This window comes from Streptomyces sp. BI87 (genome assembly GCF_025957665.1).
Classification (GTDB): Bacteria; Actinomycetota; Actinomycetes; order Streptomycetales; family Streptomycetaceae; genus Streptomyces; species Streptomyces albidoflavus.
In genome coordinates this window covers 2,786,374-2,841,539 of sequence record NZ_CP110079.1, presented here as the reverse complement: position 1 = coordinate 2,841,539, position 55,166 = coordinate 2,786,374, and the positions used below count along the sequence as shown (strand labels likewise).

The following is a 55,166-nucleotide window of genomic DNA, read 5'->3' as shown; positions in this document are numbered from 1 at the left end:
CAGGCCGTAGTTCTGGTAGGTGAAGCGGGCCTCGTGGATGACCAGGCCCGCGTCGACCTTGCCGTCCCGGACCGCGGGCATGATCTCGTGGAACGGCATCACCACGATCTTCCCGACCCCGCCCGGCACCTGGTCCGCCGCCCAGAGCCGGAACAGCAGGTACGCCGTCGACCGCTCGCTGGGCACCGCCACCGTCCGCCCGGCCAGCGCCCCCGGCAGGGACGCCTCGCGGGTCAGTACCAGCGGGCCGCACCCCCGGCCGAGCGCCCCGCCGCACGGCAGCAGGGCGTACTCGTCGAGCAGCCAGGGCAGCGCCGCGTACGAGACCTTGAGGACGTCGTACTCGCCGCGCTCGGCCATGCCGTTGGTCAGGTCGATGTCGGCGAAGGTCACGTCGAGCGCGGGCGCGCCCGGGACCCGGCCGTGGGCGACCGCGTCGAAGACGAAGGTGTCGTTGGGGCAGGGGGAGTAGGCGATGCTCAGCCGCCCGGCCTCCTCGTCCGCCGTCCCGCGTACGCCGCCGCCCGTACCGCTCTCACTCATGTCGCCGCCTCGCCTTCCCTACTGCTACTGCTACTGCTACTGCTGCTGCTCGCGCCGCCTGTGCCGCGCGTACTGCTACCCGCTCACGGTACGAGGCGGGCGCGGGCCAGGGCGAAGGGGCTCCCCGCCTCGGCGGGGGCGAGACGGACGAAGGCCGAGGTCAGCGCGGTGAGGGCGGCGGGAATCCGCCAGGCGTCGCGGTCGCGGGGGCCGATCGCGTTGGAGACGGCGCGGATCTCCAGCACCGGTACGCCGTGCGCGGCGGCCGCCTCCGCGACGCCGAAGCCCTCCATCGCCTCGGCCACCGCCGACGGGTGGCGGGCCAGCAGCTCGGCGGCGCGGCCGGCGCTGCCCGTGACCGTGGAGACGGTGAGTACCGCGCCGGGCACGAGCCCCGCCTCGCGGGCCGCCTCGACCAGCGCGGCGGGCGGCACGTGCACGTCCGTACCAAAACCGAGCCCGGTCACCGGAACGAAGCCGTCCGGTGTTTCGGCGCCCAGGTCGGCCGCGACGATCCGGTCCGCGACCACCACCGCGCCCACCGGCGCCCGCTCGGCGAAACCGCCGCCGATCCCGGCCGAGACGACCAGGTCGTACGGGTTGCCCGCGAGCCGGGCCGCCGTCAGTGCGGCCGAGGTGGCGCTCGCCGCGGCGGCCGGGCCGACCCCGGCGGCCAGCACGTCGGCGCCCGGGGTGCGCAGCAGCACCGCGCCGGGCAGCGCCGTCTCCTCCGGGGTGTCCGGCGCCCCGAACGCGCGCGCCACCGCGTCCCGCTCGGGCGGGACAGCGGTGGCGACGAGCAGCCGCACGGCGGGCGTGGGCAGGCGGGTCAGGACTCCTTCTCCAGCTTGAACGACCACAGGCCGGTGGCGGAGCTGCCGTCGTTCTCCAGGATGGAGAGGACGGTGGAGTCGCCGGAGGCGCCGTACTGCTGGTTGAAGAAGACGCTGCCGGGGATCGTCCGGAAGGTCTTGTTGGACGCGTCGGTCAGCGGCTGGCCGTTCATGAGGATCGTCCAGCCCTTGTCGGCGATCTTCGGGTCGACGCCGATGTGGACGTCGGCCTCGGTGTCGACCTTCACGGTCTTCACCTCGGCGCCGTTGCCGGAGTCGCCCTCACCCTTGTCCTGGAGGCACTCCTGGAGCTTCTTCTCGTCGATCTTGGAGCCGCCGTTCCAGCACGTCGCCTCGGAGTTCACCGAGTCGGAGCCGATGGTGACGGTGGCGACCGCCGTCGGCTTGTCGCAGGCGGACAGGACGAGCAGGCCGGCGGACACCGCGCCGAGGACGGCGAACCCGCGGCGCGTGGCCGGGCTGAACTGACGTGCGGCTCCGCCGCGGGGCAGGGATGTCATGGGCGAAGGCTATCGGGCCCGTTGGAGGGTCACGCCACGCGGGGGTGCGACGCGCCGCGTCTGGCCGACGCCAGCAGCGCCCGTACGGTCGTCAGCCAGCCGAGTGCCACGATCAGCGCGCCCACGCTCAGCCCCAGCGGCCCGCGCAGCGGCAGCGCGATCCCGATCGCGCCCCCCACCACCCACGCCATCTGCAACAAGGTCTCCGAACGGGCGAACGCCGACGTCCGCACCAGCTCCGGCACATCACGCTGGATCAGCGCGTCCAGCGACAGCTTGGCCAGCGCCTGGGTGAACCCGGCCACCGCCCCCAGCACCGCCACCACCGCCGCGCCGAAGAACACCGCCGCCGACACCGCGACCGCCACCAGCGCCCCCACCACCGTCACGATGATCACCTCCGGCGCCCGGGCCCGCAGCCACGCGCCGACCGCCGTCCCCAGCGCGTTCCCCGCCCCCGCCGCCACCCCGACCAATGCCAGCGACACCGCCGCGCTCTGCCCCGTCAGCGGATGCTCACGCAGCAGGAACGCCAGGAAGAAGATGAGGAACCCGCTCTGACACCGCACACAGGCATTGGCCGCCAGCGCGTGTGTCACCGCCGGCCCGACCGTCCTGAGCCCCGGCCCCTTCCGCCGCCGCTCCTTGTCCTTCTCTTTCTCTTTCCCCTTGTTGTTTCTCTCCGCCGGCTCGGCCACCGGGTCCCAGCGGGCGTCCACCGCCGCCGCGAGATGCTGCTCGTCCGCCGCCAGCAGCGCCCGCCGCTCGCCGCGCGCCGAGTCGACCTTCGGCGGCAGCCGGAACGACAGGAACGCGCCGCCGAGGAAGAGGAGACACGCCCCGTACAACGGCCACCCCGGGCCGATCATCTGGAGCCCCGCACCGACCGGCGCCGCCACCCCGGTGGCCAGCAGCCCGCCGAGCGTCACCCGCGAATTGGCCTTGACCAGCGAGAACCCCTGCGGCAACAGCCGGGGCACCACGGCGCTGCGCACCACCCCGTACGCCTTCGAGGCCACCAGGACGCCGAGCGCGGCCGGGTACATCTCCAGGCTCCCGGTCGCCACCGCCCCCGACAGCACCAGCGCCAGCACCGCCCGCGCCAGCATCGACCCGGCCATCGCCGCCCGCCGCCCGTGCGGCAGCCGGTCCAGGAGCGGGCCCACCACCGGCGCCAGCAGCGTGAACGGCAGCATCGTCACGGCCAGGTAGAGCGCCACCCGGCCCCGCGCCTCGTCCGTCGGCACCGAGAAGAAGACCGTCGAGGCCAGCGCCACCGTGATCATCACGTCCCCGGCGCCGTTCACCCCGTGCAGCTCGATCAGCCGCCCGAGCCCCGACTCGCCCGCGCCCTGCGCGTGCGTCACCTTGCGGATGCCGCGCGCCGGGCCCGTCACGGGAGTCCGCAGCGCGCGGCCCACAACCCGGGCGGCCCTGCGCACCGGGCTGCGCTCCACGCGCGGCGAGCCTGAGGCGGTCACGTGGTCATAGTGCCCCCTGGCGGGCCGAGTATGACCCGAAGTGTCCCGAGCAACCCCTGTGGCCGAAGCGGGGCCGCACCGCCCCTCGCCGCCGGGCTCGCCCGCACCCGTACGACGCGCCGCCGACGCCCCTGAGCGGCCCGGCTTCCCACGTCGGTGTGGGAGACGGGGCCGCGAGAGGGTAGCGTGCACTCACGCGCCTGCGACGGTACTCCCGGCCGCGCGCCACTTCGCGATCCCCCAGAATGGTTCGCGTAGGCGTGCCCTGGACGATCGGGCGCGGACGTCGACGCGGCCCATCGGTCCGCTCCGTCCGCTGCCCGTCCCCGTCGCATGCGACTCGTGAGACGGCGTAGGAGAGAAGCGATACCTGTGAGCGCAGCGACAACGCGAAGCCGCACCCCCGACCGCTTGTGCGCCGAGGCGGTCGACCTCGCGCGGAGCGTGGCCGAGGAGACCGCCGCCCCCGGGGTGGTCGGCGAGCACCTCGCCGTCACCGCCGACGGCGACCGCGTCGCCACCCACTACTTCGCCTGCCACGACCCCGGCTACCGGGGCTGGCGCTGGGCCGTCACCGTCGCCCGGGCCTCACGCGCCAAGTACGTCACCGTCGACGAGTCCGTGCTGCTGCCCGGGCCCGACGCCCTCCTCGCCCCCGAGTGGGTGCCGTGGAGCGAGCGGCTGCGCCCCGGCGACCTCGGCCCCGGCGACCTGCTCCCCACCGAGGCCGACGACCTGCGCCTCGAACCCGGCTGGATCGCCGACGAGGAGCCGCCGCCCAACTCGGCCGTCTCCGCCGACATGGCCGAGCTGGTCGAGGCCGAGGACGCCTCCCTCTCCGCCGGGCCGCCCGCCGACCTGCCCCTCGCGCCCGAGCGGGGGTCCGTCGCCTCCGTCGCCGAGGAGCTGGGGCTACGCCGCTCGCGGGTGCTCTCGCGGTACGGGCTGCTCGACGCGGCCGAGCGGTGGGAGGCGCGGTTCGGGGCCGAGTCCGCGATGGCGCAGGCTGCGCCGGCGCCCTGTGTCAGCTGCGGGTTCCTTCTGCCGTTGGCCGGGTCGCTGCGGCAGGCGTTCGGGATCTGCGCCAACGCCTACTCTCCGGCCGACGGCCACGTCGTCTCCCTCGCCTACGGCTGCGGCGGCCACTCCGAGGCGGCCGTCATGCCTACGCCTCCCCGTCCCCCCGACCCCGCCCTCGACGAGACCCGCCTCGACCCGTTGTCCCTCGACTAGGGGCGCCCCTCGCCCGCCGGCCGGGATGTGGCTGCGCCGCGACTGGGGGTACCGGTTGTTGCACGGGCCGGTCCCCGATTGGCCTCAATCGCCGGCCGGGCTGGGATTCGGTGGGGCTGGGCTCCGCCGCGACCTGCCCGCTCTGCCCCTGCGGGTCAAAGATGGCCTCAATCGCCGGCCAGGCTGCTTTCTTGTGGCTGGGCTCCGCCCCGGCCTTCCGACCGTGCCCCTGCGGGTCACTGATTGGCCTCAAGCGCCGGCCGGGCTGTGGGGTTCGCGGTTCGTTCGCCGTGTGGGTCGGGCGGGGCCGGGCCGGGGTACCTCCTCACAAACTGCATGGTGCGGGGTCAGTTGGAGTATGGCGGCCGTGTGTGCAGTTTGCTGCGGGGGCACCCCGACCCGTCCCCGCCCTTCCGTCTCGTCGGCGTCGTCCCGCCGGTGGGAGGGGAAAAACAAGGCCGTCACCGATTGATCTTTGTGGCCAGCTGAAGTGACGACCGTGGTCGCTGTGGAGAGGCCCGGCATTGGTGACGGCCTCGTCCGCCCCTCCGGCGGTCTGCCGCGTACGAGACCGTGGGGTGGGGTCGTGTCGGGGTGCCCCCGCAGCAAACTGCACACACGGCCGTCTTGAAGCGACTGACCCCGCACCTTGCAGTTTGTGAGGAGGTACCCCGGCGCGGCCCCGCCCCACCCCCGCACCGGAGGAACCGCGAACCTGACAGCCCGGCCGGCGTTTGAGGCCATCTTTGACCGGCACGGTCGAGACGGAGCCCGGCTACCGACAGCCCGGCCGGCGATTGAGGCCAATGGCCCGCGGGGGCACAGGGCAGGCGAGTCGGGGACGGAGCCCGGAACAGCCCGGCCCCGCCGGAGGCAAGCCCATCGGGGACCGGCACAGGCAAGCCGGGCCCAGCCGAAAGACAGCCCTGCCGGACAGGCGGCCTCGCAGAAGGGCGCCCCCCATTTGGAGCGCTCCGCGCTCCCGAGGCAGGCTTGCCCCCGATCAGCAGGCGCAGCCAAGCCCCGGAGGAGCAACGGTGACCCACCCCACCCCCGCCCAGGAGGGCAAGGACCCCTTCGGTACCGCCCGCCGCAGGCGGACCGTGCTGCACTCATGGGCCGCCTCCCCGGCCAGATTCCGCGAGGACGCCAACGCCGAGGAAGACCTCGCCCTCGGCGGCTACCGCGACCGCCTCGTCGTCGAACTGGCCCAGAACGCCGCCGACGCCGCGGCCCGCGCGGGCACCGACGGCCGCCTCCGCCTGACCCTGCACGAGAGCGCCGGCACCCACGTCCTGGCCGCGGCCAACACGGGCACCCCCCTCGACGCCACCGGCGTCGAATCCCTGTCGACGCTCAGGGCGTCCGCCAAGCGCCCGGCCACCGAGGCCGCCCCAGGGGCCGGCCCGAGCATCGGCCGCTTCGGCGTCGGCTTCGCCGCCGTCCTCGCGGTCAGCGACGAACCGGCCGTACTGAGCCGCACCGGCGGCGTCCGCTGGGACCTGGCCCAGGCCCGCGAGGCCGCCCGCGAGGTGGCCCGCCACAGCCCGGGCCTCGGCGACGAGCTGATCCGCCGCGACGGCCATGTCCCCTTGCTGCGGCTCCCGTTCCCCGCCGAGGGCACCCCGCCCGAGGGGTACGACACGGTGGTCGTCCTCCCTCTGCGGGACGCGGCCGCCCAGGACCTGGCCGAACGCCTGCTGGCGGGCGTGGACGACGCCCTGCTGCTCGCCCTGCCGGGGCTGACCGAGATCGTGGTGGAGACCCCGGAGACGACCCGCGTCCTTCGCCGCCGCGACGAAGACCCGTACGTCGTCATCGAGGAGACGGCCGGCGAGGCCGGAGCGACGGGCACCGGAGCGACGGGCACCCCGGCCGAGACGCGCCGCTGGCGTACCGCGACCACCGGCGGCCCCCTGGCCGCCCCCCTCCTGGCCGACCGCCCGGTCGAGGAGCGGCTGCGGCCGTACTGGTCGGTGGTGTGGGCGGTCCCGGTCGACGCCGAGGGCGCCCCGGTCCGCCCGGCGACCGCCCCGGTCGTCCACGCCCCCACGCCCAGCGACGAGCCGCTGGGCGTGCCCGCGCTGCTCATCGCCTCGTTCCCGCTGGACACCGCCCGCCGGCACGTCGCCCCGGGCCCGCTCACCGACTTCCTGGTGGCCCGCGCCGCCGAGGCGTACGCGGGGCTGCTCGGCGCCTGGCGCCCGGTCGGCCCGGCCGCCGTCGGCCTGGTCCCGGGCCCGTTGGGCCAGGCCGCCGTCGACGGGGCCGTACGCGCCGCCGTACTGGAGCTGCTGCCGCGTACGGCCTTCCTCCCGCCCGCCCTGCCCCCGGCCGGGCCGGACGAGGAGCCCGGCACCGACGTACCCCTCCTGCGCGCCGACCGCCCGGAGGCGCTGCGTCCGATCGAGGCGGAGCTGGTGGAGGGGGCGGGCGAGGCGACGGTACGGGTCCTCGCCGAGGTGCTGCCGACGCTGCTGCCCGCCGGGCTGGAGCGCCGCGCCGAGCTGCGCACCCTCGGGGTGGGCCGGCTGTCACTGGGGGAGGCGATCGACCGGCTGGCCGGCGTGGAGCGTTCCCCGGCCTGGTGGTACCGGCTGTACGACAGCCTCGCCGGGGTCGACCCGGACCGGCTCCAGGGGCTGCCGGTGCCGCTGGCGGCCGGGTCCACGGCGGGCAGCCCGCGCCAGGTGCTGCTGCCCGGCCCGGCCGACGGGCCCCGGCCTGCCGCGCTGGCCCGCCTCGGCCTGAAGGTAGCCCACCCGGAGGCCGCTCACCCGCTCCTGGAGAAGCTGGGCGCGCTGCCCGCGACGCCGCGCGCCGTGCTCCGTACGCCGCAGGTGCGCGCGGCCGTCGCCGAGTCGCTGGAGGGCGACGGGTACGCGCTGCGCGAGGACGCCCCCGACGCCGAGGAACTGGCAGAGCTGGTCCTGACGCTGGCCCGCGACGCCGAACTGGTTCCCGGCGACGAGCCGTGGCTCGGGGCGCTCGCGCTGCCCGACGAGGACGGCGAACTGTCGCCCGCCGGTGAACTGGTCCTGCCAGGTGGTGAGTTCGCCTCCGTCATGCGGGAAGGTGAACTCGCGGCGGTGGACGAGGAGTGGGCCGAGCGCTGGGGCGAGCAGCCACTCGCCGCCTGCGGCGTCCTGGCCCGCTTCACCCTGGTCCGCGCCACCGACGTCGTCCTCGACCCGGACGAACTGGAGCCGCGCGACACCGACTTCGCCGAACCGGACGACGTGGGGCTGCTCGACGCCGTAGACGTCTGGTGCGAGGACGTCCTCGACCAGCTGCCGGACGGTCCCGTCCCGCCGGTCGCCACCGAGATCACCGCCGTCCGCGACCTCGACCTCGTCGACGACGACCGCTGGCCCGAGGCGCTCGCGCTGCTCTCCCGGCCGCCGCTGCGCGACGCGCTCACCCAGCCGGTGCGCGTGCTGCTCCCCGACGGCACCACCGAGTCGGTCCGGCCGTACACCGCCTGGTGGCTGCGCGGCCACCCCGTCCTCGACGGCCGCCGCCCGGCCGGCCTGCGCGCCGCCTCCGGCGAGGCGCTGCTCGCCGGGCTCTACGACGAGGTGGACGCGGCCGGTTTCGACGACGCGCTGGTGCTGCGCGCCCTCGGGGTACGGACCACTGCCGGCGCGCTGCTCGACGAGCCCGGCGGAGCCGCCGAACTCCTGGACCGTCTCGCGGACCCGGACCGCGAGGTTCCCGCCCGCCAACTGCACGCCCTCTACGGCCTGCTGGCCGAGCTCGACCCCGAGGAGGTCACGCTCCCCGACGAGTTGCGCGCCGTGGCCGACGGGGTCGTGACGGTCGTGGACGCCCGTGACGCGCTGGTCGCCGACGCTCCTGATCTGCTGCCCTTCGCCGCCGGGCGTCCTCTGCTGCCGGTCGCCCCGGCGCTGGCGGCGCGGCTCGCCGAACTGCTCCAGGTGGGGCGGCTCTCCGAGGCGGTGCGGGTCTCCCTCGCGGGGGAAGGGGTGGAGTATCCGGTGCCGGAGGCTGTGCGTGAGCTGCTCGGGGACGGGGTTCCCGCCTCCTACCGGGAGCACGACGAACTCCTCGCCGACGGGGTCGAACTCGACTGGCACCTCACGGCCGCCCGGGTGCTGCACGCCGCGACCCTGGAGGGGGTTGCCGCCGGGCTCGCCTGGGCTGCGGGGCAGTGGCCCCGCCGGTTCGAGGTGGCCGCGCTTCTGGAGGACCCGTCCCGCAGGGCCGAACTCTCCCGCGACCGCTGGTTCGACTGAAACCCACCCGCCGCCCATTCCAGCTCGGCTCGCCTTCGGCTCGGCTCCGTCCCCCCGTCCGGGTCCTCGACCGTCCCGGTCCCCGGCGGCCTCAAGCGCCGGCCGGGCTGGGCCGTGGCTGCGCGCCGCGTCTGGGGGGGCCGGTCTTTGCCCGTGCCCGGTCACCGATTGGCCTCAGGCGCCGGCCGGGCCGGGGTGGTCGCGCTGTGGCTGGGCTCCATCCCGTCTGCCCCGCCTTGACCCTGCGGGTCACCGATTGGCCTCAAACGCCGGCCGGGCTGGGTTGGGCTGCGGTAGGGCTGGGGTCCGCCTTCGCCTGCCCGCCTCGGCCCAGCGGGTCACCGATGGCCTCAGGCGCCGGCCGGGCTGGGGTTCGGTGGGGTGTGGCTGCGCGTGGCTTCCCGGCCTTCCGGTTGTGACCGTGCCGGTCACTGACTGGCCTCAATCGCCGGCCGGGCTGTGAGGGTCGCGGTTTCTCCGGTGCGGGGGTGGGGCGGGGCCGCGCCGGGGTACCTCCTCACAAACTGCATGGTGCGGGGTCAATTGGAGTATGGCGGCCGTGTGTGCAGTTTGCTGCGGGGGCACCCCGACACGTCCCCGCCCCACGGTCTCGTACGCGGCCGACCGCCGGTGGGTGGATGAGGCCGTCCCCGATACCGGGCTTCTCCACAGCGACCACCGTCGGCACTTCAGCTGGTCACACAGATCAATGGGTGGCGGTCTGTCTTTTCTCCTCCCACCGGCGGGACGACGCCGGCGAGACGGAAGGGCGGGGTCGTGCCGGGGTGCCCCCGCAGCAAACTGCACACTGAGCCGTCTTGAAGCGACTGACCCCGCACCATGCAGTTTGTGAGGAGGTACCCCGGTGCGGCCCCGCCCGACCCAGACGGCGAACGAACCGCGAATCCCTACAGCCCGGCCGGCGTTTGAGGCCAATCGTTGACCCGCAGGGTCAAGGCGCGGCAGGTCGAGACGGACCCCAGCCACAGCGCAACCGAACCAAGCCCGGCCGGCGCTTGAGGCCAATCGGTGACCGGTGCGAGCGAGACGGAGCCCAGCCGACAATCAGCCCGGCCGGCGCCTGAGGCCAATCGCGGACACGGGCAACAAGGCACCCCCCGTTGCGAAGGCACCCCCGGTCGCGGCGCGGCCGCGTTCAGCCAGGCCGGCCGGCGAGGCCGGCCCCGTGGAGCCACACGGGCAAGTGCCGGTGCCCGTTGGAGATGAGCGAGGGGAACGGGGGCAGGCCCTCAGCGGGCAAGTCCAGGGCGAGCCCTGGAAAGCGGGCGAAGAGCAGGCGCAGGCAGACCTCGACCTCCAGCCGAGCCAGCGGCGCCCCCACGCAGAAGTGGACCCCGTGCCCGAAGGCGAGGTGCTCCTTACCGGGGCGCCCGGCGTCGAAGACGTCGGCGTCATCGTGCCAGCCGGGATGCCGGTTGGCCGCCGCGTAGGAGGCGAGGATGGCCTCGCCCCGGGCGATGGTCCGCCCGTCCGGGAGCGGGATGTCGCGGACGGCGTACCGCAGGGGCAGGTGTTTGACGGCGCCCTCGTGACGCAGCGTCTCCTCGACCACGTCGGACCAGCCGACCCGCCCGGACCGGACCAGGCCGAGCTGGCCGTCGACGCTCAGCAGCGCGTACACCGCCTGGTCGATGACGTTGACCGTGGTCTCGTACCCGGCGCTGATCACCAGCAGCAGCGTGTCACGCAACTCCTCGTGCGAGAGGGCTGGTTCGGACCCCTCTTCGTCCGGGGTGGCGAGCAGCAGCGAGGTGAGGTCGTCGCCGGGTTCGGCGCGGCGGGTGGCGATGAGCTGGTCGAGGACGACGTAGAGGGCGCCGGTGTTGGTCATGGCCTCCTCGCGGCTGAGGGTGGTGTCGAAGACACCGTCGACCACGGCGCGGAAGTGGGCGTACCGCTCCTCGGGTACCCCCATCAGGTGGCCGACGACGGCGACGGGCAGCGGGTACGCCAGCTTCTCGCGCAGGTCGACGGGCGCGTCCGGCGGCAGAGCGGCCAGCTCGTCGAGCAGCCCGGCGGTGATCCGCTCCACCACGGGCCGCAGCGCCGCGACCCGGCGGGCGCTGAAGGCAGGCGCGATGATGCGGCGCAGCCGCCGGTGGTCGGCGCCGTACGAGGTGAACATGTTGCGTACCGCGACCCAGAGCGCAAGCGGCCAGCTCTGCACGGTCTCGGCGAAGGCCGGCCAGTGCGCCCGCCCGTCCTTGGAGACGTCCGGGCTGGTCAGCAGGGTTTTGAGGAGGGCCGGGTCGCTGACCGACCAGGCCGGGACGCCGAGGACGTCGACGCGGGTGGCCGGGCCGCGGGCGTGCAGGGCGCGGTGTTCGGCGTGCGGGTCGGCGCCCGTGGGGTCGAGGACGAGGGGTTCCTGTTCCGGTGGGGCGGAGGACGTCATGGTGGTCAGCTCCTTGGCCGGACGACGTGGCTGCTCCCCAGCGTTGGGGGCGGCGCGGGCGTGCGGACAGGGGGCACGGAGAGCAGGTGGTGGCGGTTCCGGGCGCGGGGGTGGGCGTTCGGGAGCGGGGCGTGCGCCCACTGTGCGCGGCCGGGTCGGACGGGGCCGAGTCGGTTCGGGTCAGGGCACGGCCCCCATTACCCCTCTGTTCACAGAAAAGTCGAACTGTCCTGCAACCCTTCACATGTCCCGGTGGTCTTGTCTGTCGAGTCATGGGACTCGACAGGCCGGGCGGGCTCGTACCGCCGCGGTCTGGGGACGGCCTCCACGGGGGCCCTTCTCCACTTGGGGAAACACACATGCGTATTCGTGCCACTGTTGCCGTCGTCAGCGGCGCCCTGGCCCTGTCCGCTCTCACCGGCGCCGCCGCCCAGGCCGCCCCGGGACCCGACCGCGAGCGGATCCAGTTGCCCACCGCGGAGTCGGTGTTCGGCAAGCAGGCGACGGCGAAGAGCAAGGGCTTCAAGGCCGCCGCCGTGCCGAAGGTCTCGAAGGTGACCGTCAACGGCGGCAAGGACATCGTCCTCGGCACCACCAAGGCGAAGACGTTCTCGGTCAGCGTCACCGCCTCGCACGCCAGCAACATCGGGGACGCCTTCGTCTACTTCTGGCACGGCTCGACGTACGAGAAGACCGACGGCATCCTCATCCCGAACGAGGAGTACGCCTCCTGCAAGGCGTCCAGCGCCACCACCTCCACCTGCAAGATGACCTACACGGTCGACCCGCAGTGGGAGCTCATCAACGACCTGGCGGGCAGCTGGAACGTCGCGGTGGGTGTCCTGTCCGCCGACGACTCCGGCTTCGCCTGGATCGAGAAGCACAGCAAGACCCGCGTCCAGCGCTACTCCAAGCTGGTCGTGAACGCCACGCCGGAGCCGATCAAGAAGGGCAAGACCCTCACGGTCAACGGCACCCTCTCCCGCGCCAACTGGGACACCGGGAAGTACGCCGGCTACACCCAGCAGTCGGTGAAGCTCCAGTTCAAGAAGAAGGGCGCCGCCAGCTACACGACCCTCAAGACGGTCAAGAGCGGCTCCAAGGGCGCGCTGAAGACCACCGTCAAGGCCGCCTCGGACGGCTACTGGCGCTGGAGCTTCGCCGGCACCTCCACCACCCCGGCCATCAACTCCACGGCCGACTTCGTGGACGTGAAGTAAGCCGGAACGCCTGGCACACCGAGGGCCGCTCGCCCCGACGTCACCGTCAGGGGGAGCGGCCCTCGGCCGTTTCCGCGTACGGGCTACGGGATGGGTCAGACCGGCAGGCGCCGGTCGACTATCCGCCAGACCACCTCGATCAGGGCTGCCGCGATCACCGCGATGCCGACCGCCGCCCACGGCATCACCGAGCCGACCAGCCGCAGGGCGAAGAACTCCTGGAGCCACGGGACGGCGAGGACGACGAGGAAGGCGCCGGCCATCGTGGCGACCAGGCCGATCCGCCACCAGGTGTAGGGGCGGGCGATGATCGCCAGCACCCAGAGGGAGACCAGGAAGAGGGTCAGCGTCGCCGCGCTGGTCTCCGCGGGGAGGGCGTCGGGGCCCGTGTAGTACGCCCGGGCCGTCATGTACGTGGTGAAGGTGGCGAGGGCGGCGATCACGCCGCCGGGGATCGCGTACCGCATCACGCGTTTCACGAAGTGCGGCTGGGCGCGCTCCTTGTTGGGGGCGAGGGCGAGGAAGAAGGCGGGGACGCCGATGGTCAGGGTGGAGAGCAGGGTGAGGTGGCGGGGGAGGAAGGGGTACTCGGTCTGGGAGAGGACGACGAGGATGGCGAGCAGGACCGAGTAGACCGTCTTGACCAGGAAGAGCGTGGCGACGCGGGTGATGTTGCCGATGACGCGGCGGCCCTCGGCGACCACCGACGGCAGCGTGGCGAAGCTGTTGTTCAGCAGGACGATCTGGGCGACGGCGCGCGTGGCCTCCGAGCCCGAGCCCATGCTGACGCCGATGTCGGCGTCCTTGAGGGCGAGGACGTCGTTGACCCCGTCGCCGGTCATGGCGACCGTGTGGCCGTGCGCCTGGAGGGCGCCGACCATGTCCCGCTTCTGCTGCGGGGTGACCCGGCCGAAGACGGTGTTCTCGTCGAGCGTGTCGGCCAGGGCCTCCGGCTCCTTGGGGAGCTTGCGCGCGTCGTACGTACGCTCGGCGCCGGGCAGCCCCAGCTTCCCGGCGACCGCGCCGACCGAGACGGCGTTGTCCCCGGAGATGACCTTGGCGGCGACGTTCTGGTCCTCGAAGTAGCGCAGGGTGTCGGCGGCGTCCGGGCGCAGTCGCTGCTCCAGGACGACGAGGGCGGTCGGCTCGGCCCCCGCGCCCGGGTCGGCCCCGTCCAGCCCGCCCGCGGCGCGGGAGAGGAGGAGGACGCGCAGGCCCCGCTCGTTGAGCGCGTCGGTCTCGGCGAGTGCCTCGGCGCCCGGGGGCAGCAGGACGTCCGGGGCGCCGAGCAGCCAGGTGCGGTGGGTGGCGTCGCCCTCGTCGAAGGAGGCGCCGCTGTACTTGCGGGCCGAGGAGAAGGGGAGCGTGCCCGTGGTGCGCCAGCCCTCGGGGGCGGGGCAGGCGTCGATGACGGCCTGGAGGCTGGCGTTGGGCCGGGGGTCGCTGGCGCCGAGCGCGCCGAGCACCCGCCGGACGTACGCCTCGTCGGCGCCGCCGAGCGGGCGGATCGCCTGTATGTCCATGCCGCCCTCGGTGAGGGTGCCGGTCTTGTCGAGGCAGACCGTGTCGACGCGGGCCAGTCCCTCGATGGCGGGCAGCTCCTGGACCAGGCACTGCTTGCGGCCGAGCCGGATCACGCCGATCGCGAAGGCGACCGAGGTGAGCAGCACCAGGCCCTCGGGGACCATCGGGACGATGCCGCCGACGGTGCGGGCCACCGCGTTCTTGAAGTCGTTGTCGCGGACGACCAGCTGGCTGATGACGAGGCCGATCGCGGTCGGCACCATCATCCACGTGACGTACTTGAGGATGGTGCTGATCCCCGAGCGCAACTCGGAGTGGACCAGGGTGAAGCGGGACGCCTCCTCGGCGAGCTGCGCCGCGTACGCCTCGCGGCCGACCTTGGTGGCGCGGAAGGCGCCGCCGCCGGCGGTGACGAAGGAGCCGGACATGACCTCGTCGCCCGGGCGCTTGACGACCGGGTCGGCCTCGCCGGTGAGCAGGGACTCGTCGACCTCCAGGCCGTCCGCCTCGCGGACCTCGCCGTCGACCACGATCTTGTCGCCCGGGCCGATCTCGATGAGGTCGCCGAGGACGATCTCGGAGGTGGAGATCTCGCCCGGTCTGCCGTCCCGGCGCACGGTCGGTTTGGCCTCGCCGATCACCGCGAGGCCGTCCAGGGTCCGCTTGGCGCGCCACTCCTGGAAGATGCCGATGCCGGTGTTGGCGACGATGACGAAGCCGAAGAGGCTGTCCTGGATCGGCGCGACGAAGAGCATGATCACCCAGAGGACGCCGATGATGGCGTTGAACCGGGTAAAGACGTTGGCCCGGGCGATCTCGGCCAGCGAGCGGGAGCTGCGGACGGGGACGTCGTTGACCTCGCCGCGCGCCACCGCCTCGGCGACCTCCGCCGAGGTCAGCCCGGGCTCGGGCGGCACGGCGGGAGGGGCGGCGTCCGGCTCCGCCCCCGTGTCGATCCGGCTGTTCCCGGAGTCCGAACCCCCGGTGTCCACCTGTCCCCGCTGCGTCATGACACAGACGTTAAGGCCCGCGCCCGCACTTCACCGCCCGGGGGTCCAAAGATCCATCCCGGGTACGAGGCCGGGGTGGCACCGCCGTAGGGGGTGGGCCGCCGCATCCCCGACCGAGGTAGCCCCACCCCCTACGGGAGGGGTGCTACACGGGGTGTCGCAATCGGCTCAGGAGCCGGACTGCGGGGCGGTTGAGGTGGTCGAGGCAGCCCGCTTCAGCGCGACGTCGCGGCGGCGGACGTACCAGATGCCGAGGCAGCCGAGGCCCGCGCCGGCCAGGCAGGTCCAGATCCACCAGGTGTGGCCGTGGTCGGCGTACCAGCCGTAGAAGGGGAGCTGCGCGAGGAAGAGGACGAACCAGAGGATCGTGCCGCCGGTGATGGTGGCCACCACGGGCCCTTCCAGGGGTTCCGGTGCCTCGTGCCGGGGCGTCCACTTCTTCATGCCCCCAGCTTACGACCGGTCCGCCCGGCCCCCGGCGGCGCGCCCGCGCGCACCCTTCCGGCCGGTCCCGGCAAGGCCGCCCGGACCTGTGGCTTATGCCTCTACGCGCGGAGATAGCAATTTCGGGTTCATGTATTCATACTGAAACAGCTTGAGGCTGACCGTTTTCTTTCGTAAGAAGACACAAGGGCCGCAAGTATCGGTAGGTTTCCGCCCCCGGACGGGTTGATCCGCCGGTCACATGATCGTGATCCGGAGGTCATGCCTGGCTGATTCTGTGCGGTCACCACGTACCCCCGTCCCCTCGTACGGACCTCCCGCCAAAGAGCCCGTACGCCTCGCACCCCTGAGGTTTCCATGCCCACCTCGGCCCCTGCCCAGGACGCCACGTCCGAGCAGCCGAACCCGCCGTCCGGCGCGCTCGACCGCTACTTCAAGATCACCGAGCGCGGTTCCACGCTCTCCCGCGAGGTGCGGGGCGGTTTCGCCACGTTCTTCGCGATGGCGTACATCATCGTGCTGAACCCGATCATCCTCGGCAGCGCCAAGGACATGTACGGCCATCAGCTGGACAACGGCCAGCTGGTCACCGCCACCGTGCTGACCGCGGCTCTCACCACGCTGCTCATGGGCGTCATCGGCAACGTGCCGGTGGCCCTGGCCGCCGGACTCGGCGTCAACACGGTGGTCGCCCTCCAGCTCGCCCCCCGGATGAGCTGGCCGGACGCGATGGGCATGGTCGTCCTCGCCGGTTTCGTCGTCATGCTGCTGGTCGCCACGGGGCTGCGCGAGCGGGTCATGAGCGCCGTGCCGCTCGGCCTGCGCAAGGGCATCGCCATCGGTATCGGCCTGTTCATCATGCTGATCGGTCTGGTCGACGCCGGCTTCGTCTCCCGCATCCCGGACGCCGCGCAGACCACCGTCCCGCTCCAGCTCGGCGCCGACGGTCACCTCAACGGCTGGACCGTGCTCGTCTTCGTCCTCGGCGTGCTGCTGACGCTGGCGCTCATGGTGCGCAAGGTGCCCGGCGCCATCCTCATCTCCATCGTGGCGATGACCGTCCTGGCCGTGGTCATCAACGCCGTCGCCGACATCCCCTCCTGGGGCCTGACCACGCCCGAGTGGCCCGGCAACCCGGTGGCCACCCCGGACTTCGGCCTGATCGGACAGGTCAGCCTCTTCGGCGGGTTCGCCAAGGTGGGGCTGCTCACCGGCATCCTCTTCGTCTTCACCGTGCTGCTGTCGTGCTTCTTCGACGCGATGGGCACGATCATGGCGGTCGGCGACGAGGCCGAGCTGACCGACTCCAAGGGCAACATGCCCGGCATCAACAAGGTCCTCTTCGTCGACGGCATCGCCGTCGCGGCGGGCGGCGCCTCGTCCTCCTCGGCCACCACCTGCTTCGTGGAGTCCACCGCCGGTGTCGGCGAGGGTGCCCGGACCGGTTTCGCCAACATCGTGACCGGCGGCCTCTTCGCCGTCGGCCTCTTCCTGACGCCGGTCGTGACGATGGTCCCCTCGCAGGCGGCCACCCCGGCCCTGGTCGCGGTCGGCTTCCTGATCCTCTCCGGCTCGATCGGCGCGATCGACTGGACGGACTTCACCATCGCGATCCCGGCCTTCATCACCTTCATGATGATGCCGTTCACCTACTCCATCACCAACGGCATCGGCATGGGCTTCATCAGCTTCTGCGTGCTGCGCCTCGCCGCCGGCCGCGGCCGCTCGGTCCCCGCGGCGATGTACGTGGTCTCCGGCGTCTTCGCCTTCTACTACCTGATGCCCGCCCTCGGCCTCACCTGACAGGCCCCGGACCGCGCCCCGCGCGGCCGCACGGCACCGGCCCGGTCCGCCCGGCCCCCGCTCACCGCGGGGGTCAGGTGGGCCGGGCCGCGCCGTTCACGGCCCCGTCCCGCGCGGTCTCCTCCGTGACCTCCCCGGCGCCGGCCGCGCCGCCGTCCTCGGGCCCGTAGAACTTCTCGGTCTCCTCCACCGCCGTCTGGAACCGCTGGTCGAAGTCGTCCCGGATCATCGTCCGCACGACGTAGTCCTGGACGCTCATGCCGCGTCTGGCCGCGTGACCCCGAAGACGTTCGAACAGCTCTGAGTCCATGCGCAGGCTGAGTACGTGGGTGTCCATACCTGTCAGGGTCCCCGCACGTCTGGCGCGATCGTGCCGCTTTTCCCGCCCGCCTCACTCTTTCGGGTGACGACCACGTGCCCGCACGGCAGGCGCGGGGCGAGGCTGGTCACTCCTGCGGAGGGTGTCCGGGCCGGGCCCGTGACGCCCGCCACCACGAGTGGTCTTTAGGCATAGTAATGAGTTACTCTAACGACTATGCCGGACCTCACCCATGGCGAAGACGCCGACGCCGTGAACGCACTGCGCTCCTCCGTCATGCGCCTCTCCCGCCGACTCAAGCACCAGCGGGTCGACGAGTCGCTGAGTCCCACCGAGATGTCGGTGCTCGGGACCCTCGCCCGCTGCGGTACCGCCACCCCCGGCGAACTGGCCCGCAAGGAGCACGTGCAGCCCCCGTCGATGACGCGAATCGTGGCGCTCCTGGAGGCCAAGGGCCTGGTCCGGCTGGAGCCGCACCCCGAGGACCGCCGCCAGAAGGTGGTCACCCAGACCGAGGAGGCCGAGGCGATGCTCGAGGAGAGCCGCAGCAAGCGGAACGCCTGGCTCGCCTCCCTCGCCGCCGAGCTGGACGAGGAGGAGTGGGCCAAGGTCCGCGCCGCCGCCCCCGTCCTGGAGAAGCTCGCCCACCTCTGACCCGCGCCCCGGCCGGGCAGAAGCACCCCAGTACCAGCAGTACCAGCAGTACCCAGCAGCACCGATCGACGAAGACAGGCCAGACACCCCGCCACGAGGAGGCGACGTCCTTTGAGTACGGGACCCGGAGCAGACTCCGCCCCCGCACCAGCCGCCCACGACTCCACCCCGCCCGCCCCCAAGCAGTCCATGTTCAGCTCGTTGAAGATCCACAACTACCGGCTCTTCTTCACCGGACAGGTCATCTCCAACACCGGCACCTGGATGCAGCGCATCGCCCAGGACTGGCTGGTCCTCACCCTCACCGGGTCCTCGGCCGCCGTCGGTGTCACCACCGCCCTGCAGTTCCTGCCGATGCTCCTCTTCGGCCTCTACGGCGGTGTCCTCGTCGACCGGCTGCCCAAGCGGCCGCTGCTCCTCTTCACCCAGAGCGCCATGGGCCTCACCGGCCTCGCCCTCGCCGCGCTGACCCTCACCGGACAGGTCCAGGTCTGGCACGTCTACGTCACCGCGTTCGTCCTCGGCCTCGTCACCGTCGTCGACAACCCGGCCCGGCAGACCTTCGTCAGTGAAATGGTCGGACCCCGCCAGCTCGCCAACGCGGTCTCCCTCAACTCGGCCAACTTCCAGTCCGCCCGCCTCGTCGGCCCGGCCGTCGCCGCCGTGCTGATCAGCGCCGTCGGCTCCGGCTACGCCTTCCTCATCAACGGCCTCTCCTTCGCCGCGCCCATCGCCGGGCTCCTGATGATGCGGATGGGCGACCTGCACAAGGCCCCGCGCACCCCGCGCGGCAAGGGCCAGCTCCGCGAGGGCCTGCGGTACGTCGCCGGGCGGCCCGACCTGATCTGGCCGATCGTGCTGGTCGGCTTCATCGGCACCTTCGGGTTCAACTTCCCGATCTGGCTCTCCGCCTTCGCCGACAAGGTCTTCGACGGTGGCCCCGGCATGTACGGCACGCTCAACACGCTGATCGCCGCCGGCTCCCTGGCCGGTGCCCTGCTCGCCGCCCGGCGCGGCGCCGGACGGCTCCGCCTCCTGGTCGCGGCCGCAGCCGCCTTCGGCGTCCTGGAGATCGTCGCCGCCTTCGCGCCGTCCGTCTGGATCTTCGCCGTCCTCATGGTGCTGACCGGCATGTTCGGCCTGACCGTCAACGTCACGGCCAACTCCTACGTGCAGATGGCCACCGAACCGCAGATGCGCGGACGCGTCATGGCCCTCTTCATGATGGTCTTCACCGGCGGTACGCCGTTCGGCGCGCCCCTGCTCGGCTGGATCACCGACGAGTACGGCGCCCGCACCGGCTTCGCCGTCGGCGGCGCCATCTCGCTGCTGGCCGCCGTCGCCGTCGGCCTGATCCTGGCCCGCGTCGGCGGGCTGAAGGTCAAGGTCGACCTGCGCCGGGGCCACAAGCACATACGGTTCGTGCCGGACGAGAAGCGGCTGGCGCCCGCCGCCTGACCGCATCCGGACCCGCACACGGCCGCTCCCCGCACCGGGGGAGCGGCCGTCGCCGTACCCGGCCCGGCAGACTGCACCCATGGCCAGCCCCGCGCCCCGACCCCGCCTCTTCGTCGCCGTCGTCCCGCCCGACGCGGTCCTCGCCGAGCTGCGCCGCGCCACCGCCGCGCTCGACGCCCTGCCCGGCGCGGACCGGCTGCGGCCCACCGAGGCGGGCGGGCGCCACTTCACCCTGGCCTTCCTCGGCCCCAGCGACCCCGGCCGCCTGGACGGTCTCGCCGCCCGGCTCGCCCGGGCCGCCCGCCGCACCCCGCCCTTCCCGCTCGCCCTGCGCGGCGCCGGCCGCTTCGGCGACCGCGTCCTGTGGGCCCGTCCCGAGGGCGACCTGACCGCGCTGGCCCGCCTCGCCGACCGCGTCCGCGCCGCCGCCACCCGGGCCGGGCTGCCGCCCGACGCCGAGCACGCCTTCCGGCCCCATCTGACCCTGGCCCGCGTCCGCCCCGGACAGCCCCTCCGCCTCGCCCCCTACGCCGAGGCGCTGGCGGAGCTCGCGGCCGGGCCCTGGCGGGTGGACGAGGTCCGGCTGATCCGCAGCGTGCCGCCGCCCGGGGGCGTACCGGGGGCCCGGCCCACCTACGAGACGGCGGGACGGTGGCCGCTCGGCGGGTGACGGGCGGGGCGCGTGGGGTGTGTCACCCGGGGGCCGTCGTCGGCCACCAGGCCGTTAACCTCGTAGGCGTGGACCCCAAGACCAGGAACCGGATCATGGCCGGTGTGCTTGTACTGATGTTCGCCGTCATCGCCGTCTCGGCGGCCGTCGGCGCCTGACCGTACGCGCGAGAGCGCCCCCGGAACCGTTCTCCGGGGGCGCTCCGCTGCGGCTACCGCCTCACCAGGCGAACGCCTCCGGCGACGGCCCCGGGCCCGGGAAGATCTCGTCGAGCGCCGTCAGCAGCTCCTGCGGCAGCTCCAGCTCCACGGCGCGGACCGCCGAGGCCAGCTGCTCGTCGGTGCGCGGCCCGACGATCGGCCCGGTCAGCCCCGGCCGCGTCAGCAGCCAGGCCAGCGCCACCTCGCCGGGCTCCAGACCGTGCTTCTCCAGCAGATCCTCGTACGCCTGCACCTGCGCGCGGATCGTGGAGTTTGCCAGCGCGTCGCCCGAGCGGCCGTCGGTGGTGCGTGACCCGCCGCCCTCGCGCTCCTTGCGGATGGCGCCGCCGAGCAGCCCGCCGTGCAGCGGCGACCAGGCGATGACGCCGAGCCCGTACTCCTCGGCGGCCGGGATCACCTCCATCTCCGCGCGGCGCTCCGCGAGGTTGTAGAGGCACTGCTCGCTCACGAGGCCGAGGCTGCCGCGCCGGGCGGCCGCCTCGTTGGCCTGGGCGATCTTGTAGCCGGGGAAGTTGGAGGAACCGGCGTACAGGATCTTGCCCTGCTGGACCAGGGTGTCCATGGCCTGCCAGATCTCGTCGAACGGGGTGCGCCGGTCGACGTGGTGGAACTGGTAGAGGTCGATGTGGTCGGTCTGGAGCCTGCGCAGGCTCGCGTCGACCGCGCGGCGGATGTTGAGGGCGGAGAGCCGGTCGTGGTTGGGCCAGACGTCGCCGTCCGCGCCCATGTTCCCGTAGACCTTGGTGGCCAGGACCACCTTGTCGCGGCGGTCGCCGCCCTGGGCGAACCAGGTGCCGAGGATCTCCTCGGTGCGCCCCTTGTTCTCGCCCCAGCCATACACGTTGGCCGTGTCGAAGAAGTTGATGCCGTCGTCGAGGGCCGCGTCCATGAGGGCGTGGCTCTCGGCCTCGCCGGTCTTCGGCCCGAAGTTCATCGTGCCGAGCACGAGGCGGCTGACCTTGAGGCCCGTACGTCCGAGCTGCGTGTACTTCATGACTCCACAGCCAAGCCCTTCGAGTGGGCTCCAGGCAAGAGCACCGGGCGGCGTGGCTTCGCCGGGGCGCTGTGGCAGGCTCGGAGCCATGACCGAGACGACCGGGGCCCGGCCCCACCTGCTGGCGCTGCTGCGGGAGCGGCTGGCGGCCGCCGGGGACGAGGAGCGCGGCGCGCTGTGGCGCCTCGCCGAGGACGGGCGGGAGCTCGACGCCAACCTGGTCCGGCTGGCGCCCGGCGCGGTCGTCGGCGAGCACCAGGAAGCCGTCCTCGACGTGCTGCTGGTGGTCGTGGCCGGAAGCGGCCGGGTCGAGCCGGAGGGTCTGGCGCTGGAGGAGTCCGCCGTGCTGTGGCTGCCGCGCGGCTCCCACCGCTCCTTCACGGCGGGCCCGCACGGCCTCGCCTACCTCACCGTCCACCGCCGCCGCCCCGGCCTCACCATCGGTGCCGCCCCGCCCGGCACCGTCCGCGCCGCCGAACCGCCCGGCGGGGAACCACCCTGCTTCATGGACCGGGTCTGCCCCGGCTGCGGCCGCGTCTCCGAGGACCCCGCCCCGGTCTACTGCTCGCGGTGCGGCGAGGAGTACCCGTGAGCCGGCGGCCCGAAGGGGTAGGCGTGACCGCATGAGCACCGGTGAATGGATCGCCCTCGCCGTGGTCCTCGCCCTGGCGGGACTGGCGGCCGTCCTCGTCCTGCTGGTACGGGTCTTCCGGGCGCGCAAACTCCTCGCGGACGCCGGCATCCCGCTCCAGAACAAGGCCCTGTTCTGGACCGCCGTCGTCTACACGATCTCCCCCGTCGACCTGCTCCCCGACCCCATCTACCTCGACGACATCGGCTTCCTGATGCTGGCCCTGCGCTCCCTGCACTCGGCCGGCGCCCACGCCGTCGCCGCCCGCCGGGAGAAGCGGACGGCGCCGGGGCGGACCTCGCTGACCAAGGACCTCCAGGGCTAGGCCAAGGGGTCTAGATCAGGACGTTCTTGTAGAACAGGTTGCTGCGGCGGTCGCCTGCCACGCCCGAGGCGAAGCCGAGGAAGAGGCGGACCTCGCCGGCGGCCGTCCGGTAGATGCCCATGCCCTCGGGCTCGCGGAAGGTCAGCGTGGAGCCGGCGCGGGTGAAGGCCCGCTGGACCAGGGCGCCGGTGTTGACGTCGACGCTGGAGACGTAGGAGTTTCCTGGGTTCGGGTTGTCCGGGCCGTACGGGTTGCCGGTGAGCTGGTAGACGTAGCTGCCGTACAGCGCGTACCCCTGGAAGGTGCCGAGGCCCGTGGGGTGCGGGACGTCGGAGAGCGGCTTGTCGTAGACGCCGACCGCGATGTCGGCGACGTTGTAGACACCGTAGCGGCGGCCGGAGGCGGTCAGGTAGCGGATCGCCATGCGGTTGTTGACGGGGTCGATGGCGCAGGTCATCTCGGTGGCGCCGGGGATCGGCTGGTGCTTGGCGAGGGCCGGGGAGGTGCGGCTGAGCGTCGCGCCGTTGTTCCACTTGAACCGGGCCAGGCGGGTGCCGCGCGCGTTGCTGTTGACGTCCACCTCCGTCCACAGGTACGTGTCCGCGCCGACCGGCTGGGCGCCGATGGAGACGCCGTGGCCGAAGCCGAGCAGGTACATGTGGCCGAGCTTGTTGCCCGAGAAGTCCAGCTGGGTGATGCACAGGTCGCCGCTGTCGTCGGGCGAGCCCGACTTCAACTGGGCCACGAACAGCCGCCGGTTGACGATGTCGAAGGTGAACGACTGCTGGACCCGCGCGTCGTGCAGCTTCACGTGCCGGAACAGGTCGTGGGACGGCTCGGTCAGGCTGAACCGCTTGCTGGCCGGTACGGCCGCCGCCGCGCTGCCCGCGCCGAGGCTCAGGCCGAAGGCGGAGGCGGCCACGAGCCCGCCGCCGAGGCGCAGCAGCCCGCGCCTGCTCGGCAGCGGGCTCGCGGCCGCCTGGACACCGTCCCGCTCCGGTACGTCACGGAGGTCACTCACGTTGTCTCACTTCCGATGGTGGGAGTACAAGTGGTGCGATGTCGGCATCGTTGCCGTGCGGACGGGGCTTGTCCAGGGTCCGCCGCCGGGTGTCCGAGCGGGGCCCGACGGCGGCGGCATGCTTGACGTGGGACGAAGCTGCTGGCAGCGTGCCCAGCGACATCCGTCGCCGTCACCGCAGACCATCGGGGGAACCCGTGCCCAAGCGAACACCGCGAGGCCGGACCGCCGCCCTCCTCCTGTGCGCCCCCCTGCTCGCCCTCATCGCCGCCTGCGGCTCCGGCGACGACGCCCCGGCCCCCACGCCCACCGGCACCTCCGCCGAGCCCGCGCCCAGCCCCGCCACCACGGGGCCGGCCGGTCCGCTCACCGGCGTCTGGGACAAGGCCGACCCGGAGGCCCCGGCGACCCTCACGGTCAGCGACGACGGGGCCGTCACGCTCACCGCCGAGGACGCCACCTGCAACGGCGAGGCCCAGCGCGCCGGCCGCACCGCCTACACCGCCGCCCTCACCTGCACCTCGGGCCCCGACCGCACCCTCACCCTGACCCTCCCCGACGCCGATCCGGCGGAGACGCTGACGGTCACCGGGGAAGGGAAGCGGGGGCCGGGGACGTACGAGCGGACCACCTGAGCCGTTACGCGAGCGGGGCTCCCGGCGGGACCGCCAGGAGCCCCGCGTTCAGCGGTACGGCTTGGATCAGCAGGTCGAGCGGCTGTCGATGCGTATGCCGGTCAGCGTTCCGCTGTTGACGGTGTACGCCCTCTGCGGCGCGATGCAGATGGCGCTGCCGCTCGACAGGCGGACGTACGCGACATCGTCGTTGCGCGTGTTCTGGACGGTCAGGTTCGGGCCGGACGGCCTGGACGGCAGGTTCTGGTACCCGCTGGTGACGTCCTGGAACTGACCGATCCTCGTGCCGTTCTTGAAGATGCAGACGTACGGGTACGAGCAGGTGTCCGCTGCTGCCCGGACGGCTGACGAGGTGGAGGCGGAGGCGGCCGTCTGGGCGGCGACCGACAGGCCGCCCGCCATGGCCAGGGTCATGGCCACGGTGCCCAAGGTGTGTGCTCTTCTCACGTCGAACCCTTTCCTCACTGGGACGTTTCGAGGGTGGCGTCGCCCTGGAGAATCTGCCGGGGGGCCGCTCTGATCGCCAGCGGCATATCGGTCAACGGGCGCGCGCCAATTCGGCCGTCCGGCAAGGCCGTCGCCGTACCCGCGAACACTTCCGGCCCCTGTGGCGCATCGCTCCCTTGAGCCGCCTGGCGAAACCAATTGCCCCGGCGATAGCGTCAGTTCCCACAGTCCGCACTTTCGCCCCCACCGGGAGTCACACGTGATCCGCCGAACGTCGCCCGCCCTCACCGCCCTCGCCACGGCGACCGCCCTCCTCCTGACCGCGTGCGGCGGGGAGTCGTCCGAGGGGGACGAGAAGATCCCGGGGGCGGGGGAGAGCTCGGCTGAGGCTTCGGCTTCGCCGGGTGAGAAGGGGGAGACGGAGGAAGGGTTCGACCGGCCGGAGCTGAAGTTCCCGAGCGACGTGGAGTTCAAGTTCGGCTGGCAGACGCCCTCGGAGGCCAAGGAGGCGGCTGTCCTCAAGGACACCGAGGAGTACCTGAAGTCGATCATCTACGGGATCACCAAGCAGGACCCGGATGATTCGGCACACAAGTTCTACGCTGTTCCCCTCAGTCAGGCCGCCACATACGCCGAGGACCAGATCAAGCGTGCCAAGGAGGCGGGGAACACTGTCAGCGGAGTACAGCAATTCCCCTCTGCCCAGGTGAAGCTGTCCGGCACCAGGACCGCGTCCGTCACTTACTGCCAGGACGAGTCGAAGTTCTACAGCAAGACCGTGAAGGACGGAAAGGTGAAGGTGACTGAACCGAGCAACAACAGCTATTACTCCTTCACTTTGGTTCTGGAAGCCCCCTCTACCGGCGAGGGGCCGTGGCGTGCGAAGGCTATTTCCGGGAAGCAGGGGGTGGCGGAGTGCGCCGCCTGAGTCGGCAAGGTGCCGTTCTTGGGGCCGGGGTCATCCTGCTGTTCGCCGCAAGCACCCCGGCTGTGGCGGACCGTGAAGAATCTCTGGTCCCCTCCGGCGGGCAGGAGAATGGCAACCTGAACGCCCAGGTCGAAGTCATCAAGTACGACACCTCGAAGAACGGCAACGGTCCCTCGGCAGGGCCGGTGGCGGCGGTGCAGGCCGACTGGTCGCCGCCGCCCTGCTGGTATGCGCCCAGGTGGAACCCGGACGAACTCCGCGACTACTACCAGCGGACGTATCAAGCGATCGTTCACGATCCCGGTATGCCGCCAGAGGCACGCAACAAGTGGAACGAGGAGCGGCACAACTACATCGACGGGGACTACGAGGACTTCAACCAGGAGAAGGAAGGCGAGGGGATGTGGTGGGGTGCCGTGCAGAACCCCAACGCGCCTTTCGAGGAGCAGTTCGCCTGCGACCGAGTCCCCTTCTGGGCCGAAAACGGTGAAACCCCCGAGGTCGAGAACATCATCACCCCCGAGATTCTTGCCGGGCTGGCCTACGAGCAGATCAAGGTGCCGGGGACCGAGGTGTCCCTCGCCCCCGGTGGGAAGAGCAAGGTGAATCTGCCGACGTGGGCCTGGCTGGACGGTGGGGAGTTCAAGCCGGTCTCGGTGACGGCCTCGTTGGCGGTGGGTGGGCTGGACATGTCGGCGACGACGACGGCGACGCCCAAGTCCCTGCGGATCGAGCCGGGGACGAAGGACGCCCGGCTGCACCCGGCGTCGGGGGAGTGCACCATCAACGGTGACGGGTCGATCGGGGAGCCCTACGCCAAGGGGAAGGCGGAGCAAGAGCCGCCGTGCGGGGTGACCTACCTGCGCTCCTCGGGCGGCGGGGCGTACGCCATGGAGGCGACCGTGACCTGGGAGATCAGCTGGACCGGGACCGGCGTGGCGGGGCCGCAGGCGCTGCCGGACGGGACGTTCGGGAACGAGCAGGCGGTCGAGGTCGAGGAGATCCAGTCCGTCAACCGGTGACGGGCGGGGCCGGGGAGGGGCGGGGCCCCGTCCCTCCCCTAGCCGCTGGTGCGCGTGAGGCGTACGGCCTTGTCGGTCAGGGTCGCCACCTCGAACTCCACCCCGGCGAACTCCACGGTGTCCCCGGCCCGTACGTCCTCGTAGCCGGCGACGGGGACGGTGGCGCAGTTGGCGTCGAGGCCGGCGGTGCCGGTGTCCGGGTGGACGTAGGCGACCGTGACGGAGAGGCCGGTGGGGAAGCGCTGGACGCCGCCGTTGGCGAGGAGGGACAGGGTGTCGCCCTGGGCGGGGAAGCCCTGGGCGGCGGCCTTCAGGACGGTGGGGTTGGTGGTGAAGCAGAGGGCGTCGTCGGCGGCGCCCTGGCGGGGTTCGAGCGAGGTGGGTTCGGCGGCGAGGGCGGTGCGGTCCTCGGCGGACTCCGGTTCCAGGGTGACGCGGTGGGCGCAGACCTGGCGGACGGTGTAGGCGTGGCCGGAGAGGGCGACCTCGGCGCCGGGGGTCACCTTCCACTGCTGCTGGCCGGAGGTGTACGTGGCGCCGTCGCGCAGGGTGGCCGTGCGCTTCGTACCGTCGGCGGTGGCGTCCGCGTACTGCACGCCGCCTCCGCCGGGGAGTTTGAAGCCGCCGCCCCGCAGGACGTGGACGGTGGAGCCGGGGTCCTCGCCGACGCAGGCGGGACCCTTGTCGCGGGCGGCCGGGGTCGGCTTGCCGGTGTCGTCGTCGCCCTTGCCGCCGGGGTCGGGGGACGTGCCGCACCCGGCCAGGGCCAGCAGGGCCAGCGCGGCCGCAGCTCCCGTGCCGGCGCCCCGGCCGTACCTACGCATGGGCGCGCTCCAGGACGATCCGGGTGCGGTAGTCGACCTCGGTGACGCGCCAGGGGTCGCCGGTGATCTCGACGGTGTCGCCGGGGGTCAGGTCGTCGTGCTCGACGAGGGGCCGGCCGGCGCTGCTGATCTGGATGCGGCCGTGTACCGAGGGCTGGGCGAAGATCGTGGCCACGATGCGGTGGGTGCGGCCCTCGTGCTCGACGGAGTACGGGACGTGGTAGCGCAGCACCCAGCGCCCGTCGTATGCGAAGGGGTACTTGACCTGCGGTGCTGCCGCGTCGTCAGGGGACATCGAACGCCTCGGGGTAGTGGAAGTACTTGTCGAGCTGGTCCTGGCTCACGGTGATCGGCGCGTAGCCCTGCACGCCCCAGGGGTTGCCGAGGATGACCTTGCCGTCGTCGGTGAAGCCGCGCACGTAGTAGGCGTGGTTGGTGTGGTAGGTGCTGCCCCACTCCTTGGGGTGGTCCTTGTCGAGGCTCTCGTCGTCCGGGGTGGAGAGGGTGACGACCTGGCCGGACTCGTACGCCTCGCGCAGCCGGTCGATGTCCTTGTCCTGGCTCTGGCCGATGCCGAGGAAGCCGCCGGTCTCCAGGTCCTCGCCCTCCTGGCCGGTCAGGTAGGGGGCGGCCTTCTTGGGGTCGTCGCCCTCGATGCCGCCGTAGCCGCGCTCCCCCTCGCCGTCCTCGGAGTAGACCATCGCGAACGCCTTCTCGTAGTACGCGGGCCAGGTCTCGCCGTTGCCGTACGTGCTGATCGGGTTGCCGTTCTGGTCGGTCGGGAGGTCGGCGGTCATGGTCACCCAGCGGTGGTTGCCCTCCTTGTCCCAGACGCGGACGCTGACGGTGCCGTTGGGGTTCTCCTTGATGCCCTCCTCGATGAACCGGGGGTTCTGCTGGGAGAGCCCGGCCAGCGAGGCGACGTACCAGCAGTCGCCGAACTGGTTCTGGCTGACGTCGTCGGCGGAGACCCCGTCGCGGAAGAGGGGGTCGGAGGGCGGCGCCCAGTGGATGCCGTTGTTGGTCTGGCCGTTCTGGTTGTTGCCGCCCTCCTCGTACGCGCCCGTGTTGGTGAAGGTGGGCTGCATGCCGGGGAAGGCGGTCTGGAACTTGGCCACGTTCTGCGGGCTGATCCTGGAGAGCATCAGGCTCAGGGTGTCCTGGCGTTCGGCCTCGGGCAGGCCGTTCCTGTCGAACGGGTTCCAGCCGGAGTCGCCGGTGTCGGTGAGCAGTTCGTTGTAGAAGGCGAGGTCCTCGGGGGAGGACTTGGAGAAGAAGACGTCGAGTTCGGCGGCGGACAGCCCCTCCAGTTCGGCGGCGGTCTTCTCCAGGTCGTCCCGGTTGCCGTTGGTGCCGAAGTCGGTGGTGCGCAGGGACTGGAAGTCGCGCAGGGCGGCGTCGATCTTCTTCGCGTCCGGCGGCTTCTCGTCGAGGAAGACGCTGCCGTCGCGGACGGGGTAGCCGAGCTTCGCCAGTTCCGCCAGGCCCTCCATCTGCCGCACGCGCCGCTTCATAGAGCCCTGCATGTCGCCCAGTTCGCCCTGGAGCGAGCCGGGCAGGCGCCGGCGGCCGCCGAAGAGGGAGGGCATGGGGATCAGGTCGCCGACCAGGCCCTGGAGATCGGGGTCGCGGGAGGCGCTCTGGCCGGCGGGCAGGTTCTGCTGGGCGGTGGTGAGGAGGGTGGCGAGCTGGGAGTGGAGGCGTCCCGAGTCGCCGGCGAGGCGGTCCAGGTCGCCCGCGAGGGCCCGTATCCGGGCGGCGTCGAATCCGCGGAAGGCCATCAGTTGCCGCCCGCCGAGGACTTGGCCTTCTCCTTGGCCTGCCGGTCCAGCTCGTCGGCCTGGCCTTCCCAGCGGGTGGCGTCGGCCAGCAGGGCGGTGCCCATGCCGTTCAGGGTGCGCTGGTGGCCCTGGAGCTTGGCGGTGCACGCGTCGGCGTACGGGCCCTGCCAGATCGCGCCCTTGCCGTCGCCGGTGGCGGCGCGCGGGGTGGCCTTCTTCACCGGGTCGTCCAGGTACGGCCCGAGGCGGCGGGCGAGAGTGCGGGCCTCGCGGGCGCACTCCCGCAGCTTCTCGGCGCGCTTCTTCAACTCCGCCTCGCCGTCGGCGTCCTTCGGCCCCACGTGCGGTTCCTCTCCCCCGTCAGTCCGCTGCGTGCCGTGCTCCCGCCGGGCCGCCGGGGCGGACCCTGAGCACCGCGCGTGCAGCATACGACCGGCTGCCCGCGTCTCCTACGGAGAGGCGGGCGTCTCCACGCGGGGCACACAACCGGCACACTCCCCGTCCCCGGAGGCCGGGGGCGGGGAGTGGTGCGGTGTGGTCTGGTCAGGCGGTGGCTCGGAGCAGGGGGAGCAGGATCTCCTCCTCGTACGTCAGGTGGGCCTCCAGGTCGGTGATCAGGCGGTCGATGTCCGGGAGGAGGCCGGCCGGGGTGGTGTCGGTGCGGTCGAGGGTGGTGCGGAGGGCGGTCAGCAGGGTGGCGACGGTCTCGTGTTCCGCGCGGAGGCGGTCGAGGGCCGGGGCCAGGCCGGGGTGCTGCTGGGCCAGGGCGGGGAACAGGCCCCGGTCCTCCGTGGTGTGGTGGAAGTGGAGGCCGTCGCAGGCGGTGAGGCAGTTGACCTTGAGCTGGGCCGCCAGGGTCGGGCCGGACTCGGCGAACTCGCGGCGTACGATGCTCAGTTCGCGTCGGAAGGCGTCGTGGACGGCGAGCAGCACGGCGGCCGGGTCGGCGCCGGCGGGCGGGCCGGCGTCGATCTGGGTGAGGGCGACCACGGGGATGGTGCGGGTGGTCTTACGCTGGTACTCGGCCCAGCCCGGGTCGGCCTCGGCGGCGCGGGCGTAGAGGCGGTCGCGTTCCTCGCCGGTCAGGATCTCGGCGCGGGCCTCGTAGGTGAAGGTGCCGTCCTCGACGGTGAGGACGGGGTGTGCGACCAGGTTGTGGTACCAGGCGGGGTGGTGCGGGCCGCCGCCCGCCGAGGCGATGATCAGGAGGCGGTCCCCGTCGGGCAGGTAGCCGACCGGGTTGGTGTGCGGGCGGCCCGAGCGGGCGCCGGTGGTGGTGATGAGGAGCAGGCGGCCGCCTTCGAAGGGGCCGCCGACCTTGCCCTGGTTGGCCCGGAACTCCTCGATCACGCCCTGGTTGAAGGCGTGGACCGGGTGGGGTTCGGGCGTGGCGGGACCGGTGGTCGTGGTGGTGGTCAAGAAGGGTGGGCCTTTCTCCGGGCTCAGCAGGCACGCGGCGCGGGGTTGCGCGGCGGCGGGCGGGGTGGAGAAAGGTGAAGGGCGGGGCTCGTCCCCGCCTCCGCGTCAAGCGGAGGCCGGGTGCCCTACTCGTGAACGGCGCGAGGCCGACCCGGCAGTCATGGGGCCAAGCCTAGCCCAACAGCCCTGCCGTGCAACCGAGTTGTGCCGGAACGGGCTATTCCGGCAGACCGCGGTACGGGCCGCCGACGCCCCACGCCTGGTGCAGGGCGTCCGCGTAGGCCGCGGCGATGCGGTGCTCGCCGGAGGGGCCGGGGTGGGTGCCGTCGTAGGTGTCGGCGTCCAGGGTGTAGCCCGGCGGGTGGGAGGCGAGCAGGAGCGGGGAGCCGGGGCGGTCGAGGTCGGCGACGGCCTTGGCGAGGAGGGTGTTGAAGCGCGCGCAGTCGTCGGCGAAGAAGGGGTCGGTGCGGGCGCGGACGTTGGGGATGACCGGGAGGATCACGGCGCGCACGTCCGGCTTGGCGGCGCGGGCGCGGGCCAGGAAGGTGCGGGCGTGCTCGGCGGTCTCCTCGGCGTGCGCGTAGAAGCCGAGGTCTATCAGGCCGAGGGAGATGAGCAGCACGTCGGTGCGGGTGGTGGCGACCACCGGCTGGATCAGCGGCGCCATGTGCCGCCACCCCTCGCCCCACCCGGCGAGGTGGCGGCGGGCGGCGCGCGGGAACTCCGGGTCGGCGTACGCCTGCGAGGCGTCGGCCTCGTCGCCCGCGTACAGGCCGGTGCGGGGGCCGGTGATGGTGTACGCGCCGGGGCCCAGGGTCGTCTCCAGGTGCTGCCACATGCGGTGGCGCCAGGTGAAGTCCCCGGCCCGGCCGACCGTCATGGAGTCGCCGACGAAGAGGAAGCGCATGGGCAGCATCATCCCCCAGCGGGGCGGGGCCGGGGACTGTGAGCCCGGCCACGGCGGGGTCGGCCCGGGGGCGCCGGTGGTCCGCGCACGTAGCAGACTGGGGCCATGAGCCGCCGTACCCGCACTGCCCGCCGCCGGCCGGTGGCCGCCGCCGTCCTCGCCGCCGGGGCGGTGCTGCTCCCGGTCGTGCCCGCCTCGGCGGCGTCGGGGGCCGACCAGGACTTCGTCATCGAGGACCCGCGCATCACCGAGTCCAGCGGGCTGGCGGCCAGCAAGCGGCACCCGGGCGTGTACTGGACGCACAACGACAGCGACGACGGCGCCTACCTCTACGCCGTCGACTCGCGCACCGGGAGGACCGTCGCCACGGTGACGATGACGGGCGTCGGCGAGCCGCGCGACGTCGAGGCGATCTCGCTCGGCCCCGACGGCAACCTCTACGTCGGCGACATCGGCGACAACCTCGGCGGCACCTGGGACCACGTCTGGATCTACCGCCTCCCCGAGCCCGCCGAACTGCGGGACCAGGCGGTGGCCGCCACCCAGTTCACCGTCCAGTACGAGGACGGGCCGCGCGACGCCGAGGCGCTGATGGTCCACCCCAAGACCGGCCGGGTCTACCTCGCCTCGAAGAAGCAGAGCGGCGGCCGCCTCTACGCGGGCCCCGGGAAGCTCTCGGCCCAGGGCGTCAACGTCTTCCGCCCGACCGGCGCCGAGGTCGACTGGGTGACCGACGGCGCCTTCTCCCCGGACGGCTCCGAGCTGGTCCTCCGCTCCTACCTGGGCGCCAAGGCGTACGACTGGAAGGGCGACGGCAGCCTCGGCGAACCCCGCCGGCTCTCGGCGCCGCTGCTCGGCCAGTCCGAGTCGGTGACGTACACCGCCGACGGGACGGGACTCATGTACGGGGCCGAGGGGGCGCGGAGCCGGGTCGTCCGGGTGGATGTGGAGAAGCGGGACGGGGAGGGTGGTGAGGGGAAGGCGCCGGAGGGGGCGAAGTCCCCCGGGGCCACGGATCCGGGCGGGGCCGGGGGTGGCGGCGAGGCGGACGACGGCGACGGGAAGCCGAGCGGCACGGTCGGCCTGGTCGTGGTCGGTGCGGTGGTGCTGGCGTGGCTCGGGCTGCGTAAGGGGCGGCGCGGGGCGAAGTAGCCGCCCCCGCGGTCACTTCCCGGCGCTGCGGGCGTCCACCAGGGCCTCGAAGCCGGCGACGAGGCGTTCCAGGCCGAAGGCGAAGTGGTCGAAGGCGGTGCCGAAGGTGTCCTCGGAGAGGGTGGCCATCAGGGGGTAGGCGCCGCTGTTCATCGCGGCGGTGAGGTAGGGGAGCTGGGCGCCCCAGAACTCCTCCTCGGTGAGGCCCGAGGCGCGGGCCGCCTCCGCCTCGTTGACGTGCATGCGGGCCAGGCCCTCGACGTAGCTGTTGACGGTGATCAGCACCGCCATCGTCTCGGGGTCGCTCAGGCCCATGGTGCGCAGCGGGCGCAGGGCCAGTTCGAGGCCGCGGACGGCGTTGGGGCCCAGCGCGGTGCGGGCCTGGTTGAGCTGGAGCAGCCAGGGGTGGGTGCGCAGCTGGTGCAGATAGGCGTGGGCGAGGATCGAGACGGCGGCGCGCCAGTCGTCGTCGGGGGCGCTGGGGGAGGCGTCGTTGGCCTCGCCCTGGACGCGGTCGACCATCAGGTCGAGCAGCTCGGGCTTGCCGGGGACGTAGCGGTACAGGGACATGGTGCCGGTGCCGAGGTCGGTGGCGAGGCGGCGCATGGAGAGGGCGTCGAGTCCCTCGGTGTCGGCGAGGGCGACGGCGGCGGTGACGATCCGCTCCAGGGTGAGCGCGGGCTTCGGGCCGCGCGCGGGGCGCTCCTGGGTGTGCCAGAGCAACTCCATGCTGCGCTGGGTGACGGCCGCCTTCGCGGGCTTGTCGCCGGGCTTCTCGGTGCCGTTGTCGCTGCCGTTCTCGCTGGTCGCCATGGGGTCAGGATAGGCCCGCCCAGCAATTCTGGGTACACCGTACGCGTAATCGGGTACGGTGTACCCAGTGGGTGTGGCCGTGTGGCTCCCCGCTGTTCGCCCTGCCTGCCCGAGGAGACTCCATGGCCCCGCCGCCCGTCGCCCCGCCCACGCAACCGGCCACCAGCCCGCCGACCGCCCACGACGGCGACGCCGACCACGCCGTCCTCGCCCGCTCCGTGGTCAAGCGGTACGCGCTCAAGGGCGGCGGCGAGAAGCGCGCCCTCGACGGGCTCGACCTCACCGTGCGCCGGGGCACCGTGCACGGCCTGCTCGGCCCCAACGGCGCCGGCAAGACCACCGCCGTCCGCGCCCTGACCACCCTCATCCGCTTCGACTCCGGCGCCGCCGTCGTCGCCGGGACCGACGTGCGGCGCGACCCGCGCGGCGTCCGGCGCCGGATCGGGCTCGCCGGGCAGTACGCCGCCGTGGACGAACTGCTCACCGGCCGCCAGAACCTGGAGATGTTCGGCCGCCTCTTCCACCTCGGCGGCGTTCGCGCCCGCCGCCGCGCCGCCGAACTCCTCGCCTCCTTCGACCTGGAGGCCGCCGCCGACCAGGGCGTGGACGGCTACAGCGGCGGCATGCGGCGCCGCCTCGACCTGGCCGCCTCGATGATCCTCGCCCCCGACGTGCTCTTCCTGGACGAGCCCACCACCGGGCTCGACCCGCGCGGCCGGGGCGAGGTCTGGGACGCCGTACGGGCGCTGGTCGCCGACGGCACCACGGTGCTGCTCACCACCCAGTACCTCGACGAGGCCGACAAGCTCGCCTCCCGCGTCACCGTCATCGACCGGGGCCGCGCCATCGCCGACGACACCCCCGACGGGCTCAAGCGCACCGTCGGCGGCGAGCGGCTGGAGGCGGTCGCCGCCGAGCCGTCCGGGCTGGCGGAAGTCGCCGAGGCGCTGGCCCGCGCCACCGGCGCCACCCCGCACACCGACCACGCCGACCGCCGCGTCCACGCGCCCGTCGGCCCCGGCACCGACGGCGTCGCCGCCCTCACCGGCGCCGCCCGCGCCCTCCAGGAGAGCGGCACGGCGATCGAGGACATCGGCCTGCGCCGCCCCAGCCTCGACGACGTCTTCCTGCGCCTGACCGGCCGGGGTGCCGCCGAGGCCGACGCCGACCCGACCACCCCCTCCGACGAGAAGGCGACGCGCCCATGACGACCACCGCGACCCCGGCGGCCCCCGCCGCCCCCGCCGACCGCCCCGCCCCCGTCGACCTGACCGTCACCGACGACCGCCACAGCCGCCTCTACTGGGCCGCCGCCGACACCTGGAACGTCGTCCGCCGCTCCCTCACCCACTTCACCCGCCGCCCCAGCTTCATCCTCTGGCAGCTCGGCTTCCCGATCGTCTCCGTCCTCCTCTACGGCTACGTCTTCGGCGGCGCCATGAAGCCGCCGGGCGGCGGCGGTTCGGCCGACTACCGGGACTTCCTCATGCCCGGCATGTTCGTCATGACGATGGCGATGGGCTTCATGAACACCGCCACCGGCGTCGTCACCGACACCACCAAGGGCGTCGTCGACCGCTTCCGCTCCATGCCGATGGCACCCTCCGCCTTCGTCAACGGGCGCGGCGTCACCGACGTCATCATCGCCGGGGCCGAACTGGCCATCCTCCTGCTCACCGCCCTGGCCATGGGATGGCGCTCCGACGGCGGCCTCCTCGCCTTCCTCGGCGCGGTCGGGCTGCTGCTCTGGCTGCGGTTCGCGCTGATCTGGATCGGCGTCTGGCTCGGGCTGCTCATGCCCAGCCCGGAGGCGGCCGGCGGACTCTACGGGGTGGCCTTCCCCCTGACCATGGTCTCCAGCGTCTTCGTGGCGCCCTCGACGATGCCCGACTGGCTCGGTGCCGTCGCCGCCTGGAACCCGATCTCCTCCACCGCGAGCGCCACCCGCGAACTCTTCGGCAACCCGGTCGGCGCGGACGCCACCTGGATCAGCCAGCACGCCCAACTGATGGCCTTCGTCTGGCCGCTGGTCATCACGGCGGTCTTCCTGCCGCTGGCGGTACGGCGGTTCCAGCGGCTCAGCCGCTGAGCGGAAAGTGCGTGCGGCGAGCCGGCCGGCTGCCTAGAGTAAGGGTCAGTCCGCATCAGCGATCCCTACCGGGCCGGCCGGTCCGCCCCACCCGAGGAGAGCCGTGACCCCCTCGCTTCCCATCACCCTGGACGACGTACGCGCCGCCGCCGACCGCATCAAGGGCGTCGTGCACCGCACCCCCGTGCTGCGCTCCCGGACCCTGGACGCGCTGGTCGGCGCCGAGGTCCACCTCAAGGCCGAGAACCTTCAGCGGATCGGCGCCTTCAAGATCCGGGGCGCCTACCACGCGGCCTCCCGCCTCGACCCCGAGGTGCGGGCCCGCGGCATCGCCGCCTACTCCTCGGGCAACCACGCCCAGGCCGTCGCGCTGGCCGCCCGCGAACTGGGCACCACCGCCGTCATCCTGATGCCCGAGGACGCCCCCGCCTCCAAGCGGGCGGCGACCGAGGGATACGGCGCCGAGGTCGTCACCTACGACCGGTACACCGGTGACCGCGAGGCGATCGGCGCCGCCCTCGCCGCCGAACGGGGGCTGCCGGTGATCCCGCCGTACGACCACCCGGACGTGATGGCAGGGCAGGGCACGGCGGCACTGGAACTCGTCGAGGAGGTCGGGGAGCTGGGCGCGCTGGTGATGCCGGTGGGCGGCGGCGGGCTGATGGCCGGTTCGGCCACGGCGGCCAAGGGGCTCCACCCGGCCACCCGGATCATCGGCGTCGAACCGGAGGCGGGCGACGACACCCGCCGCTCGCTGGCGGCCGGCGAGCGCGTCACCGTCCCGGTCCCCCGCACCATCGCCGACGGCCAGGCCCTCACCACCCCCGGCGCCCTCACCTTCGAGGTCAACCGCCTCCTCGCCGACGCCGTCGAGACCGTCACCGACGACGAGATCCGCACCGCCATGGTCTTCGCCTTCGAACGCCTGAAGACGGTCCTTGAGCCGAGCGGCGCCACGGGGCTCGCCGCCCTCCTGGCCGGACGCCTCGGCCCGCTGCCGCCCCGGGTCGGGGTGATCCTCTCCGGGGGGAACGTGTCGGTGGAGCGGTTCGCGGAGCTGTGCGCGGGGTGAGTCCCGTACACGCCGGAGGCCCGCGCCGTACGAACCGGCGCGGGCCTCAGGGGTCTCGGGGGCGGGTGTCCGCCCCCGCCCTCAGAGCTGCTCGATGACGTAGTCCACGCACTTCGTCAGGGCGGCCACGTCGGCGGGGTCGATGGCCGGGAACATGGCGACGCGGAGCTGGTTGCGGCCGAGCTTGCGGTAGGGCTCGGTGTCGACGATGCCGTTGGCGCGGAGGGCCTTGGCGACGGCGGCGGCGTCGATGTCGTCGGTGAAGTCGATGGTGCCGATGACCGAGGAGCGCTTGGCCGGGTCGGTGACGAACGGGTCGGCGTACTTGACGTCCTCGGCCCAGCCGTAGAGCGTGCGGGCCGACTCGGCGGTGCGGGCGGTGGCCCAGTCCAGGCCGCCCTGGCCGTTGAACCAGTCGAGCTGCTCGGCCAGGAGGAAGAGGGTGGCGAGCGCCGGGGTGTTGTACGTCTGGTTCTTCAGGGAGTTGTCGATCGCGGTCGGCAGCGAGAAGAACTCGGGGACGTGGCGGCCCGAGGCGTGGACGCGGCGGGCGCGCTCCAGGGCGGCGGGGGAGAAGACGCCGATCCACAGGCCACCGTCGGAGGCGAAGGACTTCTGCGGGGCGAAGTAGTAGACGTCGGTCTCGGTGATGTCGACCGGGAGGCCGCCCGCGCCGGAGGTGGCGTCGACCAGGACGAGGGAGCCCTCGTCGGCGCCCGCGACCCGCTTGACGGGGGCGGCGACGCCGGTGGAGGTCTCGTTGTGGGTGAGGCCGTAGACGTCGACGCCGGCCTCGGCGCGCGCCTCGGGGTGCGTACCCGGCTCGGAGGAGATGACGGTCGGCTCGGCCAGCCACGGGGCGAGCTTGGCGGCCTTGGCGAACTTCGAGGAGAACTCGCCGAAGGAGAGGTGCTGGGACTTGTTCTCGATCAGGCCGTGAGTGGCGATGTCCCAGAAGGCGGTGGAGCCGCCGTTGCCCAGGATCACCTCGTACCCCTCGGGGAGGGAGAACAGGTCGCGTACGCCCTCGCGGACCCGGCCGACCAGGTTCTTGACCGGGGCCTGGCGGTGGGAGGTGCCCAGCAGGGAGGTACCGGTGGCGGCGAGCGCGTCGAGCGCCTCCGTGCGCACCTTGGAGGGGCCAGCGCCGAATCGACCGTCGGCGGGCTTGATGTCAGCGGGAATCCGGATCTCAGCCACGGGCGCGAGCCTAGCCCGTCGGCGGACGGCGCGGCGAAATGTCCGACGACTGAGACGGGGCATCCGGGGTGTGGACCGGCCCCCGGTGTGGCGGGGGGCCGGTCCTTGCGCGTACGCGCCCGCTCAGCCGTGGAGGCGGACCGGGAGGTCGAAGAGGTCGTTCTGGGTGAGGATCGGCTTGTTGCGCAGCTCGGAGTCGTCGACCGCGAGGGTCAGCTCGGGGAAGCGGGCGTAGAGCGCCGGGAGGGCGACCTCGGCCTCGACGCGGGAGAGGGAGGCGCCGGGGCAGACGTGCGGGCCGTGGCCGAAGGCGATGTGGCGGATCGGGTCCCGGGTGACGTCGAACTCGCCGGCGGTCGGGCCGTGCTGGTTCTCGTCCCGGCCGATGGCGGAGAAGGAGACGATCAGGCCCTCGCCCTTGGGCAGGATCTGGTCGCCGACCGCGATGTCCTCGGTGGGGAACCGGATCAGCAGGTGCGAGGTCGGGGTGTTGTACCGCAGGGTCTCCTCGATCACCTGGGACCAGGGGATCTCGCCGGCCAGCACGCGGGCGCGCTGCTCGGGGTGGGCGGAGAGGGCGCGGACGGCGTTGACGATGAGGCTGATCGTCGTCTCGTGGCCGGCGGTGACGATGATCTTCAGCGTGTTGACGATCTCCTCGTTGGTGAGGGTGTCGCCGTCGGCCGCCGCCTCCAGCAGGCCGCTGGTCAGGTCGTCGCCCGGCTCGTCGCGTTTCGACTGGACGAACGCCTGGAAGATGTCGTCCAGTTCGGCCATCATCGGCGGCACCTGCTCGCGCGGGACGACCGTCGAGAAGAAGATGTCGAAGAGTTCCTTGAGCCGCGGGATGTGGTGCGAGTCCATCCCGAACAGCTCGGTGATGACCGTCATCGGCACCGGGTGGGCGTAGTGGGCCTTGAGGTCGACCACGCCGTTCTCGTCGGCGGCCTGCTCCATGGTGTCGAGCATCCGCGCGCAGAGCGCCTCGATCCCCGGGCGGAGCTTCTGCACCCGGCGCACGGTGAGCGCCTGGGCGACGAAGTTCCGCAGCCGCCGGTGCTCGGGGCCGTCGGCGGTGAGCATGGAGCGGCCCGGGTTGGCGAGGCCCATCAGCGGCCAGTCGGCGGGGATCTCGCCGTTGTTCCAGGCGTTCCAGTGGTTGATGTCCTTGACCAGCCGGCTGTCGGTGAGCAGCTTGCGGGCCTCGGCGTGGTGGGTGACGGAGTAGACGGGGATGTCCCCGATCAGCATGACCTTGGCCAGCGGTCCCGCCGCCCGCAGCCGGGCGCTCTCCCCGTCCAGGTCGCGGACGAGCGGGTCGAGCGCGATGTACGCCTCGGGGTCGACGGCCCCGTGGGCGTGGGCCGGGCAGCCCGGGGGCGTGGCGGGCGTCTGGGTGGCGGACGTCTCGGACAGGGACATGCGGTGCCTCCAGGGGCGGGGTCGGTCGGCGTCGCGGGGGGTGGGGTCTGGGAAAGGCCGGCCCCGGCCGCGTACGGCCCGGGGTCCGGCCTCGCGGACATGTCCTAGCCGGCGCGCACCGGGGTGAAGCTCACCGGGAGCTTGGTGAGGCCGCGCAGCCACGGCGAGGGGCGGCGGGTCAGCTCCTCGGCGGCGACGGCCAGGTCGATGTCGGGCAGCCGGTCGAGGATGACCTCGATGGCGGTGCGGGCGACGATCTCGGCGATCTCCCGGGCCGGGAACGGGCAGCGGTGCTCGCCGTGGCCGAAGGAGAAGAAGGCGTTGTTGCCGCCGGTCAGCGCCGACTGGTCGGTGCGGACCAGCGGGTCGTAGTTGGCCCCCGCGAAGCTGAGGATCAACAGGTCGCCCTCGCGGATGCGGCGCCCGCCGATATGGGTGTCGCGGGTGGCCCAGCGGCCGGCGATGTTCTGGCTCGGGGTGTCCTCCCAGAGGACCTCGTTCATCGCCTCCGCGATGGAGTGGCGGCCGCCGAAGAGGGAGGCGGCGAACCGGGTGTCGGTCAGCATCAGCCGCAGGGTGTTGCCGATCCAGTCGGCGGTCGGCTGGTGGCCGGCGACCACCATGACCAGGACGTCCTGGATGATCTCGACGGCGCTGAACTCGTCGGTGATCACCGCCTGGTCCTCGCCGGGCAGGTGCCCGGAGAGCCGCAGCATCCGGCTGGTGACGTGGTCGCGGGGGTGGACGTGCAGGCCGGCGACCATCCGGCCGACGCACTCGCGGATGTGCTGCTGCCCGGCGAGGGCGCGCTCACCGCCGTTGATCATGTCGTTGATGGCGTGGGCCAGGCCCCGGCCCTCGCTCTCGGGCAGGCCGAAGAGCTGGAAGAGGACGAGGGCGGGCAGCATCATCGCGTAGTCGGCGATGACGTCGGCCTCGCCGCTGCCGCAGAAGTCGTCGATGAGGGAGTCGGCGAGCCGCTCGGTGGTGGCGCGCAGTTCGTGGGCCTCGACCGCCTCCAGGCCGCCCTCCATGACGGCGGCGCGGCGCCGGTGGCGTTCGCCGACGGTGTAGAGGATCGACTCCTGCTTGCCGATCATCGGCAGCAGCGGCCAGTTCTCCGGCACCCGGTCCCACTGGTTCCACAGGTCGGAGTCGCGGCTGTAGAGCACCGGGTCGCTGGTGACCTGGTGGAGTTCGCGGTAGCCGATGACCAGCCAGGCGGGCAGCTTGCCGGGGAGGACGACGGGGGCGACGGGGCCGTGGTCGCGGCGCAGGTCGCGGTAGAGCCCGATGGGGTCGGACTGGAAGCGGTTGCCGCCCAGCAGCAGCGGCGCGGGCTCGGCGCCGCCGGCGCCGTGGGCGACGGGGCAGCCGCCGGTGGCGGGGGCGGCCGGGGTGGCGGCCTGGGGGGCGTCGGCGGTGGCCGACGGGATGTCGGGCGGGGTCACGAAACGGCCTCCTGTGCCGGGGCGGCGGGGCGCGCGCCGGACGTGTAGAGCGTCCGCAGGTGTTCCACCAGGGCGATCAGCACGTCCCGGGCGGAGTCGCGGGAGCGGGCGTCGCAGTGGACGAGGGGGACGCGCGGGTGCAGGTCGAGGGCCTCGCGGATGTCTGCCTCGCGGTGGTGCGGCCCGCCGAAGTCGTTGCAGGCCACGATGAACGGCGTGCCGTGGTGCTCCAGCCGGTCGATGGCGTACCAGGAGTCGGCGATGCGCCGGGTGTCGACGAGGACGACGGCGCCGAGGGTGCCGGAGAAGAGCCGGTCCCACAGGAACCAGAACCGCTCCTGGCCGGGGGCGCCGAAGAGGTAGAGGACGTTGCGGGCGTCGAGGGTGATGCGGCCGAAGTCGAAGGCGACGGTGGTCGCCGTCTTGGCGGCGACGCCCTCCGTGTCGTCGACCCGCTCGCCCGCCCGGGTCATCGTCTCCTCGGTGTTGAGGGGACGGATCTCGCTGACCGAGCGGACCAGGGTGGTCTTGCCGACGCCGAACCCGCCGACGACGACGATCTTCAGCCCGTTGTCGGCGGTGCCGGCGAGGGCCGCGCGTTCGGGCCGGCCGGCGGCGGCCGGGTCCGCGGCCGCGTCAGAGATTGCGGAGTCCAACGAGCACCTGCTCCAGAAGTTCGGGGTCCACCGCGCCGGGGGACGCGGCGGAACGGGGGTGGCGGGCGCTGATCCGGCCCTGGTCGAGCAGGTCCGTCAGCAGCACCCGCACGATCGAGACCGGCAGCTTCAGGTCGGCCGCGAGCTCCACCACCGCCGTGGGGCGACGGCAGGTGGTGAGGATGGCCCGGTGCTCGGACTGCATGCCGGCGGTCGGCTCGCTCTCCGTCACCACCAGCGTCACCAGGTCGAAGGCGTCGCTGTCGGCGCGGCTGCGGCCGCCGGTGAGCGTGAACAGCCGGTCGGGGGCGTCGTCGCGGCCCGGCCTGCCCATCAGGTGGTGGCCTCGGTGGCCCGCGGTTCGGCGGCCAGATGCTCGCCGAGCTGCTCCACCAGTTCGCTCATGTTGTGCCCGACCAGACCGGGGTCGCCGTCCTCGTCGGCGACGACCGCGAGGTGCGCGCCGTCACCGGCCTCCACGATGAAGAGCACCCCGCCGTAGAACTCGGCCATCGCCGACCGGACCCCGCCGGAGCCGTCGCCGAACTCCACGGAGGCGCCGTGCGACAGGCTCTGGATGCCCGCGGCGATGGCGGCGAGCTGGTCGGCCTGGTCGACGGAGAGTTCGGGCGTACGGCACAGCTTCAGGCCGTCGCGGGAGAGGACGAGGGCGTGGCGGGCGCCGGGAGTGCGCTCAAGGAGCTTCTCCAGCAGCCAGTTGAGCTTCTCGTCGGTGGTGGTGCCGGTCATGGGGACTCATTGCCTTCCGGGGTCGGTTCGGTCGGGCGGACGGCGTTGCGGAAGCTGCTGAACCGGGCAGCCCGCAGTCGGGCGTCGACCGGGTCGGGGGCCGCGCCCGGGGAGGCGGGGGCCCCCTCCGGGTGCGCCGCCGCCAGGGTCTGGCCGCGCCGCCGCTTGGGGAGTCCGGCGGGGCCGGACCCGGTGGCCCCGGGGGTGGTGCCGGTGGCCGGTGAGGGGGACGCGGTACGGGGCCGCGCCCCGGCCGTGCGGCCCGTACGGGCTTCGCGGCGGGAGGGCAGAGGGGTGCGGGCGTGCCCGTCGGGCGTCTCGCCGGGCTCCGCGTCGGCGGCCGGGCGGGTGTGGGTGCCGGGCCCGTCCTCGCGGTCGCCCCCGTACGCCGCCGGGTCGTACGGCACGGTCCGGAAGGCGCCCGAGTCGTACGGGTCCGGGTCGCCGGCCGGGGGCGTGGCGGGCGTCTCCCCGGCGGCGGGCGGGGCCGGGAGGACGGCGGTCTCGGCCTCGGCGGCGGGCTCGGGCTCGGGGGCCGTGGCCGGGGCGGCCGGGAGTCCGGCGAAGGGATGCTCGCGCGCCTCGGGGGAGGCGACGGTCGCCGTGGCGCCGGGGCCCGCCGGTCGCGAGGGACGGGAGAGGAGTTCCTGCGGGAGGAGGACCAGGACGCCGGTGCCGCCGCGGGCCGAGGGGCGGAAGGAGACCTTCAGCCCGTGTTTGCGGGCGAGGCGGCCCACGACGGCGAGGCCCATCCGGGTGCCGGAGAGCGAGGCGAGGTCGGTGGTGCCGGAGACGGCGGACTCGGCGCGGCGCAGCTGCACCTCGCTCATGACCAGGCCCGCGTCCTCGACGGAGACGATGAGCCCGGCCGGGACCTCCTCCGCGTAGACGTGGACCTCGGCGTTGGGAGGCGAGAACGTCGTGGCGTTGTCGAGGAGTTCGGCGAGGACGTGCATGACGCCCTCGGCGGCGTGCCCGGCCACGTGGACGTCGCTGGCGGCGTGGGTGCGCACCCGCTGGTAGCCGCTGATCCGGCCGAGCGCGCCGCGCAGGATCGACTCCATGACGATCGGCCGGGCCCAGCGGCGGCCCGAGCGGGCGCCGGAGAGCACGGCGACGGAGTCGGCGAGGCGGCCGGCCTGGGCGGTGCGGTGGTCGAGGTGGAAGAGGTCGGCGAGGACGTCCTCGTCGCTGTGGCGCTCCTGCATGGCACGCAGGTCGGCGAGCATCCCGGTGGAGAGGGCCTGCATGCGCCCGGCCGCGTTGGCGAACGAGGCCAGCGCGGCGTCCCGCTCGGCCAGCGCGCGGCGCCGCTCCTCGGTGAGGCGGGTGTTCTCCCCGGTCAGGCGGACCCGTTCCTGGTCGCCCCGGGCCACCTCCTCGCCGAGCGAGCCGAGCCGCTCGCGCAGCGCCTCGGCGACCTGCACGTACCGGGCGACGGTCACCGCGGCGACGCAGAGCAGCAGGGCCCCGGCCGCGGTGCACCAGGCCAGCGGAGTGCGCACGGACGGCGGTGCGGAGAGGACGAAGGCGGTGCCGAGCACCCCGGTGACGAGCACGGAGACGAGCAGGGCCCGCACGGCGGGACGAAGCGGCAACCGCTCCGTCCCCGAACGCGTGAGGGGGGTGGTCGCTGTCATCAATCGGGTCCTCATGGACGCGTGGGGGCGGCGGCCGGGGACGTGGTCAGCGCCCGGGGCCGATGCGAACAGGCTGTGCGGCTGCGGGGCGCGACGGCCGCCCGGACGCGTCCGACGCTGCCCGAAATGGCTGACTCCCCGTAACTCGCGGCAACTATAAGAGGGTTCGTGTGCGATTTGGGAAGATCTTGAGTCATGGGGATCGAGATGGTGACGGTTCGCGAATGATCAATTCCGCTGTATGGCGGTTTTTCGGACCGTGGGGGCGGGATTCCGTTTGCGCTCCGTGATGTGACGTCAGTCACGCGGAGGCGCGGTCCGGGGAGGCCGGGCGGACGCCGCGGCCGGAAACAGCCGCCCCTCCTCGGCGGCGGGGCGGGACCGGGACGCGGACCACGCCGACGGCAGCGGCTCCGGGGACGTGCCGAGCCCCGAGGGCGGCGAACCGCCCGCCCCGACCCGACGCTGACGCCGCGTCACGCCGTCCGGCCACGCGGCGGCCCGGTGCGTACCGTGGGTGCGGGGGTGACGGTCCTCCGGGACCGCCCGCCCGCGCCCGACCAGGCCGCACCCGACCGAGGACCGCCCATGCCGCACCCCACCCCCACCCCCGAACAGGTCCTCCGCGCCGACCTGGCCCGTGCCCTGGCCGCCGAGGTCGCGGGCGAGGCCGACTTCTCCGTCACCGCCCGCGCGCTGACCACCATGGACGCCTCCAACTACCGGCGCGTGCCGCTCGGTACCGTCGCCCCGCGCGACGCCGACGACGTGGCCGCCACCCTCGCGGTCTGCCGGGAGTACGGCGTCCCCGTGGTCGCCCGGGGCGCGGGCACCTCCATCGCCGGGCAGGCCACCGGAGTCGGCGTCGTCCTCGACTTCACCCGGCACATGAACGGCCTGCTCGCCCTCGACCCCGAGGCCCGCACCGCCCGCGTCCAGCCCGGCCTGATCCTCGACCGGCTCCGCGACGCCGCCGCCCCGCACGGCCTCACCTTCGGCCCCGACCCCTCCACCCACAGCCGCTGCACCCTCGGCGGCATGATCGGCAACAACTCCTGCGGCTCCCACTCGGTCGCCTGGGGCACCACCGCCGACAACGTCCACGCCCTCGATGTCCGTACGTACCGGGGCACCGCCCACCACCTCACCCCCGGCGACTGGACCGGCGCCCCCGACGGCCTGCGCGACCTCGTCCACGGCCACCTCGCCCTGCTCCGCACCGGCTACCCCGAACTGCCGCGCCGCATCTCCGGCTACGCCCTGGACGCCCTGCTCCCCGAACGCGGCGCCGACCTGCCCCGCTTCTTCTGCGGCACCGAGGGCACCCTCGGCCTGGTCACCGAGGCCACCGTCCGCCTGGTCGAGGCCCCGCCCGCCCGTGCGCTGGCCGTCCTCGGCTACGCCGACGAGTCCGCCGCCGCCGAGGCCGCCCCCGGCCTGCTCCCGTACGCCCCGCTCACCGTCGAGGGGATGGCCGCCGACCTCGTCCCCGACCCGCGCGGCCTGCCCCGCGGCGGCGCCTGGCTCTTCGTCGAGACCGGCGGCGCCACCCGCGCCGAGGCCCGCCGCAACGCCGAGGCGCTGGCACGGGCCGCCGACGCCACCGACAGCCTCGTCGTCGACGACCCCGCCGGCCAGCGCGCCCTGTGGCGGGTCCGCGAGGACGCCTCCGGCACCGCCACCCGGATGCCCGACGGCTCCGAGGCGTGGCCCGGCTGGGAGGACTGCGCGGTGCCGCCCGCCCGGCTCGGCGCGTACCTGCGCGACTTCCGCGCCCTGCTCGCCGAGCACGGGCTGCGCGGCACCCCGTACGGACACTTCGGCGACGGCTGCATCCACGTCCGCGTCGACTTCGACCTGCTCACCCCCGAGGGCGTCGGCCGCTTCCGGCGCTTCTCCGAGGAACTGGCCGCGCTCGTCGTCCGGCACGGCGGCTCCCTCTCCGGCGAGCACGGCGACGGCATGGCCCGAGCCGAACTCCTCCCCGCCCTCTACGGCGACGACCTGGTCCGCCTCTTCGGCGACGCGAAGGACGTCTGGGACCCCGACGGCGCCCTCAACCCCGGCGTCCTCGTCCGCCCCGCCCCCCTCGACGCCGACCTCCGCTTCGGCGTCCTCCCCACCACCCCCGTCGAGACCGCCTTCGCCTACCCCCACGACGACGGCGACTTCTCGGCGGCCGTCCGTCGCTGCGTCGGCGTCGCCAAATGCCGTACGGAGACCGTGTCCGGCCCCGCCGTCATGTGCCCCTCCTTCCGCGCCACCGGCGAGGAGGAACACTCCACCCGGGGCCGCGCCCGCCTCCTCCACGAGATGCTGGCGGGCACCCGGGGCGGCCTCGTCACCGACGGCTGGCGCTCACCCGAGGTCCGCGACGCCCTCGACCTCTGCCTCTCCTGCAAGGGCTGCCGCAGCGACTGCCCGGTCGGCGTCGACATGGCCACCTACAAGGCCGAGTTCCTCCACCACCACTACGACGGCCGCCTCCGCCCCCGCGCCCACTACGCGCTGGGCCGCCTGCCCCGCTGGCTCCGCCTCGCCGCCCCCGCCGCCCCGCTCCTCAACGCCGCGGCCAGGATCGGCCCGCTCGCCACCGCCGCCAAGTACCTCGCCGGGATCGCCCCCGAACGCCCCGTCCCGCCGCTGGCCGGCCCCGCCGCACGCCGCCGCGCCCGCACCACCCCCGGCCGCCGCGACGGCAGCCCCGTCCTCCTCTTCCCGGACACCTTCACCACCCACCTCACCCCCTCCGTCGAGGCCGCCGCCCGCCGCGTCCTCGACGACGCCGGACTGACCCCCCGCACCCCGAAGGGCCGCGTCTGCTGCGGCCTCACCTACGTCTCCACCGGCCAGCTCGACGCCGCCCGCAAGGTCCAGCGCCGCACCCTCGACACCCTGGAACACGAAGGGCTCCTCGACCCGGAGGACTCCACCCCGCTCACCGTCCTCGAACCGAGCTGCGCCGCCGCCCTCGCCACCGACCTGCCCGAACTCCACCCGGACGACCCGCGCGCCCACCACCTCGCCGCCCGCGTCCGCACCTTCGCCCAGACCCTCCTCGGCGCCGGCTACCAGCCACCCCGCCTCGACCGCCCCGTCACCGGCCAGACCCACTGCCACCAGCACGCCGTCCTCGACACCGAGGCCGACCGCACGCTGCGCGAACGCGCCGGCCTCACCGGCACCCTCACCGGCGGCTGCTGCGGCCTCGCCGGCAACTTCGGCTACGAACGAGGCCATTACGAGGTCTCGGTCGCCTGCGCCGAGGACCAGCTCCTCCCCGCCGTGGCCGCCGCCCCCGCGGACGCCGCCGTCCTCGCCGACGGCTACTCCTGCCGTACTCAGCTCACGCAGCTGAGCGGGGCTCGGCCCAGGCATGTGGCGGAGGTGCTGGCGGAGGGGCTGGAGGGGTGAAGGTGCGCCCCTCGCGGTACTGGCGGTGACCCCATCCCCTTTGGCGCGGACGACTCCCGCCCCTCACGCCCCCGCCGTGATCTCCTGCGCCAGCCGCACCAGCGCAGGGAGGGCCGGATGGGTGGTGCGGTCCGGCCAGGCGAGGCTGACCGGGAGTGGGGGCGCGTCGGTGAGGGGGACGAAGGTGACGCCCGGGTGGGGGTGCATGCCCGGGGTGGCGGCGCTGGTGACGCCCACGGCGCGGTCGGCGGCGATGACGGCGAGCCAGTCGTCGGTGTTGGCGACGGTCAGGGCGCGGGTCGGGCGGGTGGCGGCGGGCCAGAGCGCGAGGGTGGTGGTGCCGGAGACCGGGTTGAGGGCGACCGGGTGCGGGGCGAGGTCGGCCAGGGCCAGTTCGGGCCGCTCCGCTAGCGGGCTGTCCGAGGGGACGGCCGCCACCCGGTGTTCGGTGAAGAGGGTGACCGCGACCAGGCCGGGGGAGTCGACGGGCCCGCGCAGCAGCGCCGCGTCGGTCGAGCCGGAGGCGAGGCCGGCGGTGCGGTCGTCGTGGCGGAGGAGTTCCAGCGGTACGTCCGGGTGGGCGCGGCGCCAGCGGCGCAGCAGCGGGGTGGTGAACCGGCCCGCCGCCGACCAGGAGTGGCCCAGCCGCAGCGGGCGGGCCTCCGCGCGGCCGACGTCGAGGGCGTCGCCGAAGGCGGTGACGGCCGCCGCCGCCCGTACCCGGAAGGTCTCGCCCTCCGGGGTGAGCGTGAGGTGGTGGGTCGAGCGGTCCACGAGGCGTACGCCGAGGGCGGTCTCCAGGGTGGCGAGAGTGCGGGAGGCGGCGGGCTGGGTGAGGCCGAGGCGGGCCGCGGCCCGGGTGATGTTGCGCTCCTCGGCGATGGCGAGGAAGCAGCGGAGGTGACGGAGTTCCAGGTCGCGACGGGTACGCGCAGGGGTCATGTCTGGGGAGCATAACGGCTGTGCAGGAGGCATTTCACCGGGCGCGCGGAGGTGCGTAGCGTGGGGTGGCGTGCGCGGTCGTGAGGGCACGGCGGGCAGGCGTGGTGCAACTCCTTGGACCGGGCGGTGCAGTGCGGCGTACTGTCGTCGCGGCGCGGGTTCGGACGGACGGAAGGCGGAACAGCCAGTGAGCGGGCAGGGGACGGACGCGGTCGCGGCCAAAGCGGTGGCGGCGGGAGCCGCCGTCAGCACACCGGAGGCGGCCGGCGCGGTCGGCGTGAAGCGCCGCCGGGGCGCCGGGGGCCGGGGCTCGCTCGGCCCGGTCGGGCTGGTCCTGGCCGGTGGGCTCTCCGTGCAGTTCGGCGGGGCGCTCGCGGTGACGCTGATGCCGAAGGCGGGCGCGCTCGGCGTCGTCTCGATCCGGCTCGCCGTCGCCGCCCTCGTCATGATGGTGGTCTGCCGCCCCTCGCTGCGCGGTTACACCCGCGCCGACTGGGGCACGGTCCTCGCCTTCGGTACGGCGATGGGCGGCATGAACGCCCTCTTCTACCAGTCCGTCGACCGCATCCCGCTCGGCCCCGCCGTCACCCTGGAAGTGCTGGGCCCGCTCGCCCTCTCCGTCCTCGCCTCCCGCCGCCTGATCAACGTCCTGTGGGCGCTGCTCGCCCTCGCCGGCGTCTTCCTGCTCGGCGGCAGCGGCTTCGGCGGCCTGGACCTCGCCGGGGTCGCCTTCGCCCTCGGCGCGGGCGCGTGCTGGGCGGCGTACATCCTGTTCAGCGCCGGTACGGGCCGCCGCTTCCCGCAGGCCGACGGGCTGGCCCTCGCGCTGGTCGTCGCCGCCGTGCTGGTGCTGCCGTTCGGCGTGGCCGACGCGGGGAGCGCCCTGCTCGACCCGGTCACCCTCGCCCTCGGCGCGGGCGTCGCCCTGCTCTCCTCGGTGCTGCCCTACACCCTGGAACTCATCGCCCTGCGCAGGCTCCCCGCCTCCACCTTCGCCGTCATGATGAGCCTGGAACCGGCCATCGCCTCCCTCGCCGGCTTCCTCATCCTCAGCCAGGCCCTCACCACCGTCCAGGCCGTCGCCATCGCCCTCGTCATCGGCGCCAGCTTCGGCGCGGTCCGCACCCAGGTGGGGCGGCGCCCGAAGGGCGCGGAGGGGGAGCCGGTGGCGTCGGGCGGGAACTGAGCACAAGGTCGCGTGGCCTCCCCCGACGAGGAGCCGGGCGGCCGGCGCGACGGCCTTCCCCTCGCGGCCGCGTCTCCCAGGCAACCTCCCCACCCCCCAGCCCGTCTCCCCGTACGGAACGCGCACGTCGGGCGCGGACGGAACCAGTGGGACAGCGGGGAGAGGACAGCATGGCCGAGCACCTGATCAGGGCCGCCGGATGGATCGCGCGCGGGGTCGGAGTGGCCTTCGACCACCTCAGCCAGCGCACCGGCGTCGGCACCCTCTCGGGCACGGCGAAGAACGGCGTACCCCGCAAGCGGCGGTAGCCCCCGGCGGCCCGGCTCGCTGGTCGGCGAGCCTTACTCGACGGACATGCCAAGACCTTCCGTCGCGATCGCGGCGAGCCTTTTCTCGGGGACCTTCGGTGGCGAGTGGTGTGCATCCCGGATGGGGGCCGCCGGACACTCCAGGGCGAAGTCTGTACGCCCTGAGCACTGGACGCGTGTCGAACTCCGTGTGTCAGAAGGCCGGGCATGACGCGCTGAATCGTGCGGACCCCGAGGCTCGCGGCATCCTGAATGACGCGCTCCCAGCCGGCGGCGGTCATCTCACCATGGGTCGCCTGCGGGCTCGACTCCGACAGGCAGTGCGTGCACGGCAGTTGGCACGTACCCGTGATCTCCAGCTCCAGGGGCTAGATCCCCGCGAACGGGAGGGTGGGCGGTTCGATGAGGGTGGGCACGGCGCTGGTCCTTCCGGTGGGGCGTGCAGGGTTTCGCTGGGGTTCGTCCGGAGCGGCCCCGGGCCGTCTTGCACGTGCGGGCCGGGACGGTGGAGTGGGAATGTCACTCCCGGCCGCCGTAGGTGCTCAGCCATTGCGGAAGCCGCAGTTTCAGGTGGGCGGCCGGGACCTCGTAGATCGCGCTCAGCCGGTCGAGCGAGAAGCCGCTGCGGTACTGGGCGACGATCTGCTCCGCCTTCCACTCCAGGTGTCGCTGGGTGCTCTCGGGTACCTCGTTCTCGCGCAGGCGGTACACGACCCGGGGTGCGGCGAAGACCCACTTTCCGTATCCCTCCAGGGTCAGCACCGTGCTGCCGGCCGAGTACGGGGCCTTCGCCTCGACGCGCCGGGTGTCTCCCGCCACCGCCACCCAGTCGCCCTGACGCACGTCCTTGGGGGTCTCCACGAACACCGCGATCGTGTCCGAGGGCGCCAGGGGATCGCTCGTCCTCGGGTACCGCTGGAGCGCGTCGGCGGAGACCTGGAAGTGCGCGTCGTTGTGGACCCGGCGGACCATGGCCACGCCCCGCAGACGGGATACGACAAAGACCTGCTGACGCGCAGCGGGGTACCAGGCGACGAAGGGCATGGCTGACCTCTCGGAGTTCTGAAATCACCGTGTGTGCACCAAGGTTCGCGCTCCGCAACTAGGATGTGAAGGCTCCTGCGTTGCGACTTGAGCCTTGAGAGGCGCTGGCATATGCCGCGAGGAAAACCCTTACAGCCGCAGAAATCAGCCCGACACCTGTTCGGCTGGAAACTCCGGAACGCACGCTTGTCCGAGGAATGGACCCTCGACGACCTCTCCAGGAGAGTCGGCGTCAGCCGCAGCCATCTCTCCCGCATCGAGACAGCGGACTACATGATCCCGCTGGAGCTTCCGCCGCGGCTCGATGAGCTGTTCGGGTTCGCAGGGACCTTCCGAGAGCTGTACGCCATCGCCCGGCTGGAGCTGCACCCCGACCAGTACAAGCGGCGGATGGAGCTGGAGGGGAAGGCGGTGGCCATTCGCGAGTACTCCCCGCAGGTCGTTCCGGGGCTGCTCCAGACCGAGGACTACGCGCGGGCTCTGTTTCTCCTAGGCGATCCTCATGCGGCGAAAGAGGACATCAGTAAACTCGTCCAGGGCCGCATGTTGAGGCAGAGGGCCTTGGAAGTCTCACGCACGCGTCTCTCGGTCATTCTGGACGAGGCGGTGCTACGCCGTTCCTACGGCGGCCCCGCCATTATGCGCGCACAGTTCTCACGCCTTCTGCGGACTCCCTCATCGCCGAGGTTCGTCCTGCAAGTGCTGCCGTTCAGTCACGGTGGACATGCGCTCGCCGGAGGCTCGCTATCCGTGTTGACCCTGCCGAGGGGTGAGGTTCTGGCGTACGAAGAGGCCATCAACAAGGGCACCTTGGTGGAGGATCGGGACGAGGTCGAGTACCGGTCCAGGCACTACGATCTACTTGCCGCGTCCGCGCTGTCACCGCAAGACTCGGTGGACATGATCAGGTCTGCAATGGAGGATCTTCCTTATGAGCCCCACCCGTGACTACACCTGGGTCAAGTCCTCTTACAGCAACGACGGGGGCAACAACTGCGTCGAGTGGGCCCCTTCCGTCGCTGCCGCCTCCCGCACAGTCCCGGTCCGTGACAGCAAGGACACGACCCTTCCCGGTGTCTCCGTCTCCGCCGAGGCGTGGTCCGCGTTCGTGGGCAGCCTGAAGGGCTGAGCATCGGAACCATCGCGTCAAGGGCTTCACTCCGCTTCCCGGGGTGGGGCCCTCATCGCGTTTCCGGCGGCTCCCGTCGTTGCCGCCCCCCCCTCCCGCGCGTCACCGCCAAGTTCCGAGGCCCCGCCCCGTCACCATGGTCAGGAGAGAGAGGAAGTGCGCCATGACCCCGCCCGACGACAGTCTCCCCGACCTCGGACCCGCCGCCATGGCGGTCGCCGCCCTGGTCGACCGGGTGACCCCGGACCAGCTCGACGACCCGACGCCCTGCCCCGACTACGCGGTACGGAACGTGCTCGGCCACCTCAGTGGGCTCAGCCTCGCCTTCCGGGACGCGGCCCTGAAGAACGTGGGCCCCACCACGGACACCGACCCGGGTGCGAGCCTCCCGGACATCGGGGACGACTGGCGCCCGGTGCTGGCCGCGCGGCTGACCGAGCTGCCCGCCGCCTGGCGCAGCCCGGGCGCGTGGGAGGGCATGACGCAGGCCGGCGGGGTGACCTTCCCGGCCGCCGACGCGGGCGTGGTCGCCCTCAACGAACTCGTCGTCCACGGCTGGGACCTGGCCCGCGCCACCGGCCAGCCCTACGCCCCCGAACCGGCGGACCTGGAGGTCGCGTACACCATGCTGTCGGCGGCCGCCGAGTCCGGCGAGGAGACCGGCGGCATGTTCGGGCCTCCGGTGCCGGTGGGCGAGAACGCCTCCCTGCTGGACCAGGTCATCGGCCTGAGCGGACGCGACCCGGCGTGGACGCCCTGAGGCGGCGCCGGGCGCGTCCGGCGGAGGGTCAGGCCCTCACCAGGACGTACGTGCCGGAGCCGTCCTGCCGGCCGCTGCTGTACTGGCGGACGGGCTGGTTCTCGGCGTGCCGGTCGTGGCCGGCCATGTAACCGGTGTGCTTGTTCTGGACGCCGACCCGGTCGGAGCCGGGGACGTCGCGGTAGAGGTGGAAGCGCTGGAGGTTGTCGGTCCGGCAGTCGGTCTGCACGAGGGGTGCGCCCTCGTCCCCGGCGGTCGGTTCCGCGACAGCCAGGCACTTGTTGCTGGAGCGGTTGACGAAGACCCGCTCGACGATGCCGTTCTCCTCGGGGGCGTCGCACAGCTGCCACTGGTCGAGGTTGAGGCTGAAGATCGTGGAGGGCTTCAGCTGGACGGTGTCGCCCTGGAGGAAGGGCGGCGCGGTCCAGAAGAGGGACTTGTCGGGGGTGCCGATCTTGTAGAAGCCCTCGGCGCAGGTGAGCGCTGCCCGGGTGCCGGAGGTGCGCTCCGTCCGGTCCGCCGTCGCCTGGGTGGCCTGCGCCGCCGGTGACTGGCGCGGTCCGGCGGTGGCCGGGTCGCAGTCGAGGAGGTCCTGCGCCTTGCGCATGATGCTGTCGGCCGGCACCGCGTCCTCGCAGCGCACCGCGCCCTCTTCGAGCGTCGTGTACGTGGTGTAGCTGCCCCGGTCGGCGGCCTCGACCCAGCGCAGGCCCCAGGTGCCGTCGCCGAGGTCGACCCGGTTGCAGTTGAGGCTGCCGTAGGTGCCGGTGACCTTCTTCGTGCCCTGGTAGAGGCCATAGTAGCCGGGCTTCTGGAAGTCCCAGGTGATCTTCTTCGCGGTGGTGCCGGTGGAGGTGGACTTCATCTGCACCTCCAGGCCGACCGAGGCCCCCGCCTCGCTGAGTGCTTCCACGTCGAAGCCGGCGTTGAGGGAGGTCTTCTGCCCGACCGACACCTCGATGACGGTCTGCGTGGTGGTCTCGACGGTCTGCGAGCCGAGCGAGCCGTCGGTGACGTACCAGCCCTTGAAGTGGGTGATGGCCGGGGCGACTTCGGCACTCTTGACGAAGGCGTGGCGCTTGCCGAGATCGGCGGCGGTGCAGGCCCCGCCCAGCTCGGCCCCGGCAGCGGCGGGTGCGGCGGGCGGCGTTCCGGCGGCGGCCGGGGCCGCGGCGAAGCCCAGGGCGGCGGTGGCGGAGACGGCCGTGGCGGTGAGGGCGAGGAGACCTCTGCGTAAGCGGCTGGCAGGTGTGGTGTGCGGCATCGTGCGTTTCCCCCTCGGTGTGGTGCCCGGACGGGTCGCCCGCGTGCGGGCGCGGGTCCGGGCCGGTGGCCGGCCGGCTCGGTGGTGAGCCTGAGCGAACCTAGTGCGGGTGGGGAGGGCGGGGCGATGCCCGAATCGGCCAACGGGTCGCGGAGGGCGGAATGGCCTGTTCTCCGTGGCCGTGGGGGTTGGCGGCCCGGTGGCTCTCTGGGGTCGCGCGCCCGCCCGTCCGGAAAAACCTGCAAGCACGCTTGCTTGTTTTCTCTCTCGCTGCCATGCTCCGACCACGCCGCACTGCCCGCCGTGCCCGGGAGGAACGAACCGTGTCCGACCCCTTGCCCGTACTGGACGACCTGGCTGCCGAGAGTAACGAACTCGACGCTTTGGTGGCCGAGTTGAGTGATGCCGCGTGGAAGGCGGCGACGCCTGCCGAAGGGTGGGCCGTCGCGCATCAGATCGCTCATCTGGCCTGGACCGACCGGGCGGCGCTGACCGCCCTCACCGACCCGGCCGCCTTCGACGCCCACCTGGCCGAGGCGGCGGCCCGGCCGTTCACCTTCGTGGACGAGGGCGCCGAGGCGGGGGCCGCGCTGCCGCCCGCCGACCTGCTCGCCGGGTGGCGCGCCGACCGGGCCGCGCTGGACGCCGCGTTGCGCGCGGCCGGGCCGGGGACGAGGGTGCCCTGGTACGGGCCGCCGATGAGCGTCCCGTCGATGGCGACGGCCCGGCTGATGGAGACCTGGGCGCACGGCCAGGACGTGGCCGACGCCCTCGGCGTACGCCGCGAGCCCACCGCCCGGCTCCGCCACATCGCCCGACTCGGCTGGCGGACACGGGACTTCGCGTACGCGATGAACGGGCTGACGCCGCCCGACATCCCGTTCCGCATCGAGCTGACGCCGCCGGACGGGAAGGGCCTGTGGACGTACGGGCCAGAGGACGCGCCCCAGAAGGTCACCGGCCCGGCACTGGACTTCTGCCTGCTCGTCACCCGCCGCGCCCACCGCGACGACCTCGCCGTGCGCGCCGAAGGGCCGGACGCCGACCGGTGGCTGGACCTCGCCCAGGCGTTCGCCGGGCCGCCCGGAACCCCGCGAGCCCCGCGCGGAGGGGAGGCGTGAGCGCCCCTGCGCCGCTGCGGATCGGCAACGCCTCCGGGTTCTACGGCGACCGGTTCGACGCGCTGCGCGAGATGCTGACCGACGGCCCGCTCGACGTGCTGACCGGCGACTACCTCGCCGAACTCACCCTCCTCATCCTCGGTCGCGACCGCCTCGCCGACCCGGAGCGCGGCTACGCCCGCACCCACCTGCGCCAGCTGGAGCAGTGCCTCG

At 73.2% G+C, this 55,166-nt stretch carries 52 protein-coding genes (2 of these 52 only partly in view); 24 read left to right on the top strand and 28 right to left on the bottom strand.

All coding sequences use genetic code 11. The annotated features are described in order from the left end of the window. From OIM89_RS12240 to OIM89_RS12225, 4 genes are all read right to left on the bottom strand, one after another. A protein-coding gene (locus OIM89_RS12240; RefSeq protein ID WP_257380528.1) for a 1,4-dihydroxy-6-naphthoate synthase crosses the window boundary here: on the bottom strand, nucleotides 1-543 show its 5' portion. 357 nt of this gene lie to the left of the window's left edge; only the first 543 of its 900 coding nucleotides appear in the window; it begins with the start codon at nucleotides 541-543; its stop codon lies off the left edge, out of view. Nucleotides 544-626: 83 nt separating this feature from the next. Next, nucleotides 627-1,352 carry a futalosine hydrolase gene (locus tag OIM89_RS12235; protein WP_030700154.1) on the bottom strand — a complete coding sequence of 242 codons (726 nt, stop codon included), beginning with the start codon at nucleotides 1,350-1,352 and terminating at the stop codon, nucleotides 627-629. A gap of 20 nt (nucleotides 1,353-1,372) precedes the next feature. Beyond that, nucleotides 1,373-1,897, bottom strand: coding sequence for a hypothetical protein (locus OIM89_RS12230; protein ID WP_030700153.1), 525 nt, complete (start codon nucleotides 1,895-1,897; stop codon nucleotides 1,373-1,375). A gap of 29 nt (nucleotides 1,898-1,926) precedes the next feature. Beyond that, nucleotides 1,927-3,339 (bottom strand): MFS transporter, encoded by a 1,413-nt coding sequence (locus OIM89_RS12225; RefSeq protein ID WP_047471907.1) that lies wholly within the window; start codon nucleotides 3,337-3,339, stop codon nucleotides 1,927-1,929. Nucleotides 3,340-3,750: 411 nt separating this feature from the next. Here OIM89_RS12225 and OIM89_RS12220 point away from each other — a divergent pair, with 411 nt between their 5' ends. Further along, nucleotides 3,751-4,611 (top strand): DUF3027 domain-containing protein, encoded by an 861-nt coding sequence (locus OIM89_RS12220; RefSeq protein WP_030700151.1) that lies wholly within the window; start codon nucleotides 3,751-3,753, stop codon nucleotides 4,609-4,611. Nucleotides 4,612-5,648: 1,037 nt separating this feature from the next. Then, nucleotides 5,649-8,867, top strand: coding sequence for a sacsin N-terminal ATP-binding-like domain-containing protein (locus OIM89_RS12215; RefSeq protein ID WP_264491259.1), 3,219 nt, complete (start codon nucleotides 5,649-5,651; stop codon nucleotides 8,865-8,867). A 1,156-nt stretch (nucleotides 8,868-10,023) separates the two neighbouring features. Here OIM89_RS12215 and OIM89_RS12210 read toward each other — a convergent pair. Then, on the bottom strand, nucleotides 10,024-11,283 hold the full coding sequence (locus OIM89_RS12210) for a cytochrome P450 family protein (RefSeq protein WP_151168492.1): 1,260 nt from the start codon (nucleotides 11,281-11,283) through the stop codon (nucleotides 10,024-10,026). 359 nt (nucleotides 11,284-11,642) lie between these two features. On the opposite strand from OIM89_RS12210, the gene OIM89_RS12205 reads away from it, so the two are divergent. Beyond that, a complete protein-coding gene (locus OIM89_RS12205; RefSeq protein WP_047471205.1) occupies nucleotides 11,643-12,503 on the top strand; it encodes a DUF5707 domain-containing protein in 861 nt (286 codons plus the stop codon). 95 nt (nucleotides 12,504-12,598) lie between these two features. On the opposite strand, the gene OIM89_RS12200 is transcribed toward OIM89_RS12205, so the two are convergent. Next, complete coding sequence (locus OIM89_RS12200; protein WP_264491258.1) at nucleotides 12,599-15,037, bottom strand: cation-translocating P-type ATPase; 2,439 nt, start codon at nucleotides 15,035-15,037, stop codon at nucleotides 12,599-12,601. A 168-nt stretch (nucleotides 15,038-15,205) separates the two neighbouring features. Next, the gene (locus OIM89_RS12195; RefSeq protein WP_030698089.1) at nucleotides 15,206-15,481 is read right to left on the bottom strand and encodes a DUF2530 domain-containing protein; all 276 of its coding nucleotides are present in this window, start codon (nucleotides 15,479-15,481) and stop codon (nucleotides 15,206-15,208) included. A gap of 357 nt (nucleotides 15,482-15,838) precedes the next feature. Between OIM89_RS12195 and OIM89_RS12190 the strand changes: the two genes are divergently transcribed. Then, nucleotides 15,839-17,284 carry an NCS2 family permease gene (locus tag OIM89_RS12190; protein WP_030698088.1) on the top strand — a complete coding sequence of 482 codons (1,446 nt, stop codon included), beginning with the start codon at nucleotides 15,839-15,841 and terminating at the stop codon, nucleotides 17,282-17,284. Between the two features lie 73 nt (nucleotides 17,285-17,357). On the opposite strand, the gene OIM89_RS12185 is transcribed toward OIM89_RS12190, so the two are convergent. Further along, entirely contained in the window at nucleotides 17,358-17,621 is a 264-nt protein-coding gene (locus tag OIM89_RS12185; RefSeq protein ID WP_030698087.1) for a hypothetical protein, read from the bottom strand. A gap of 198 nt (nucleotides 17,622-17,819) precedes the next feature. On the opposite strand from OIM89_RS12185, the gene OIM89_RS12180 reads away from it, so the two are divergent. The 3 genes from OIM89_RS12180 (at nucleotide 17,820) to thpR (ending at nucleotide 20,385) form a co-directional block, all read left to right on the top strand. Further along, nucleotides 17,820-18,257, top strand: a complete 438-nt coding sequence (locus OIM89_RS12180; protein WP_003950034.1) for a MarR family winged helix-turn-helix transcriptional regulator — start codon at nucleotides 17,820-17,822, stop codon at nucleotides 18,255-18,257. 111 nt (nucleotides 18,258-18,368) lie between these two features. Then, entirely contained in the window at nucleotides 18,369-19,715 is a 1,347-nt protein-coding gene (locus OIM89_RS12175; protein WP_030698085.1) for an MFS transporter, read from the top strand. Nucleotides 19,716-19,794: 79 nt separating this feature from the next. Further along, nucleotides 19,795-20,385 (top strand): RNA 2',3'-cyclic phosphodiesterase, encoded by a 591-nt coding sequence (thpR, locus tag OIM89_RS12170; protein ID WP_030698084.1) that lies wholly within the window; start codon nucleotides 19,795-19,797, stop codon nucleotides 20,383-20,385. Between the two features lie 219 nt (nucleotides 20,386-20,604). On the opposite strand, the gene OIM89_RS12165 is transcribed toward thpR, so the two are convergent. Then, on the bottom strand, nucleotides 20,605-21,600 hold the full coding sequence (locus OIM89_RS12165) for an aldo/keto reductase (protein ID WP_030698083.1): 996 nt from the start codon (nucleotides 21,598-21,600) through the stop codon (nucleotides 20,605-20,607). Between the two features lie 88 nt (nucleotides 21,601-21,688). On the opposite strand from OIM89_RS12165, the gene OIM89_RS12160 reads away from it, so the two are divergent. Together OIM89_RS12160 and OIM89_RS12155 are read left to right on the top strand one after the other, a co-directional pair. Continuing rightward, nucleotides 21,689-22,192, top strand: coding sequence for a hypothetical protein (locus OIM89_RS12160; RefSeq protein WP_030698082.1), 504 nt, complete (start codon nucleotides 21,689-21,691; stop codon nucleotides 22,190-22,192). 31 nt (nucleotides 22,193-22,223) lie between these two features. Then, entirely contained in the window at nucleotides 22,224-22,556 is a 333-nt protein-coding gene (locus OIM89_RS12155; protein ID WP_030698081.1) for a YkvA family protein, read from the top strand. Between the two features lie 10 nt (nucleotides 22,557-22,566). Here the strand turns inward: OIM89_RS12155 and OIM89_RS12150 are convergent, their stop codons facing one another. Next, nucleotides 22,567-23,577, bottom strand: a complete 1,011-nt coding sequence (locus tag OIM89_RS12150; protein ID WP_264491257.1) for a teichoic acid biosynthesis protein C — start codon at nucleotides 23,575-23,577, stop codon at nucleotides 22,567-22,569. A gap of 197 nt (nucleotides 23,578-23,774) precedes the next feature. Between OIM89_RS12150 and OIM89_RS12145 the strand changes: the two genes are divergently transcribed. Next, nucleotides 23,775-24,212: a hypothetical protein gene (locus tag OIM89_RS12145; protein ID WP_047471195.1), complete on the top strand. Its 438-nt coding sequence runs from the start codon at nucleotides 23,775-23,777 to the stop codon at nucleotides 24,210-24,212. A 66-nt stretch (nucleotides 24,213-24,278) separates the two neighbouring features. Here OIM89_RS12145 and OIM89_RS12140 read toward each other — a convergent pair whose 3' ends face one another. Next, nucleotides 24,279-24,626, bottom strand: a complete 348-nt coding sequence (locus OIM89_RS12140) for a hypothetical protein (protein ID WP_030698078.1) — start codon at nucleotides 24,624-24,626, stop codon at nucleotides 24,279-24,281. A 292-nt stretch (nucleotides 24,627-24,918) separates the two neighbouring features. Here OIM89_RS12140 and OIM89_RS12135 point away from each other — a divergent pair, with 292 nt between their 5' ends. Both OIM89_RS12135 and OIM89_RS12130 read left to right on the top strand, forming a co-directional pair. Next, the gene (locus OIM89_RS12135; RefSeq protein WP_264491256.1) at nucleotides 24,919-25,587 is read left to right on the top strand and encodes a hypothetical protein; all 669 of its coding nucleotides are present in this window, start codon (nucleotides 24,919-24,921) and stop codon (nucleotides 25,585-25,587) included. Continuing rightward, entirely contained in the window at nucleotides 25,575-26,609 is a 1,035-nt protein-coding gene (locus OIM89_RS12130; protein WP_413747418.1) for a hypothetical protein, read from the top strand. Before OIM89_RS12135 ends, OIM89_RS12130 begins: the two co-directional genes overlap by 13 nt. A gap of 38 nt (nucleotides 26,610-26,647) precedes the next feature. Here OIM89_RS12130 and OIM89_RS12125 read toward each other — a convergent pair whose 3' ends face one another. From OIM89_RS12125 to OIM89_RS12100, 6 genes are all read right to left on the bottom strand, one after another. Continuing rightward, nucleotides 26,648-27,433: a hypothetical protein gene (locus OIM89_RS12125; protein WP_217466302.1), complete on the bottom strand. Its 786-nt coding sequence runs from the start codon at nucleotides 27,431-27,433 to the stop codon at nucleotides 26,648-26,650. Continuing rightward, nucleotides 27,426-27,728 (bottom strand): hypothetical protein, encoded by a 303-nt coding sequence (locus tag OIM89_RS12120; protein WP_030698074.1) that lies wholly within the window; start codon nucleotides 27,726-27,728, stop codon nucleotides 27,426-27,428. The genes OIM89_RS12125 and OIM89_RS12120 overlap by 8 nt, the downstream gene beginning before the upstream one ends. Next, nucleotides 27,718-29,214 (bottom strand): C2 family cysteine protease, encoded by a 1,497-nt coding sequence (locus OIM89_RS12115; RefSeq protein WP_264491255.1) that lies wholly within the window; start codon nucleotides 29,212-29,214, stop codon nucleotides 27,718-27,720. The genes OIM89_RS12120 and OIM89_RS12115 overlap by 11 nt, the downstream gene beginning before the upstream one ends. Then, entirely contained in the window at nucleotides 29,214-29,555 is a 342-nt protein-coding gene (locus OIM89_RS12110) for a hypothetical protein (protein WP_030698072.1), read from the bottom strand. Before OIM89_RS12110 ends, OIM89_RS12115 begins: the two co-directional genes overlap by 1 nt. A 202-nt stretch (nucleotides 29,556-29,757) precedes the next feature. Next, complete coding sequence (locus tag OIM89_RS12105) at nucleotides 29,758-30,633, bottom strand: nitroreductase/quinone reductase family protein (RefSeq protein ID WP_047471187.1); 876 nt, start codon at nucleotides 30,631-30,633, stop codon at nucleotides 29,758-29,760. 217 nt (nucleotides 30,634-30,850) lie between these two features. Continuing rightward, nucleotides 30,851-31,540: a GDSL-type esterase/lipase family protein gene (locus tag OIM89_RS12100; protein WP_264491254.1), complete on the bottom strand. Its 690-nt coding sequence runs from the start codon at nucleotides 31,538-31,540 to the stop codon at nucleotides 30,851-30,853. 105 nt (nucleotides 31,541-31,645) lie between these two features. Between OIM89_RS12100 and OIM89_RS12095 the strand changes: the two genes are divergently transcribed. After that, nucleotides 31,646-32,692 (top strand): hypothetical protein, encoded by a 1,047-nt coding sequence (locus OIM89_RS12095; RefSeq protein ID WP_047471185.1) that lies wholly within the window; start codon nucleotides 31,646-31,648, stop codon nucleotides 32,690-32,692. A 12-nt stretch (nucleotides 32,693-32,704) separates the two neighbouring features. Here OIM89_RS12095 and OIM89_RS12090 read toward each other — a convergent pair whose 3' ends face one another. Further along, nucleotides 32,705-33,505, bottom strand: coding sequence for a TetR/AcrR family transcriptional regulator (locus tag OIM89_RS12090; protein WP_047471183.1), 801 nt, complete (start codon nucleotides 33,503-33,505; stop codon nucleotides 32,705-32,707). A 122-nt stretch (nucleotides 33,506-33,627) separates the two neighbouring features. Between OIM89_RS12090 and OIM89_RS12085 the strand changes: the two genes are divergently transcribed. The 3 genes from OIM89_RS12085 to OIM89_RS12075 all read left to right on the top strand — a co-directional run bounded on the left by OIM89_RS12085 (nucleotide 33,628) and on the right by OIM89_RS12075 (nucleotide 36,666). Further along, a complete protein-coding gene (locus OIM89_RS12085; protein ID WP_030698067.1) occupies nucleotides 33,628-34,713 on the top strand; it encodes a daunorubicin resistance protein DrrA family ABC transporter ATP-binding protein in 1,086 nt (361 codons plus the stop codon). Then, a complete protein-coding gene (locus OIM89_RS12080; RefSeq protein WP_030698066.1) occupies nucleotides 34,710-35,594 on the top strand; it encodes an ABC transporter permease in 885 nt (294 codons plus the stop codon). The genes OIM89_RS12085 and OIM89_RS12080 overlap by 4 nt, the downstream gene beginning before the upstream one ends. A gap of 103 nt (nucleotides 35,595-35,697) precedes the next feature. Beyond that, nucleotides 35,698-36,666, top strand: a complete 969-nt coding sequence (locus tag OIM89_RS12075) for a pyridoxal-phosphate dependent enzyme (protein ID WP_030698065.1) — start codon at nucleotides 35,698-35,700, stop codon at nucleotides 36,664-36,666. 81 nt (nucleotides 36,667-36,747) lie between these two features. On the opposite strand, the gene serC is transcribed toward OIM89_RS12075, so the two are convergent. The 7 genes from serC to OIM89_RS12040 all read right to left on the bottom strand — a co-directional run bounded on the left by serC (nucleotide 36,748) and on the right by OIM89_RS12040 (nucleotide 43,785). Further along, nucleotides 36,748-37,866 (bottom strand): phosphoserine transaminase, encoded by a 1,119-nt coding sequence (gene serC / locus OIM89_RS12070; RefSeq protein WP_030698064.1) that lies wholly within the window; start codon nucleotides 37,864-37,866, stop codon nucleotides 36,748-36,750. 123 nt (nucleotides 37,867-37,989) lie between these two features. Further along, the gene (locus OIM89_RS12065; protein WP_195730551.1) at nucleotides 37,990-39,288 is read right to left on the bottom strand and encodes a cytochrome P450 family protein; all 1,299 of its coding nucleotides are present in this window, start codon (nucleotides 39,286-39,288) and stop codon (nucleotides 37,990-37,992) included. A 104-nt stretch (nucleotides 39,289-39,392) separates the two neighbouring features. Further along, a complete protein-coding gene (locus OIM89_RS12060) occupies nucleotides 39,393-40,739 on the bottom strand; it encodes a cytochrome P450 (RefSeq protein WP_195730550.1) in 1,347 nt (448 codons plus the stop codon). Beyond that, a complete protein-coding gene (locus tag OIM89_RS12055; RefSeq protein WP_030698061.1) occupies nucleotides 40,736-41,395 on the bottom strand; it encodes a GTP-binding protein in 660 nt (219 codons plus the stop codon). The genes OIM89_RS12060 and OIM89_RS12055 overlap by 4 nt, the downstream gene beginning before the upstream one ends. Continuing rightward, a complete protein-coding gene (locus OIM89_RS12050) occupies nucleotides 41,376-41,729 on the bottom strand; it encodes a DUF742 domain-containing protein (protein ID WP_003950060.1) in 354 nt (117 codons plus the stop codon). The genes OIM89_RS12055 and OIM89_RS12050 overlap by 20 nt, the downstream gene beginning before the upstream one ends. Next, nucleotides 41,729-42,145 (bottom strand): roadblock/LC7 domain-containing protein, encoded by a 417-nt coding sequence (locus OIM89_RS12045; RefSeq protein WP_003950061.1) that lies wholly within the window; start codon nucleotides 42,143-42,145, stop codon nucleotides 41,729-41,731. The genes OIM89_RS12050 and OIM89_RS12045 overlap by 1 nt, the downstream gene beginning before the upstream one ends. Further along, nucleotides 42,142-43,785: a sensor histidine kinase gene (locus tag OIM89_RS12040; RefSeq protein WP_051727212.1), complete on the bottom strand. Its 1,644-nt coding sequence runs from the start codon at nucleotides 43,783-43,785 to the stop codon at nucleotides 42,142-42,144. Before OIM89_RS12040 ends, OIM89_RS12045 begins: the two co-directional genes overlap by 4 nt. A gap of 588 nt (nucleotides 43,786-44,373) precedes the next feature. On the opposite strand from OIM89_RS12040, the gene OIM89_RS12035 reads away from it, so the two are divergent. Beyond that, nucleotides 44,374-47,199, top strand: a complete 2,826-nt coding sequence (locus tag OIM89_RS12035; protein ID WP_264491253.1) for an FAD-binding and (Fe-S)-binding domain-containing protein — start codon at nucleotides 44,374-44,376, stop codon at nucleotides 47,197-47,199. Between the two features lie 63 nt (nucleotides 47,200-47,262). Here OIM89_RS12035 and OIM89_RS12030 read toward each other — a convergent pair whose 3' ends face one another. Beyond that, nucleotides 47,263-48,141 carry a LysR family transcriptional regulator gene (locus tag OIM89_RS12030; RefSeq protein ID WP_047471177.1) on the bottom strand — a complete coding sequence of 293 codons (879 nt, stop codon included), beginning with the start codon at nucleotides 48,139-48,141 and terminating at the stop codon, nucleotides 47,263-47,265. A 187-nt stretch (nucleotides 48,142-48,328) separates the two neighbouring features. Here OIM89_RS12030 and OIM89_RS12025 point away from each other — a divergent pair, with 187 nt between their 5' ends. Together OIM89_RS12025 and OIM89_RS12020 are read left to right on the top strand one after the other, a co-directional pair. Further along, complete coding sequence (locus OIM89_RS12025; protein ID WP_030698057.1) at nucleotides 48,329-49,327, top strand: EamA family transporter; 999 nt, start codon at nucleotides 48,329-48,331, stop codon at nucleotides 49,325-49,327. A 170-nt stretch (nucleotides 49,328-49,497) separates the two neighbouring features. Then, complete coding sequence (locus OIM89_RS12020) at nucleotides 49,498-49,635, top strand: hypothetical protein (protein ID WP_157877577.1); 138 nt, start codon at nucleotides 49,498-49,500, stop codon at nucleotides 49,633-49,635. Nucleotides 49,636-50,154: 519 nt separating this feature from the next. Here OIM89_RS12020 and OIM89_RS12015 read toward each other — a convergent pair. After that, a complete protein-coding gene (locus OIM89_RS12015) occupies nucleotides 50,155-50,613 on the bottom strand; it encodes a hypothetical protein (RefSeq protein WP_264491252.1) in 459 nt (152 codons plus the stop codon). A gap of 252 nt (nucleotides 50,614-50,865) precedes the next feature. Between OIM89_RS12015 and OIM89_RS12010 the strand changes: the two genes are divergently transcribed. The 3 genes from OIM89_RS12010 to OIM89_RS12000 all read left to right on the top strand — a co-directional run bounded on the left by OIM89_RS12010 (nucleotide 50,866) and on the right by OIM89_RS12000 (nucleotide 52,568). After that, nucleotides 50,866-51,627: a helix-turn-helix transcriptional regulator gene (locus OIM89_RS12010; protein ID WP_408908069.1), complete on the top strand. Its 762-nt coding sequence runs from the start codon at nucleotides 50,866-50,868 to the stop codon at nucleotides 51,625-51,627. Further along, on the top strand, nucleotides 51,611-51,808 hold the full coding sequence (locus OIM89_RS12005) for a DUF397 domain-containing protein (RefSeq protein WP_264491251.1): 198 nt from the start codon (nucleotides 51,611-51,613) through the stop codon (nucleotides 51,806-51,808). The genes OIM89_RS12010 and OIM89_RS12005 overlap by 17 nt, the downstream gene beginning before the upstream one ends. Nucleotides 51,809-51,971: 163 nt before the next feature. Continuing rightward, nucleotides 51,972-52,568 carry a TIGR03086 family metal-binding protein gene (locus OIM89_RS12000; protein WP_047471174.1) on the top strand — a complete coding sequence of 199 codons (597 nt, stop codon included), beginning with the start codon at nucleotides 51,972-51,974 and terminating at the stop codon, nucleotides 52,566-52,568. Between the two features lie 28 nt (nucleotides 52,569-52,596). Here the strand turns inward: OIM89_RS12000 and OIM89_RS11995 are convergent, their stop codons facing one another. Then, on the bottom strand, nucleotides 52,597-53,832 hold the full coding sequence (locus OIM89_RS11995) for an RICIN domain-containing protein (RefSeq protein WP_264491250.1): 1,236 nt from the start codon (nucleotides 53,830-53,832) through the stop codon (nucleotides 52,597-52,599). A gap of 323 nt (nucleotides 53,833-54,155) precedes the next feature. Here OIM89_RS11995 and OIM89_RS11990 point away from each other — a divergent pair, with 323 nt between their 5' ends. Beyond that, nucleotides 54,156-54,953 carry a TIGR03084 family metal-binding protein gene (locus OIM89_RS11990; protein WP_047471171.1) on the top strand — a complete coding sequence of 266 codons (798 nt, stop codon included), beginning with the start codon at nucleotides 54,156-54,158 and terminating at the stop codon, nucleotides 54,951-54,953. Beyond that, nucleotides 54,950-55,166: the beginning of an acyclic terpene utilization AtuA family protein gene (locus OIM89_RS11985; protein WP_264491249.1), read on the top strand. 1,505 nt of this gene lie beyond the right edge of the window; only the first 217 of its 1,722 coding nucleotides appear in the window; the start codon lies at nucleotides 54,950-54,952; the stop codon falls past the right edge of the window. Before OIM89_RS11990 ends, OIM89_RS11985 begins: the two co-directional genes overlap by 4 nt.

What these genes read in the sequence shown, in the direction of transcription:
- OIM89_RS12005 (WP_264491251.1), top strand. Translation starts at nt 51,611, where the DNA reads ATGAGCCCCACCCGTGACTACACCTGGGTCAAGTCCTCTTACAGCAAC.
- OIM89_RS12185 (WP_030698087.1), bottom strand. Translation starts at nt 17,621, where the DNA reads ATGGACACCCACGTACTCAGCCTGCGCATGGACTCAGAGCTGTTCGAA.
- OIM89_RS12090 (WP_047471183.1), bottom strand. Translation starts at nt 33,505, where the DNA reads ATGGCGACCAGCGAGAACGGCAGCGACAACGGCACCGAGAAGCCCGGC.
- OIM89_RS12120 (WP_030698074.1), bottom strand. Translation starts at nt 27,728, where the DNA reads ATGTCCCCTGACGACGCGGCAGCACCGCAGGTCAAGTACCCCTTCGCA.
- OIM89_RS12180 (WP_003950034.1), top strand. Translation starts at nt 17,820, where the DNA reads ATGCCGGACCTCACCCATGGCGAAGACGCCGACGCCGTGAACGCACTG.
- OIM89_RS12040 (WP_051727212.1), bottom strand. Translation starts at nt 43,785, where the DNA reads ATGACAGCGACCACCCCCCTCACGCGTTCGGGGACGGAGCGGTTGCCG.
- OIM89_RS12195 (WP_030698089.1), bottom strand. Translation starts at nt 15,481, where the DNA reads ATGAAGAAGTGGACGCCCCGGCACGAGGCACCGGAACCCCTGGAAGGG.
- OIM89_RS12200 (WP_264491258.1), bottom strand. Translation starts at nt 15,037, where the DNA reads ATGACGCAGCGGGGACAGGTGGACACCGGGGGTTCGGACTCCGGGAAC.
- OIM89_RS12080 (WP_030698066.1), top strand. Translation starts at nt 34,710, where the DNA reads ATGACGACCACCGCGACCCCGGCGGCCCCCGCCGCCCCCGCCGACCGC.
- OIM89_RS11995 (WP_264491250.1), bottom strand. Translation starts at nt 53,832, where the DNA reads ATGCCGCACACCACACCTGCCAGCCGCTTACGCAGAGGTCTCCTCGCC.
- OIM89_RS12045 (WP_003950061.1), bottom strand. Translation starts at nt 42,145, where the DNA reads ATGACCGGCACCACCACCGACGAGAAGCTCAACTGGCTGCTGGAGAAG.
- thpR (WP_030698084.1), top strand. Translation starts at nt 19,795, where the DNA reads ATGGCCAGCCCCGCGCCCCGACCCCGCCTCTTCGTCGCCGTCGTCCCG.
- OIM89_RS12035 (WP_264491253.1), top strand. Translation starts at nt 44,374, where the DNA reads ATGCCGCACCCCACCCCCACCCCCGAACAGGTCCTCCGCGCCGACCTG.
- OIM89_RS12140 (WP_030698078.1), bottom strand. Translation starts at nt 24,626, where the DNA reads ATGACCCTGGCCATGGCGGGCGGCCTGTCGGTCGCCGCCCAGACGGCC.
- OIM89_RS12065 (WP_195730551.1), bottom strand. Translation starts at nt 39,288, where the DNA reads ATGTCCCTGTCCGAGACGTCCGCCACCCAGACGCCCGCCACGCCCCCG.
- OIM89_RS12000 (WP_047471174.1), top strand. Translation starts at nt 51,972, where the DNA reads ATGACCCCGCCCGACGACAGTCTCCCCGACCTCGGACCCGCCGCCATG.
- OIM89_RS12230 (WP_030700153.1), bottom strand. Translation starts at nt 1,897, where the DNA reads ATGACATCCCTGCCCCGCGGCGGAGCCGCACGTCAGTTCAGCCCGGCC.
- OIM89_RS12085 (WP_030698067.1), top strand. Translation starts at nt 33,628, where the DNA reads ATGGCCCCGCCGCCCGTCGCCCCGCCCACGCAACCGGCCACCAGCCCG.
- OIM89_RS12050 (WP_003950060.1), bottom strand. Translation starts at nt 41,729, where the DNA reads ATGGGCAGGCCGGGCCGCGACGACGCCCCCGACCGGCTGTTCACGCTC.
- OIM89_RS12030 (WP_047471177.1), bottom strand. Translation starts at nt 48,141, where the DNA reads ATGACCCCTGCGCGTACCCGTCGCGACCTGGAACTCCGTCACCTCCGC.
- OIM89_RS12020 (WP_157877577.1), top strand. Translation starts at nt 49,498, where the DNA reads ATGGCCGAGCACCTGATCAGGGCCGCCGGATGGATCGCGCGCGGGGTC.
- OIM89_RS12165 (WP_030698083.1), bottom strand. Translation starts at nt 21,600, where the DNA reads ATGAAGTACACGCAGCTCGGACGTACGGGCCTCAAGGTCAGCCGCCTC.
- OIM89_RS12205 (WP_047471205.1), top strand. Translation starts at nt 11,643, where the DNA reads ATGCGTATTCGTGCCACTGTTGCCGTCGTCAGCGGCGCCCTGGCCCTG.
- OIM89_RS12125 (WP_217466302.1), bottom strand. Translation starts at nt 27,433, where the DNA reads ATGCGTAGGTACGGCCGGGGCGCCGGCACGGGAGCTGCGGCCGCGCTG.
- OIM89_RS12155 (WP_030698081.1), top strand. Translation starts at nt 22,224, where the DNA reads ATGAGCACCGGTGAATGGATCGCCCTCGCCGTGGTCCTCGCCCTGGCG.
- OIM89_RS12210 (WP_151168492.1), bottom strand. Translation starts at nt 11,283, where the DNA reads ATGACGTCCTCCGCCCCACCGGAACAGGAACCCCTCGTCCTCGACCCC.
- OIM89_RS12100 (WP_264491254.1), bottom strand. Translation starts at nt 31,540, where the DNA reads ATGCGCTTCCTCTTCGTCGGCGACTCCATGACGGTCGGCCGGGCCGGG.
- OIM89_RS12160 (WP_030698082.1), top strand. Translation starts at nt 21,689, where the DNA reads ATGACCGAGACGACCGGGGCCCGGCCCCACCTGCTGGCGCTGCTGCGG.
- OIM89_RS12190 (WP_030698088.1), top strand. Translation starts at nt 15,839, where the DNA reads ATGCCCACCTCGGCCCCTGCCCAGGACGCCACGTCCGAGCAGCCGAAC.
- OIM89_RS12095 (WP_047471185.1), top strand. Translation starts at nt 31,646, where the DNA reads ATGAGCCGCCGTACCCGCACTGCCCGCCGCCGGCCGGTGGCCGCCGCC.
- OIM89_RS12115 (WP_264491255.1), bottom strand. Translation starts at nt 29,214, where the DNA reads ATGGCCTTCCGCGGATTCGACGCCGCCCGGATACGGGCCCTCGCGGGC.